Consider the following 41,896-nt stretch of genomic DNA (forward strand, 5'->3'; position numbering starts at 1 on the left):
GGGCCGGACCTTTGGCGCAATCCCCACCCACCTTTTGGACTGGGAAGTGGGCAAACGCGATCTGGACAGCTTTGTCATCACCGAGACGATGCACGAGCGCAAGAAGATCATGTTCATGAACGCCGATGCGGTGGTCGTCCTGCCCGGTGGCGCGGGCAGCCTTGACGAGTTCTTCGAGGTGCTGACCTGGGCGCAGATCGGGCTGCACCGCAAACCGATCTTCCTGCTGAACACCGATGGCTACTGGGGACCGCTGCTGGCGCTGATCGACCACACCATCGCCGAAGGCTTCGCGGGCGCATCGCTGCGCGATTTCTACCGGGTGGTGGACACGGTCGAGGCGCTGGAGGCCGGGTTGGCCGACGCGGCCTAGCCCGCGACGACCGCCCTGCGCGCGGCCCGGTCCTGCCGGACCGAAGAGACCGAGTATATCGCCAGACCGACCCAGATCAGCGGGAAGGCTATCCCGTGCCAGATTGTGAAGGGTTCCATGAAGACCAATGTGGCGCAGAGGAATTGCAGCGTCGGGTTCAGGTATTGCAGCAGCCCCACGGTCGACAGCCGCAACCGCCGCGCAGCATAGGCGAACAGGATCAGCGGCGTACCGGTCAATAGCCCCGAGAACATCAACAGGATATGGGTCCCCAAGGGGTTTCCGCCCCCTGCCCCGGTTCCCATCAGCGCGATCCACATCAGGGCCAGCGGCGCGAGCACCAGCACCTCTGCTGTGACCGACACCACCGGGCCCAATTCAAGCCGTTTCTTCAACACCCCATAGCCGCCGAAGGTGCCCGCCAGCCACAGCGCGATCCACGGCGGCACCCCCAGCCCTAGCGTCAAGACCATCACCGCCGCCGTTGCCAATGCCACCGCCACCCATTGCGCCGGACCCAGCCGTTCCTGAAACAGCACCCGGCCCAGAAGGACGGCGACCAGCGGAAAGATGTAATAGCCCAGCGATGCCTCGACCGCATGGCCGAAGGAAATCGCGAAGATGAAGCCGAACCAGTTGCCGGAAATCAGCAGGGCCGCCGCAAGGATCAACCCGTAGCGGCGTAGAGAATTGAGCGCCCCGAATACCAGCCCGAACCGCCCCTGTACGATCAACACACCCGCGAAGAACACCAGCGACCAAAGCGAGCGGTAGGACAGCACCTCGAGCGGGGGGATGTGTTTGAGCATGGCGTAATAGAGCGGCGACAGGCCCCAGATGGTGCAGGCCAGCACCATCGCCAGAACGCCTTTCATCGCGTCACTCATCCCAGCCCCTCGCCTCGTTCGGCCGCATCTGCGCATGGGTCACAAGGATTGGCAAGTCGGCATGAAAAAGGCCCGAACCAGCGGTCCGGGCCTTTCCTGTATCTTCCGTGGCGCGGATCACATCCGGCTGGCGACGTTTTCCCAGTTCACGAGGTTGTCGAGGAAGTTGGTCAGATAGGCCGGGCGCTTGTTGCGGAAGTCGATGTAGTAGGAATGTTCCCACACATCGCAGCCCAGAAGCGCGGTCTGCCCAAAGCAGAGCGGGTTCACGCCGTTTTCGGTCTTGGTCACGGCCAGCGACCCGTCGGCGTTCTTGACCAGCCAGGCCCAGCCCGAGCCGAACTGACCGGCGCCAGCGGCGCTGAACTGCGACTTGAATTCATCGACCGAGCCGAAGCTTTCGACCAGCGCCTTTTCCAGTTCGCCCGGCATCGCCGACGACCCCGGCCCCATCATTTCCCAGAACTGGTTGTGGTTCCAAAGCTGGCTGATGTTGTTGAAGATCCCGTTCTGGGCCACAGCCGAAGCGTTGTAGGTCCCGACGATGATCTCTTCGAGGGACTTGCCCTCCCACTCGGTGCCCGCGATCAGCTTGTTGCCGTTGTCGACATAGGCCTTGTGGTGCAGGTCGTGGTGGTATTCGAGCGTCTCGGCGGACATCCCCTTGGCGGCAAGCGCGTCGTGGGCATAGGGAAGGTCGGGAAGTTCAAAAGCCATGTCGGGCCCCCTTGTTTTTGCAGCGTTTCGCGTGAGTCTAATCCTCGGCCATAAAGAGCGCATGAGGGGCAAAGGTCAAGGCAAGGGCCAGAGGAATCGGCGCGGTAAGGTGGGTTTGAACCCACCTTGCGCCATGGCCTCATGCGCCAAACCCCACGCAATCCGACCCGTAAGGTGGGTCTTGACCCACCCCCGGCTAGAGCCAGTCCACCCGGTCGCGGAAGGTATCCCGGTTGGGGAATTTCGCGGCGTGCACATCCATCAGTTTGCGCGCATCATCCGGGCGGCGCAGCGGGCGGCACAGCATGATCAGCCGTTCCAGTGGCATCGGACGCCCCGGCGCAAGGTTCACGGCCTTGACCAGCGCTTCGAAGGCGTCTTCGATCCGTTCCAACCGGCGCAACGCCGCGGATTCGAACAAGAGAACATCCACATCCCCGTCCGCCAGATCCCGGTTCTTGGCCAGCAGGTCCACGATGGCCTCGTAGTCTTCCAGCTTCTGCATCATCCGCACCCAGGACATCAGCGCCTCGGGGGTCATGGTCTCGGTCGGGGTATCACCCGCATCGGCCACCGTGCCCTCGACGTAGTTGGTCAACACGTTCGACATGATCCGGTTGACCACATCGGGTGACACGTGGCGGTAATCCCCGCGCGACCATGCGACAGTCGGGTTCGAAAGGGTCACGAATTCATAGGAGGGGAAGTAGTCCACCCCCTCCTTGCCGATCAGGAACTCGTCCAGCGCCGCGCGCTGCACCGATTTCGAATAGGCATTGGCCACCAGCACATCCATGTCCCGGAAGGTCGCCAGCAGCGGCACCGGCGACACGGTGACCAGCATCTTAAGCGGCTTTGTCCGGTGTTTCTGCAAAAGCGCGTAAAGTTCTTCCAGCCCGTCCAGAACATCCTGATAGGACAGCACCCGGAATTCGAACCGCTCCGGCTCTGCCTTGATCAGCGGCCCGGGGGGCGACACGTTCAGATAGAGGCCCAGCTTCGTGTCATACCATGTTTCCACATAACCCAGCGTCAGGATCAGCACATCCGCCGTCGCCGCCTGCGCCATCGCATCCAGATAGCGGTGCCGGAAGGCCAGAATATCGTCCATCGGGAAATCCAGCTTGGCCATGCCCAACTGGCTGTCGCAATAGCGTCCCTTGCCCAGCGGATAGATCAGGTCTTCGCCCGGAAAGCTGTCCCGCTCCAGCGCCCAGCGGATTTCATTCGTGACCGAATGGATCGAATATTTATTGAAGAAATTCGCAGCGTCCCCAAGGCTTTCGCCAATCGCGCCCAGTTCGAATTCCCGGCTGAGCACCCGTTTCCCCGCCGCCTCCAGCGACTTTTCAACGTTGCGGGCAAAGCACGAGCCGATGGCGAAAATCGTATCCTCGGGGCCGATCTTGAAAGAGGGCGAACAATTCGGCGAGGCCAGCGGATAGAGCCGATCCCCATCCTTGTCCGGAGCGGGATACTTGCGCAGCCCGTTGGACCGTGCCCGCTCCATCGCCTTTGCCGCGCTCATCTGTTCGATATTGCCGCGCCGTGCCATCGGTTGCCTGCCCTTTCCATGCCCCGATCCTGATCGCCGGGGCTTGCGGGCGATGTTAGTCGCACCCCATCCCCAGTTCAATACCACGCCCCGAAATGACCTTATTTCCAAGGCTGGTTAGGTTTTACATGGGGTGGGATATGAGCTAGGAAATCTCAACAACATGTGTACGAGGCGCAGTAAGAATGACCGATGGTGCAGAATACGCCGTGCCGGACCTGTCCGGTTCGATTGCGGATAAGATCAGTTTTCATGAAAACGCAATCGTGGTGCCGCCCCCCAAGGACGGGCTGAACAGGTCTGTGCAATGGTCCGGTGTGCTAGACGCCGATGGCACCTTTGTCGAAAATTCGATCACCTGGCGCGGCAAAAGCCAGGTCACGCGGCCGCCGCAGATGCCCGCCGAAGGCGAGATCACCGAGCTGAAGGGCACATGGATGTTCCTTGGTCCGCTGTTCGGTCATTTCGGCCATTTCCTTGTGGAAAGTATCTGCCGCATCTGGGCCTATGGGCAATTGAAGGACAAGATCGACGGGGTCATCTATGTCCCCAAGTTCCAGAACCGGCCTGAACATGTGGTCTCGGTCTATGCGCCCTTCCTGAAGGCGCTTGGGGTGGACTGCCCGGTTCTGAACCTGTCCGACGCCACCCGCGTGGAAAAGCTCTATGTGCCCCAGCAGGGCTTTGGCATGTTCCAGATGATCGAAGGCGCGCCGGAATTCCGCGATTTCATCAATGACTACGCGGGCAAGGATGTGGAACCCGAAGGCGCCAAGAAGATCTATGTCTCGCGGTCTGCGCTGCCGCCGATCCGGGGATCGATCCTGGGCGAAACCCTGCTGGAAGAATGGCTTCAGGCCGAAGGCTACGAGGTCTATCACCCGCAGAAACACAACCACCTTGAACAGATCGCAGCCTATAAGGCGGCGACCCATGTGATTGCGGTGGATTGTTCGCCCCTGCACTTGCTGGCGCTGGTGGGCAACAAGGACCAGAAGGTCGGGATCATTGCCCGGCGCGACGGCGACCTTGACCAGATCTTTGCCCGGCAAATCAAGGCCTTCAAAGGGGCCGAGGCCCACGCCTTCAACGTGCTTGAGCGCAACTGGATCGAAAGCCATGCCAACCGGCCCAGCCGGACCAGCTGGGGCGAGGTCAATTACGCCAAACTTTATGAAGGGTTCAAAGCGGCCGGGCTGATCGAAGGTGACACCCCTTGGCCCGCCCTGACAGAGGCGCAGGTGACCGAGATTGCCGACGAGATCGGCAAGGGCGCGGACACGACCTTCCGGCCCTTCGAAGGGAAATAGCTAGAGCCCGATTTGGCGGCAATCAGCGCGCGTGACGAATATCGTCATGCGCGCATCACCGTATTTGTAGCGTAGTTCTGCGCGGGAAACCGGACCGCGCATTTCTTCGGCAAAGCGAAGACATAGGTCCTCGTAACCAAGGTCTTGAATCGCATTGAATTCCCCCTCTCTGATCTCAACCGCAGAGCCGGAATAGGAAATCCAAAGAAGCCCCTCTTCATAGCCATATCCCCTCAGCAGCAACCTTGGTTCGATCTCGAAAGGGACCGTTGCGGCAGTGACTTCTGCCCGTTTTTCAAGCTCAGCTGCGGTGATGGGCAATCCGGGCAGGACCCGAACAAAACTATTGGCTCCGAAGGCGATTCCCGAAGCCAAAGCCGCAGCGACGCCGAACGGCGCAAACCAACCGGGTCGGCGATAATCAAACATTGCCCGATACAGCGATAGGCCGACGACTAGAAACCCGATCGATGCGGCGACAGAATACACGGTCAGAAGTCCATCTCCGACGGCATCCGGATAGAGTTCATAGATTTTCGGGATGCTGATCTTCAGAGACCAACCGACACCAATTACGACGACAGCAAACCCTACAACGCCGAACCAAAATGTTTCCGAGACCGAGCGCTTGCCTCGGACCAATTCACCAATCATCAACGCGGCAACTCCAAAAATAGTTCTTCTTGCAATTCTATGTGTTCCCGTCCGCAACTCCATAAGAAAAAGGCGACGCCCGAGCAGGGGCGTCGCCTTTCCGATTTCAGATCAGGAATGCGCGGGAGCGCTCCTTTGGATCACGCCTTTTCAGGCAAGAACGCCGACTGGCCCGGCCTTGGCGCCGTTCTCAAGCAGCCCGAACACATAGTGCCCGACCGAGCGGAAACAGACCACGTGGAAGGTCTCTGCATCATCGAGCCAGAAGGCCCCGGCGACCTGCGCCATGCGGGTCCGGCGGAAGTCCCCTGCACCGAACGCCGAGGCGGACAGGTCCACCGGCGCGATCTTGGCCAGCACCTCGCGGGCGGCGGCACCGCCCGACAGGGTCATGCAAGCGCGGGCGTCGGACAGGTTGACGGCCATGAAATGGCTGCCCGCCAGCGCGCTTTCCAGTTCCGCAACCGCTGCCGCGGCCTCGGCATGAGGCACCACGATCAGCAGTTCGTCCGGCGACATCCAGCAGGCGCCCTTGCCCCCGGTGACTGTGGATTTGCGCACCCCCGGCACCGGCTGCCCGGTGATCTTCTTGACCGCCGTTTTCAGCTTGGCCGCTGACAGGTCGCCCCGCAGGGTGACCATGCCGACCGGGCCCGCATCGCGGACGGTGACGCCGTTGTGGGTGGCCTCTGCCCCGTTCAGGAAACTCACAGCCTCAGACATTCTGCTTCTCCCCGTCCTTGTCGTAGAACACCTGATCCACGATCTTGGCTTTGACAAAGGTGCCGTCACCCTTGGTGAATTCGATCACGTCGCCCATGCGGTCCGGCCCCTTGTGGACCAGCCCCATGGCAATTCCCCGGCCCAGCGTCGGCGAGAAATAGGTCGATGTGACCCGCCCCTGCACGTTGCGCTGCCCGTTGGCGTTGTTGCCCGGCGCGGGGGCATAGGCCCCATCCGGAATGACCGACCCGTCAAGGGTTTCAAGCCCCACCAGTTTCCAGCGGTCGGCGCTGGCCATATAGGACCGTTCCTGCGCCCGCTTGCCAAGATAGTCCTCTTTCTTCTTCGAGATAGCCCACTGCATGTTCAGGTCCTGCGGGATGACAGTGCCATCCGTTTCGTCCCCGATCATGATGAACCCCTTTTCGGCCCGCATGATGTGCAGGCATTCGGTGCCATAGGGCATCACCCCGAACTCTTCACCCGCCGCCAACAGCGCATCCCAGAACGCGCGGCCCTGGCTGGCGGGAACGGCGATTTCATAGGACAGCTCGCCCGAGAAGGAGATCCGGTAGACCCGCGCGGTGAACCCGCCGATCTGCCCGTCTTTCCATTCCATGAAGGCGATGGACTCTTTCGAGACGTCCATGCCGCCCAGCTTTTCCAGCACCTTGCGGGCGTTGGGGCCGACCACGGCGACCTGCGCGAACTGTTCGGTGGCATTGGTCACATAGACCTGCCAGTCCCACCATTCGCACTGAAGCCAGTCTTCCATCCACGCGTGAATGCGCTCGGCCCCGCCGGTGGTGGTGTGGCACAGGAAGGTATCCTCGTCGATCCGGGCAACGACGCCGTCGTCGATCAGGAAGCCGTTTTCGTTGCACATCAGCCCGTAGCGGCATTTGCCCGGCTTCAGCGTCGACATCATGTTGGTGTACATCATGTCGAGGAACTTGCCCGCGTCCGGCCCTTTGACGATCAGCTTGCCAAGGGTCGAGGCGTCGAGCAGGCCAAGGTTGGCCCGCGTGTTCTTCACCTCGCGCATCACCGCGTCATGCACGCTTTCGCCCGACCGGACAAAGGCATAGGGGCGGCGCCAATGACCGACCGGTTCAAAGTCGGCGCCGTTGGCCTCGTGCCAGCCATGCATCGGCATCTTGCGGATCGGCTGGAACAGCTCGTCGCGGGCCTCGCCGCCGATGGACCCCATGGAAATGGGCGTATAGGGCGGGCGGAAGGTGGTGGTGCCGGTCTGCGGGATCGCCTGATCCAGCGCATCAGACAGGATCGCCAAGCCGTTGATATTGCTCAGCTTACCCTGATCTGTCGCCATGCCCAACGTGGTATAGCGCTTGGCATGTTCGACGCTTTCGAACCCTTCGCGGGCCGCAAGCTGCACGTCCGAGACTTTCACGTCGTTCTGGAAATCCAGCCAGGACTTCATCCGCAACTGGATCGGTGCGCCCTGCGGCATCAGCCAGACCGGGGAAATCGCGCCTTCCTCGGCGTCGGACCCGGCCGGGGCCTTGCCTGCCTTGGGCTTACCGCCCGCAGCCTTGACCGCGGCCTTGGCCTGCGCCACGGCATCCTCCAGCACGGCAGCGGTGCGCAGGTTGCCATTGGCGGTGCCGGCTGCTGCGACGAAGGGCTGGCCCTTGTCACCGGTCGGGGCACGGGACGGATCGGGGCGGAACATCGCCTGCGCCTCGTCCCAGATCAGCTTGCCGCCGCAATGTGACCACAGGTGCACCACGGGGGACCAGCCACCGGACATGGCAACCGCATCGCATTTGATCTCTTCGATCACCGCACCTTCGCCGGCTTGCAGGCAGATCGCCACGCCTTCGACGCGCTTGCCGCCCTTCACCTTGGCGATCCCCTTGCCCATCTCGACGCGGATGCCCTTGGCGCGGGCCGCATCGGCCAGCGGTCCGGCCCCGTCGGTACGGGCGTCGATGATGGCAGGCACCGAAAGGCCCGCGTCGACCAGCGCAATCGCGGTGCGATAGGCATCGTCGTTGTTGGTGACAACCACAGTGCGGTCGCCGATGGAGACGCCCCAGTTCACCACATAGTCGCGCACGGCGGCGGCCAGCATCACGCCGGGAATGTCGTTACCGGCAAAGGACAGGGGCCGTTCAATCGCGCCGGTCGCGGTGATGATCTGGGTCGCGCGAATGCGCCACAGGCGGTGACGCGGACCGTCCTGATCCGGGCAATGATCGGTCAGCCGTTCGTAACCCAGCACATAGCCGTGGTCATAGACCCCGGCGCCCATGGTGCGGGTGCGGATTGTGACATTGTCCATGCCTTCAAGGGTTTGGACTGCGTCTTTCACCCAGTCTTCGGCCGATTTCCCGTCGATCTCGGCCCCGTCCACAACTGCGCGGCCACCCCAGTGATGGGACTGTTCAAAGATCGTGACCTTCAGGCCCGACTGCGCCGCTTCCAGCGCGGCGGCAAGGCCTGCAATCCCGCCACCGATCACCAGAACATCGGTGAAGTGGTAGAAATGTTCGTAAGTATCGGCATCGCGTTCTTTCGGCGCCTTCCCCAGACCGGCAGACTGCCGGATGAAGGGTTCATAGACGTGCTTCCAGAACGGACGCGGGAACATGAACATCTTGTAATAGAAGCCAGCCGGCAGGAAGCGCGAGAAATGAGTGTTGATCGCGCCCACGTCGAACTCGAGGCTCGGCCAGTGGTTCTGCGAGGTGGCGTAGAGCCCGTCGAACAGCTCGGTCGTGGTGACGCGCTGGTTCGGTTCGAACTTGCCGCCCTGCCCAAGGTTCACCAGCGCGTTCGGCTCCTCGCCGCCCGAAGCGACGATCCCGCGCGGGCGGTGATATTTGAACGACCGGCCGACCAGCATCTGGTCGTTGGCCAGAAGCGCCGAGGCGAGCGTGTCGCCCTCGTAGCCCTTCATGCGCTTGCCGTTGAACTGAAACTCGACGGGCTTGGCCTTGTTCACAAGGCGGCCGCCGTTGGAAAGCCGGGTGCTCATTGAAACTCCCTCCACGACCAGCCAGGGTGTTTGGCGCTGATCTTGTCCTTGATGTCCTGGGGCGGCTCGTGCGTTTGCGCAGGGTAGCAGCCAAAGAATTCCAGCGTGTTGGTGTCGCGGGCCGCAAGGAACCACTTGCCGCAGCCGTTCACATGCCGCCAGCGTTCGAAATGCACGCCGCGCTTGTTTTCGCGCATGAACAGATAGCCTTCAAACTCGGCATCCGTGGACCCGGGGCCGAAGCGCTTCAGATGCGCCTCTCCGCCCGCGTGGAATTCGGTCTCTTCGCTTTTCACCCCACAGCAGGGGCATTCGAGAATAAGCATTGTCCTGCCTCCTTAGTGGGCGACGCCAGCGGCGACGCTTTCGTCGATGAATTTGCCTTCACCGAAACGCCACATGCTGAATTCCTCGGTCAGCGGCGAATGGCCCTTGGCCATCAGTTCCGCCATGGCCCAGCCGGACCCCGGAATGGCCTTGAACCCGCCGGTGCCCCAGCCCGCGTTGATGAACATGCCCTCAACCGGGGTTTTCGACAGGATGGGCGAGCGGTCGCCGGTCACGTCCACGATCCCGCCCCATTGCCGCAGCATCTTGAGCCGGGAAATGATCGGGAAGGTTTCGTTCAGGGCGCGGACGGTTTCCTCGATATGGTGGAACGATCCGCGCTGGGTGTAGTTGTTGAACCCGTCGGTGCCGCCGCCGATGACCATTTCGCCCTTGTCGGACTGGGACATATAGCCGTGCACGGTGTTGGCCATGACGACCACATCCATGCAGGGCTTGATCGGCTCGGACACAAGCGCCTGCAGGGCCACGCTTTCGATCGGCACGCGGAAGCCTGCCATCTCGGTCAGGACCGAGGTATTGCCGGCAACGATCCCGCCCAGCTTGTCACAGTCGATGGGCCCGCGGTTGGTGTCCACACCCTTGACCTTGCCGCCTTCGGTGCGGATCCCGGTGACTTCGCATTTCTGGATCACGTCCATGCCCATGTCGGAACAGGCGCGGGCATAGCCCCAGGCCACGGCGTCGTGACGGGCGGTGCCGCCACGAGCCTGCCACAGCGCGCCCAGAACCGGGTAGCGGGGGCCGTCGATGTTGATGATCGGCACCAGTTCCTTGACCCGCTGCGGGCTGATGAACTCGGTCTTTACGCCCTGCAGGCTGTTGGCGTGCGCGGTGCGCTGGTAGCCGCGGATTTCATGCTGGGTCTGGGCCAGCATCATCACGCCGCGCGGGCTGAACATGACGTTGTAGTTCAGGTCCTGCGACATGGTCTCATACAGGCTGCGGGCCTTTTCGTAGATCGCCGCCGACGGGTCCTGAAGGTAGTTCGACCGGATGATGGTGGTGTTCCGGCCGGTGTTGCCGCCGCCCAACCAGCCCTTTTCAAGGATCGCCACATTGGTGATCCCGAAGTTCTTGCCAAGGTAATAGGCCGTGGCGAGCCCGTGGCCGCCTGCGCCGACGATGATCACATCGTATTTCTTCTTCGGTTCCGGGCTGCGCCAGGCGCGTTCCCAGCCGGTGTGATAGCGCAGCGCCTCGCGGGCGACTGCAAAGACGGAATAACGTTTCATCCTTGGCGAATCCCTTCCAGACATTCAGGGGGTCAGTCTGGCCCTTATCGGCGCGTGGGCGTCGCATCTGTCGATTCCCAGCGGCGAAAACACCCCGTTATGCGACATTTGCCCCTGTCGGCGCTCAGTCACGATTGGGTCAGGGGGACGCAGGGCCGCCTTTGGGCCTTTTCCAAGGGGCGCAGGCGGCTTAGGTAGGGGCGGAACGACCGAAAAAGGTGGCCCATGCTGTTCTGGATACTCGCGATCCTCCTGACCCTGCTGACCGTGCTGTTGCTGGTCCTGCCGATGCTGCGCGGCGCCGATGGCAAGGAGGCAGAGGACGACCCGGTGGCCAAGGACATGGCCATATACCGCGATCAGCTGGCCGAGGTGGACCGCGACCTTGCCCGGGGCGTGCTGGACGAGGCCGAGGCCGAACGGACCCGGACCGAAATCTCGCGCCGATTGCTGGCAGCGGACAGCATGGCCCGCTCTGGAGGGGCCGATGCCCCTGCCCGCAGCAGCAAGGCGATGGCGTTTGCTGTCGTTATTCTGGTCGTGGGCGGGACACTCGGTCTTTACCGGTGGCTGGGCGCGCCCGGCACGGTGGACGTGCCCCACGCCGCCCGCGTCGCCGCTAGCGCCGAGATGCGGGAAAGCCGCCCCTCTCAGGCCGCGCTGGAAGAGGCCGCCCTGCCACTGATGCCGCAAGTCGATGCGGATGAGGATTACCTTGCCATCGTCAACCAGCTGCGCGACATCGTCCCGACCCGGCCCGACGATCTGCAAGGCTGGCTCTTGCTGGTTCAGCACGAAGCGGCCCTGGGCCAGTTCGCCGCCGCCGCGCGGGCGCAGGAACAGGTCGTCCGGATCAAGGGGGACGAGGCCGGGGTCGAGGACTACACCACCCTTCTTGACCTCATGGTCGGGGCCACCGCGGATCATGTCTCGCCCGAGGCCGAGGATCTGATCCGGCTGATCCTTGACTTAGACGACCGCAACATCCCCGCCCGTTACTATCTTGGGCTGCTCTATGACCGGACCGACCGGCCGGACATCGCGTTTCGCCTGTGGCGCGGGGTGATCGAGGAAGGCGACGCCGACACCTATCACGTGTTCCAGGCCCGCCAACAGATTGAACGAACCGCCTGGCTGGCCGGGGTCGACTACACCCTGCCCCCCGAGCGCGGCCCCAGCGCCGAGGATGTGGCCAATGCCGCCGACATGACCGACGAGGACCGGCAGGCGATGATCGAAGGCATGGTCGCGCAGCTGTCCGACCGGCTGGCCAACGAAGGCGGCACGCCCGCTGAATGGGCCCGGCTGATCAACGCGCATGGGGTTCTGGGCAATACTGAACAGGCCGCCGCCATCTGGGCCGAGGCGCAGCAAGTCTTTGCCGCATCGCCCGAGGCCGTGGCCACGATCCGTGCCGCCGCCGAAGCCGCCGGGGTCGCGCAGTGATTTGCGCCAGCGCGGAAGAGTTCGCCGCCGCCCTACCCCGTCACGGCGCGGTGGCGGGCCTCGACCTTGGAACCAAGACCATCGGTGTGGCGGTGTCGGACGGGCTGCGCAGCGTGTCGACCCCGCTGGAAACCATCCGCCGGGTAAAATTCACCGCCGACGCGGCGGCACTTCTGGCCATCGTGGCCAAGCGCGACATTCAGGGGCTGGTCCTTGGCCTGCCCCTGAACATGGACGGAACCGAAGGACCGCGCGCCCAATCAACCCGCGCCTTCGCCCGCAATCTTGAACGGCTGACCCAGATCCCGATCGCCTTCTGGGATGAACGCCTGTCTACGGTTGCGGCAGAAAGAGCACTGTTGGAGGCGGATACGACCAGAAAACGTCGCTCCGAGGTGATCGACCACGTGGCCGCCGGTATTATCCTGCAAGGCATGCTGGACAGGCTGGCCTTCCTGAAGGGATAGCGCGGTGACGAAACCGGAAATGAGCGACAACATCTGGAAGCGGGCCGAGATCGACAGCCCCTGCGTGAAGATTTGCGTTGTGCACCCGGCGGCGCGTTTGTGCACCGGCTGCCTGCGGTCCATCGACGAGATCGGACGCTGGAGCCGGATGACCCCGGAAGAACGCCAGACCATTATGGCCGAACTGCCCGCACGCAAGCCGCTCTTGGTGCAGCGGCGCGGCGGACGTCAGGCACGTCTGAACCGCGACTAGGGGTGGTGGGTTAAGACCCCCCTTACGGTCAGGGGCGCTGCCCCTCTGGCCCGGTGCCCGGGCCATTCACCCCGGGATATTTGTTGACCCAAAGAAGGGGCAGGCCTCAGCGTCCAGTCCTTCTTTGGGTCTCAAATATCCTCTGGGGGCCATGAATTATCTGGTGGGGGGCGAAGCGCCCCCGGGTAAGGTGGGTTTTAACCCACCATCCTTCTCAGGATGCGCGCAGCCAGTCGCGCGGGTCCGGAAAGCAGGGCCGGAAATAGGCCATCATCCGGCCTTCATCGGGGATGGTTTGCCCTGCCTGCCACGGCGCGACGCCATGGATCGCCAGCCGGTGGACCAGCACGGCCTGTCCCGGCTCCAACGGCACTTCGGTGCGGTGGCACATCTCGAACACCTCGGCGCGGGCGTCCTTGTAGACCTCGGTCACATCGATGTCGGCCCACATCGCAGGCGGCAGCCCGGCAAAAGCGGTCATGAAAGCATCGCGGATGATCTCGTGACTGCCTTCCCAGACGACCAGCGGGCAGGCCCGGGCCTGCGTCAGCGCGATCCCAAGGATATAGGCGTGTGGTTCGCGCAGGTGCCGCCGCTTGTCCGGTCCTTCGGCCAGAAGACCGTCCAGATGGGCGGCGTCCCGACGCGCCCGGAACCGATGCGCGGCATCGCTTTCGCCCGCGTCGCGGCCCGGGTATCCCCGGTAGACGACGGAGAGTTGCGCCGGATGCAGCGGGTGGATCGTGGGCACGATCCCTTCCCATGAACCGTGCAGGGGGACTTTGCCGATCTCGCCATCAGGTCCGGTCGGCAGGGCGTCAACGCCCACGAACCATGTTCGGTCGTGGCGCAGCCACTTCGCCTGCATCTCCGGGTCCGCCGTGACCTTTCGCGCCGCCTCCCGGGCTGCCTCGGCCCATTTGGCCGTGCGCGGATCGGCGGGCAGGACGGCGAAGGACCGCTCGGTCAGGGCGTCCATTACCATCCCAGTGCCTTGCGCAGCATATTCAGCGCCACCAGAACAAGGAAGGCCCCGAAAAACCGTTTCAGCCGCCCGGCGTCTGTCTTGTGCGCAAGTGTTGCTCCCATGGGGGCCGTGATCAGCGTCATCGCCACCACCAGCCCAAAGGCCGCCACGTTCACCGCCCCGATGGTAAAGGGCGGAACATTGTCGATCTCGACCAGAAGGAACCCGGCGACCGAGGGGGCCGCGATGATCACCCCGAACCCGGCCGCCGTGGCCACGGCCCGGTGGATCGGAACGCCGAACAGGGTCATCGTTGGCACGCCGAAGGACCCGCCCCCGATCCCCATCAGCACCGACAGGAACCCGATGACCGGAGAAAAGGCCAACCCCTTGATCCCTTTTGGCATTTCACTTCCCAATCGCCAGCTGGATTTGCCGAAGGCCATGTAGAGACCGATGGCGATCCCCAAGCCGCCGAACACCCCCTGAAGCACCGCCGACCGCAGGCTTGAGGCCACCAGCATCCCAAGGATCGCGCCCAACACGATCCCCGGCGCGAAACTGCGCAGGATCGCCCAATCGACCGCGCCCTTTTTGTGGTGTGCCATGACCGACCGGATCGAGGTAACGATGATCGTGGCCAGCGAGGTCGCCAGACAGATCTGCATCAGCTGCGGCCCGTCATAGCCCAGCCCGGCAAAGGCGTAATAAAATGCTGGCACCAGAACGATCCCGCCGCCGACGCCCAGAAGTCCGGCCAGCACCCCGGCAATCGCCCCGATCACCAAGAGCAACCCGCCCATCTGGATCAGCATCATCGTATCCGGCATCCATCATCCCCCATGTGTTGCGACTTGATGCCCTGCCCCGGTGAAATGGGCAAGACACCATCCGCGTCGCCAGGGGTGGGGGATCAGGCCGTCGCGCGGCTTTCCAAGAGCTTGGTCAGCCAGTCAGGGTCCATTTCCGGCACCGAGGACAGAAGCAGTTCGGTATAGGCCGGGTGCGGCGGCGACAGGATGTCGTCCTTGATCCCCTGTTCGACCACCTTGCCTTGAAACATCACGACGATCTCGTCGCTGATCGCTTCGACCGTGGCGATGTCATGGGTGATGAACAGATAGGATATCCCCTTGTCTTCCTGCAGCTTCATCAAAAGCCGCAAGATGCCTTCCTGCACGATCTGGTCCAGCGCCGATGTGACCTCGTCGCAGATGATCACCTCGGGGTCAGCGGCCAGCGCGCGGGCGATGCAGATCCGCTGTTTCTGACCGCCGGACAGTTCGGAGGGAAGCCGGTCGTAAAAACTCGCGTCCAGTTCGATCTGTTCAAGAAGTTCGACCACGCGGGTTTCCAGCGCCTTGCCCTTTAGCCCGTGGTAGAACTCCAGCGGGCGGCCGATGATTTCCCCGACAGTCTGGCGCGGGTTCATGGCCGTATCGGCCATTTGATAGATCATCTGGATGCGCCGCAGCTGGTCCTTGTTGCGCCCCGCCAGCGCCGGGGGCAGCGGATCACCGTTGAAGGTCACCTGCCCCTTCATCGGTGGAAGAAGCCCGGTGATCACTTTGGCCGTGGTGGATTTGCCCGACCCGGATTCGCCCACGATGGCGACGGTCTTGCCCCGTGGCAGGCGGATGTTCACATCGTGCAGCACCTGCACCTTGTTCCCGTAGGCAGCATCGACCGCGTCGATGGACAAAACGATGTCGTCCGACTTTTCCGCGGGTTTGCGCAGCGACCGTACCGACCAGAGCGACTTGGTATAATCCTCTCGGGGATGGTCCAGCATGGCACGGGTTTCGGCCTCTTCCACCTCTTCCCCGTAGCGCAGGACCTTGATGGTGTCGGCCATCTGGGCCACCACGGCTAGGTCGTGGGTGATGTAGATGGCGGCGGTGTTGAATTCCTCGACGATCTTGCGCATCGACATCAGCACCTCGACCTGGGTGGTCACGTCCAGCGCGGTTGTGGGTTCGTCAAAGATGATCAGGTCAGGCCGGGGCGACATGGCCATGGCGGTCATGACCCGCTGCAACTGCCCGCCAGAAACCTGATGCGGGTATCGGTCACCGATGGTGTCCGGGTGCGGCAGCGTCAGCGCCTTGAACAGCTCGCGTGCGTCGTTCCGCGCGTCACCGTCGGATTTCAGCCCCTCGCGCACGGTCGCGCCGATGGTCTGATCGATCAGCCGGTGGGCCGGGTTGAAAGAGGCGGCGGCGGATTGCGCGACATAGGTCATCCGGGTGCCCCATAGCTTGCGCTTCTGGCTTTCTTTCGCCTTGGCAAGATCGATGCCGTCAAACAGGATCGACCCGCCGGTGATCCGGCAGCCCGGCTGGACATAGCCCATCGCAGCCTTGCCCAGCGTCGATTTCCCGGCCCCGGATTCCCCTATCAGGCCCAGAACCTCGCCCCGGTGCAGGGTCAGGTCCACGCCCTTGATGATCGGGTTCCACTTCTCGTCGGAAAAGCCTTCGATACGAATGTCCCGCATTTCCAGCAGCGGCGTGCCTTTGGGATCAGTGTTCATCGCGGATACCACTTGTCTTGTGCAGGAACCAATCGACGACGAAGTTCACGGCGACGGTCAGGATGGCGATACAGGCCGCCGGAAGCAGCGGGGTTAGACCGGCCTTCAGGTCAAACTGCGCGAACTGGATCAGGTTGGCGGATTCCCGGACCATGGTGCCCCAGTCGGCCGTGGGCGGCTGGATACCCACCCCAAGGAACGACAAGGCGGCGATGGTCAGGAAGACAAAGCAGAACCGCAGCCCAAACTCGGCCACCAGCGGCGGCAGGATGTTGGGCAGAATCTCGCGTCGCATGACCCACCCAAGACCTTCGCCGCGCAGGCGGGCCGCCTCGACATAGTCCATGACGGCGACATTGACCGCGACCGCGCGGGTCAGGCGGAACACGCGGGTGCTGTCCAGAAGCGCGATGATGATAATCAGCGACAGGGACGACGACCCGAAGATCGACAGAAGCATCAGGGCAAAGATCAGCGAGGGGATCGCCATGAACACATCGACGCCCCGGCTGATGAACTGGTCCAGATAGCTGCGGTTGATCGCGGCAATCAGGCCGAGCCCGCCGCCGATGATGAAAGCCAATATCGTTGTCGCCAGCGCGATGCCAATGGTGTTGCGGGCGCCGTAGATCAGGCGGGTCAGGATATCGCGGCCAATCTGGTCAGTGCCAAACCAATGTTCGGCGCTCCACGGAAGGTAGGACCCGAAAGAACTGTCGGCCTCGCCGTAGGGTGCGATCACCGGGGCAAGGATGGCCACACCGATGTAAAAGGCGATAATGAGCAGGCCTGCGATTGCGGTCGGCGGGGCCTTCTTAAGGGTCAGCCAGATACGCTGGGCACGGGTCCGGCGGGTCTTGACCTGGCCGACCTCGGCCGCGGCCGAATAGGATTGATTGGTCTGGGTCATTTCGGATGCAGGAGCCTCGGGTTGGTGATGATGCCGATGATGTCGGCGGTCAGGTTCAGAAGCACATAGGTCGCTGCGAAGATCATCGCGCAGGCCTGAACCACGGGAATGTCACGCGAACTGACGGCGTCGACCATCAGCTGCCCGATGCCGGGATAGACAAAGACCACCTCGACCACGACGACGCCGACGACCAGATAGGCAAGGTTGAAGGCGATGACGGCGGCGATCGGCGCCCAGGCGTTGGGAAGCGCGTGCTTCATGATCACCCGCGCGGGCGGTTCGCCCTTTAGCCGGGCCATTTCGATATAGGGGCTGGCCAACAGGTTGATGATCGCGGCCCGTGTCATCCGCATCATATGCGCGACGATCACCAGCGTCAGGGTCAGGGCCGGCAGGGCCGTTGCATAGACCCGATCCCAGAAGGGGGTTTCCGCCTGCACGTTGGCAAGGCTTGGGAAGACCGGCCACAGGGTCGCGAACAGCAGGATCAGGATGTAGGCGACGAAGAATTCCGGGAAGGAAATCGTCGTCAGGGTCGAGGCGCTGACAGTCTTGTCATAGAAAGAGTTGCGCCATAGCGCGGCGGTGATCCCAAGGAAAAGCGCAAGCGGAACCGAGATGATCGCGGCGAAGCTGGCAAGGAACAGCGTGTTGGCCAGACGCGGCGCCACAAGGTCGATCACCGGGCGCGACCGGTCCACACCGGATGCCGCCCTGCCGGAGAAGGATGTCCCGAAATCGCCGGTCATCATTGACCCGAGCCAATCGAAGTAGCGCAATACCACCGGCTGATCGAGACCGATCTCGCGCCGGAAGGCGGCCACGGTTTCCTCGGTCGCGGCCTGTCCCAGCACCGCCTGCGCGAAGTCACCCGGCAACATGCTGATCGAGGCAAAGATGATTACTGAGACGATAAGAAGCGTAAGTATCCCAAGGCCGAGGCGCTTGAGAATCGTCGTCAAGATTGGATGCATGCATCCGTCTCCCTGTGTTCCTTGTCCCGTCTCCCGTCTGCCCGAAATGGCCGATCCCGGCGGAACTTTGAGGTAGGATAGGCAGAGTCGCCGCGGGAAGACCACAAAAAATTACCCGCCATGACCCCAAAAATTTTGTTGAGGCCCGTGAGAGACGCGCATAGGCTTTGCCATGAGTTCCCCTGTCCGGACCGGGCGGGGGGAACCAAAACAGGGAGACTATAATGAAAGAAAACTTCATTGACCGGCAGCGTGCACTTCTGCGGGCTGGCCGTTTGTCGCGTCGCGACTTTATCAATTCGGCAATGACGGCGGGGATCGTCTTGCCGACCGCCATGACGCTGGCCGACGGCGCGATGGCCCAGTCCGCCAAGCGCGGTGGCGATCTGAAGATCGGCCTTGGCCACGGCTCCACCACGGACAGCCTTGATCCGGGCACCTATGAAAACGGGTTCTCGACCAACGTCGGCTACATGTGGGGCAACAGCCTGACCGAGGTCGCGCCGAACGGCGAACTGGTCGGCGATCTTGTCACCGGCTGGGAAGCTTCGCCCGACGCAATGACCTGGCGGATGCCGCTGCGCGAGGGCGTGACCTTCCACAACGGCAAGACCATGACCCCCGACGATGTGATTGCCTCGTTGAACTTCCACCGTGGCGAAGACTCCAAGTCCGCCGCCAAGGGCCTGTTCGCGACGGTCGACAACATCAGCGCCGATGGCAACACAATCGTGTTCCAGCTGAACACCGGCAACGCCGACTTCCCGTTCCTGATGTCGGACTATCACCTGCTGATCATGCCGTCCGAAGGTGGCAGCGTCGACCCGAACGCCGGGATCGGCACCGGGCCCTATGTGCTGGAAGCCTTCGAACCGGGCGTGCGCTGCTTTGGCCGCCGGAACGAAAACTACCACAAGTCGGATGCCGCATGGTTCGACACGGTCGAGGTTCTGTCGATCATCGACCCGACCGCGCGTCAGAACGCCCTGATGAACGGGACCGTCCATTTCATCGACCGTGTTGACCCGAAGACCGCTGGTCTGTTGGGCCGTGCGCCGAACGTCACGATCCTCGAAAAGACCGGGTTCCTGCACTACACCATGCCGATGCGGGTCACCTCGGCCCCCTTCGACAACTACGACCTGCGGATGGCGCTGAAATACTCGATCAAGCGTCAGGAACTGGTGGACAAGATCCTTCTGGGCCACGGCGTGATCGGCAACGACCACCCGATTTCGCCCTCGGTTCCGTTCCATGCCGCCGGTCTGGAGCAGCGGGAATTCGACGCCGACAAGGCCCGGTTCCACTACGAAAAGTCCGGCCATTCCGGCCCGATCCAGCTGTCCACCTCGGACGCAGCCTTTGCCGGTGCGGTTGACGCCGCCCAGCTGGTCGCCGCCTCGGCGGCTGAGGCCGGGATCGAGATCGAAGTGGTCCGCGAACCGTCGGACGGCTACTGGTCGAACGTCTGGAACAAGAAGGGCTGGTGCACCTGCTACTGGGGCGGTCGCCCGACCCAGGACTGGATGTATTCCTCGGCCTATACCGCGGACACCGAATGGAACGACACCGACTGGCGCACCTCGGACGCCGCGGTCCGCTTCAACGAGGTCGTGGGCCAGGCCCGCGCCGAACTCGACAACGCCAAGCGCGCCGACATGTATTTCGAGGCGCAGTCGCTGATCAACGACGACGGCGGCGCGATTGTCCCGATGTTCGCCAACTACATCATGGGTCACTCCAACATTCTGGCGCACAACGACGACGTGGCGGCCAACTGGGAACTGGACGGCTACAAGCTGACCCAGCGCTGGTGGTTCGCCTAAGTCCAGCCGGACATCTGAAACGGGAAAGGGCGCGGTGCGGACCGCGCCCTTTTCTTTTGCGGAGACTGAGATTTCCAAGACCTATCCGCATTGTGCCAAGCCGTCCGCGGGTGGCGCGGAACGCGCCGCCCATGGGGGCGGACGGCGCGTAGCCAATCTGGCGATTGACCGGAAACTAGATTGTCTTTGACGTGTCAAGAAATAACCCCGCGCGGATCGCTCCGCGCGGGGTCAGGATGTGCAAATCGCGGTCCGTCTAGCTGATCTTGGTCAGCAGCTCGTCCAGCGACTTCTTGGCGTCGCCGTAGAACATCCGCGTGTTGTCCTTGTAGAACAGCGGGTTCTCGATCCCCGAATAGCCGGTCCCCTGCCCCCGCTTGGACACGAAGACCTGCTTGGCCTTCCAGCATTCCAGTACCGGCATCCCGGCGATGGGGCTGTTGGGGTCTTCCTGCGCGGCGGGGTTCACGATGTCGTTCGACCCGATCACGATAACCACGTCGGTGTCCGGGAAGTCCTCATTGATCTCGTCCATTTCCAGAACGATGTCGTAAGGAACCTTCGCCTCGGCCAGAAGCACATTCATGTGGCCGGGCAGACGCCCCGCCACCGGGTGGATCGCAAAGCGGACGTTCTTGCCCTTGGCCCGCAGCCTCTTGGTCAGTTCGGAAACCGACTGCTGCGCCTGCGCCACGGCCATACCGTAGCCGGGGATGATGATGACGTTGTCCGCCTCTTCCAGCGCGGTTGCGACACCGTCGCTGTCGATGGCGATCTGCTCGCCCTCGATCTCCATCGCGGGGCCAGAGGTGCCGCCGAAGCCGCCCAGGATCACGCTGACGAAGGACCGGTTCATGGCCTTGCACATGATGTAGGACAGGATCGCACCGGACGAGCCCACTAGCGCGCCCACCACGATCAGCAGGTCGTTGCCCAGCGAGAAGCCGATCGCCGCCGCCGCCCAGCCGGAATAGCTGTTCAGCATCGACACGACGACGGGCATATCGGCCCCGCCGATCCCCATGATCAGGTGATAGCCGATGAACAGCGCGGCCAGCGTCATCAGCGCCAGCGGCAGGAAGCCCCCGGTGTTGAAGTACCAGATCAGGCAGATGGCCGAGAGGATCGCCGCCCCGGCATTGAGCGCGTGGCCCCCCGGCAGTTTTTCCGCCTTGGAGCTGACCTTGCCCGCCAGTTTACCATAGGCGATCACCGACCCGGTGAAAGTCACGGCCCCGATGAAGATCCCAAGGAACAGTTCGACCCGCAGGATGTTGATCTCGACCGCCGACTTGTGGGAAATCAGCGACCCGAAGGTGCCAAGCCCCTGATCGTGCAGCCATGCCTCGACCCCGGTTGCGGTCAGGGTGGTGGGCACGTTCGCCATGATCTCGGCCACGCGGCCGATCTCGAAATGAGCGTTGAAGCCGACGAAAACGGCCGCAAGGCCCACAAGGCTGTGCATCGCCGCGACCAGTTGCGGCATCTCGGTCATCTGGACGCGCTGCGCCACCTGATAGCCGATGATCCCGCCACCCGCGATCAGCAGAAGCGACAGAAGCCACAGGCCCGAACCGGGGCCGATCAGCGTTGCCGCCACCGCCAGCGCCATGCCGACGATGCCATACCAGACCGCGCGCTTGGCACTTTCCTGCCCCGACAGACCGCCGAGGGAAAGGATGAAGAGAACAGCCGCGACCACATAGGCCGCCGTGGTGAATCCGAATTCCATTGTCCCCTACCCCCTTACGATTTCTGGAACATGGCGAGCATGCGCCGCGTGACGAGGAAGCCGCCGAAGATGTTGATCCCGGCCATAAAGACCGAGAGGGCAGCAAGGAGGATCACCAGCCAGGACCCGGACCCAATCTGCATCAAGGCGCCGAGGATGATGATCGACGAGATTGCGTTGGTCACCGCCATCAGCGGCGTGTGCAGCGAATGCGACACGTTCCAGATGACCTGGAAGCCAACGAAGACCGAGAGGACGAAAACGATGAAGTGCTGCATGAAGCTGGCAGGCGCATAAAGCCCGGCCAGCAGCATCAGCCCACCACCCACCGCCAGAAGCGTAACCTGGTTCTTGGTCTGGGCTTTGAAGGCCGCGACCTCTGCCGCGCGCCTTTCTTCCGGGGTCAGCTCTTTCGGGGCTTCCTTCTTCACCGCGGCAATCGCCTGCACCTTGGGCGGCGGCGGGGGGAAGGTGATTTCGCTGGCGAAGGTGACCGTTGCGCCACGGATCACGTCGTCTTCCATGTTGTGATTGATCTGACCGTCCTTTTCGGGGGTCAGGTCAGTCATCATGTGACGGATATTGGTGGCGTAAAGGGTCGAGGCCTGCGCTGCCATCCGGCTGGGGAAGTCGGTATAGCCGATGATGGTCACGCCGTTGTCGGTGACGATCTTCTCGTCGGGCACGGTCAGCTTGCAGTTGCCACCCTTTTCGGCGGCAAGGTCGACGATGACCGATCCGGGCTTCATCGCCTTGACCATGTCCTCGGTCCACAGCTCCGGCGCTTCGCGGTTGGGGATCAGGGCGGTGGTGATGACGATGTCCATCTCGGGCGCAAGCTCGCGGAACTTGGCAAGCTGAGCTTCGCGGAATTCCGGCGAAGAAACAGAGGCATAGCCACCGGTCGCGGCGCCGTCCTGCTGTTCTTCCTCGAAGTCGAGGTAAACAAATTCCGCGCCCATGGATTCGACCTGTTCGGCCACTTCGGGCCGCACGTCAAAGGCATATGTGACCGCGCCGAGCGAGGTCGAGGTGCCGATCGCGGCAAGGCCCGCAACACCGGCGCCGACGATCAGGACCTTGGCCGGCGGCACCTTGCCCGCGGCGGTGATCTGACCGGTGAAGAAGCGGCCGAAATTGTTGCCCGCTTCGATCACGGCACGGTAGCCCGCGATATTGGCCATGGACGACAGCGCATCCATCTTCTGGGCCCGGCTGATGCGGGGGACCATTTCCATGGCGATGACGTTGGCGCCCTTCTTGGCCGCTGCCTCCATCCCTTCGGCATTGCCGCCGGGATTGAAGAAGGTGATCAGGGTCTGGCCTTCGCGCAGGCGCTTCATTTCGGTGTCGGTGGGCACCCGAACCTTGGCCACGATGTCGGCGGCTTTCCACAGGGCGGCGGCGGTCTTGACCACCTCGACCCCTGCGGCCTTGTAATCCGCGTCCGAGAACCCGGCGTTCGCGCCAGCCCCGGTTTCAATCAGGCAGTCATATCCAAGCTTTTGCAGGTCAAGGGCGGACGCAGGCGTCATGGCGACCCTGTTTTCACCCTCGATTACTTCTTTCGGAGCTCCGATTTTCACGAAAGCGTCCCCCTCTCTCTCCGTTTGCGTCCCCAGACGGCGGGCCTGCCGAAAGGGGTTTCCACCCAGTTACGGCGCAGGGCCGCGAATATCCTTGCCCGGTTGGTCCGGGTCTGATGTTGCGCATAGCGGGCGCAACAATATTTCACAACCCGGGACGCGGCGTTTCCGACCATTTTGGATAGAATTCCGACGCCCGCTCTAATCCTTCGTCGTGCCAAACCAGCGGCGGGTTTTCATCGTATATCGGGCGAAATCGGCCCTGAACGTGCGGCGTAGCCGGTCCTCCTCGGGCAAGATGAACCGCCGTTCCAGCACCCAGATAAAAACCGGGATCAGGGGCAGCGCAAGGGCCGCGTCGAACCGCAGGATCAGTCCGGCCAGAACCAGCACGTCGCCCAGATAGATCGGGTTGCGGCTGCGCCTGTAAATGCCGGATTGCACCATCTTCGCGGGCACGCGGTGCGGGATCACAGTCGTGCGCTGCTTGCGCAGCTCTGTCACCGCCAGAAGCATCAACACCAACCCACCGCCGATCAGAAGCCCGGCGGCAAGGTCGGACCACGCCCCGCCGAACCCAAGGTTCCAAGGATCGGCCAAACCGATCCGCCAGGCAAGAACCACGAAGGCAGCAAGCCAGACCGGCGGGATATCAATCCATTTCAACACGATTTCGATCCTTGCCATAGCGACGGGTCCGGTCATCACATTCAACATATTGCATATACAATGCAAGCCCCGCCCAGCGATCGTTTCACCATGTCGCAGCCTTCGAGAGCCGCCGCCAGCGGCCAAACGTGGCGGAAATGTGGCGCCGGTCACTGCCTCGCCGCAATTGGAATGAATTAAGGCGGGCTTTCCTAAAATAGTCACGAAATTTCCGACCCATATCGCAATGCGGCCCTAACCCTCGATTAATTCGCCCTTGGTAACAAAGGCCCGAGGTGTGTCCGCATCGAAAGACTGCGGTGGGCGATCAGAGAGTGGTGAGACAATATGATCGGTTATTTGGTAACGCTTGGCGATGGCAGCCTCGACAACGGGGATTACATCTCTGCGACGCAGTCCAATTTCACGCAGGACAGCATCATTGGAACCGGGAGCTGGAATTGGTCCGGCACCTGGGACGGCGATGGTCTTTTCTACTCGAACATCAATGACACCGGCACCTATTACTTGGGGTCCGACGGCAACGTCTACTTTGTCCCGGATAACTGGTACACGACCAGCGGCGACGCTTATGCTGTGTCGGCCCCGTCCTATGTGGCGACCGACGGAATCGTTTCTGGCACCGGTGGCAGCGATTTCATCGACTCAAATTACACTGGGGATGCTGACACGGTGGATGGCGCCGATGGCGACAACGACAGCATCGATGCAGGCGGCGGTAATGACACTGTCATAGCAGGAAGCGGCAACGACACCATCAGTGCGGGCGAAGGCAATGACGTCGTCTATGGTGACTTCACCGCAGGTGGTGGCGGCACGGGTTCGCCTGAACACCTGAGTTGGATCGCGCAGGGCGCAACCGGCACCAATATCGCGGGCGGGTTTACCCAAGATACCGGCGGGATGAACGTCAACGTGTCGTTCACCAATGACGGTGGCAACACGGCGGTCCAGACTTCCAGTTCGACCCAGTATGTGGGCACCGGCCCCTATGCCACGAACTCTGGCCTCTACCTGACCGGCGGCGCCGGTCCGAACGTCACTGCGACCTTCGATTTCAGCGCCGAGGCTGGATCGGGACTGACCGGTGAAGTCCAGAACATCAGCTTCATCCTCAATGACGTGGATATGTCCGGCTGGCAGGACATCATCACGATCAACGCCTATGACGCGGACGGAAACCCGGTTGCTGTCACGATCACGCCCTATGGCGCGGATACGGTTTCGGGCAATACGATTACCGCTGCGAACACGTCCGAGACACAGACCAGCGCTGAAGGTGCGGTCCTTGTGGAAATCGCGGGCCCGGTCGCGACCTTCGAGATTATCTATGAAAACGGTGGCACCGCCGGACAGGCGATGTGGGTCACCGACGTTCATTATGAAACGATTCCGATCGTAGAAGGTGACGACAGCATCAACGCTGGCATGGGCGACGACCTTGTCTACGGCGGTGGCGGCGACGACATCATACACGGCGACGATTACTCTGCGTCCACGCCGGACCCGGTGACGATAGACGCCACAAACTACACCGACACGACCAGCGGCTTTACCGTAACGGCTGTCAACGTGGTCGGCGGTGTCCAGACCGCGCCCAGCGCAGGCAACGTGGCGACCTATACCAACGCGGGCGTCACCGGTATTGGCGCCAGCGGCACCATTTCCGACTCTGACAGCGCGGTCACCCAACAGACCGGCTATGACCTTGCCTCTGGCCAGTCGGAAGAATTGCACGTCAACTTCGATCAGGACATCACCGAACTCAGCTTTGATTTCAGTGTCCTGTGGACACAGGGCTATGCCGAACAGGCGCAATGGGCGATCTATAACGATGGCGTCCTTGTCGCATCGGGCACCTTTACCGAGGACGTCGCAGGCAGCGGCTCTGGCACGGTCGATGTGTCGGGCTATGGCGCGTTTGACCAGATCGTGTTTTCGGGCCTGCCCCAGACCGACGGCACCGACGGGTCCGACTTCCTGATTACCTCTGTCACCTACACCCCTGCCGCGGATACGGCCGGGAATGACACGCTTTACGGTGGCGACGGTGACGACAGCATCTGGGGCGTGGACGGTGACGACACGCTTTACGGCGGCGACGGTAACGACCACCTGGACGGCGACGCCGGGAACGACATTGTCCTTGGCGAAGCGGGCAACGATACCCTCATCGGGGACGCTGGCAACGACCAGCTATTCGGCGGGTCCGGAGATGACGGCATCTATGCCTCTTCTGGCGACAATATTGCCGATGGCGGCGACGGCAACGATTCAATCTTCATGGGCACGGGCAATGACATCATTGCAGGCGGGGCGGGCAGCGATAACCTGAACGGTGGGGCCGGAAACGATACAATAACAGCGGGCGCTGGCGATACAGTCTACGGCGGCGACGATTCCGATACGATCATCCTCGATCCAACGCTGACGGACGGCGCCGGAAACGTAACAGGCGCAATCGCCATTGATGGTGGCACTGGCGGAGCAACGGATGTCGACACGCTCGACCTGTCGGCCTATCAGCAGATCCGCAACCTGAGCGAAACGCCCGACGCAGATGGCGACAGCACGTCGGGATCGGTCGAGGTGATGAACGCCACCGGAGACTGGATCACGATTGCCTTCTCCGAAATCGAAAACCTGATCCTGCCGCTTGACGGAACCGTGGACGGGACATCGGGCGCCGACGTGATCGACGGCAGCTATGTTGGTGACCCGCATGGCGATGTCGTTGACGGCGGGGATGCGATCCTGTCGGGCGATACCGGCGACGATGACCTGATACTCGGCTACGGTGGCGACGACAGCATCACAGCGGGTGCCGGCAATGACGAGGTCTATGGCGGCACCGGCAACGACGTCATCAACGGAGATGGCGCCACCTCTGCATCGCTGCCGCCGGAATATTCGGGCGTCAGCTCTGGGTCTGGCACATTCACCGGGACCAACGGCAATACCGACTTCAGTCATACGACCACCTCGAACGACGGTGAACTGACCTATCCGACGTCGATCAACGGATTGACGGGCTATTGGGTCGGTAACAGTGACACAAACGAAATCCACACCCATAGCTTTTCGCAAGAGGTAGCTGGCGCCCAACTTCAGATCACTGCGCTCAATACGGGCGACAATGTGACCTTCTACATTGACGGGGTGCAGATCGACCTCAACACCGCGCTCAGCAGCGGGCTTGTCTCGATCAGCAGTGTCACGACTGACTGGTATATCGACGCTGACGGCGACCTGCGCGCAAATACCACTGGCGACGTAATCACCGTCACCTTCAATGAACCGTTCACGACCCTCGCGATCGAGAATTCCGGCGCGTCCGGGAATGGTTCAGTCTACGAACTTGATGTGGACACCAACCCGGTCACCGGACTTGGCGGCGATGATACCCTGTTTGGCGACGCGGGCGACGACACTTTCGTGATCGACGACGGGTTCGGACAGGACAGCATCACCGGTGGCGAAACCGGTGAAACCGGTGGCGACAGGATCGACGCCGAAGCGATGACAGCGGACACCACGCTCGATTTCACCGCGAATGAAGCCGGGACGCTGTCGGACGGCACCTCGACCGCGACCTTCTCGGAAATCGAGATTTTCTCGCTCGGCTCTGGCAACGATGTTGTCGATGCCTCGGCCACGACGGTCGGCGTGACGGTCCATGCCGGCTTGGGCGACGATTCCATGCTGGGCGGCGACGGGCACGATATCCTGATCGGCGGCACCGGCGCGGACATCCTGAACGGCGGCGCTGGCAACGACCTTCTGGATCTTGGCGAAGGCGCGCCGGACGGCGACGCGGATGTCATCATCCTGACCGACGGGTTCGGCAGCGACAGCGTCGACAACTTCGATGTGCCGACCGCTAATGGCGATGGCACCTTCACCGGCATCGACACGCTTGATGTGACGGGGCTGACCGATGCGGGTGGCGATCCGGTCAACGTCTGGGATGTGACTGTTTCGGACGATGGTGGTGGCAATGCCGTCCTGAGCTTCCCGAACGGTGAATCCATCGTGATCAAGGGGGCCGACCCGCTGGTCGCCGATGATCCGATGTGGCTCAACGCCATCGGCATCCCCCTTTCCGACGGCACGATCGAAGGCACCGCGGGCGCCGATGTGATCAACGGCGGCTATGCTGGCGATCCTGACGGGGACATGGTCGACAATAATGATGCAATCCTGCCGGGGCATGGGCCCAACGCGGACCTCATCTATGCCTATGGCGGGGACGACGTTATTTCGTCCGGCCTTGGCGACGCGACCATCTACGCGGGCGACGGGAACGACGATGTCTATGGCGGCCTCGATGGCGGCAATGAAACCGTTTTTGGCGGCACCGGCAACGACACCATTTCCACCTTCGATGGCGAAGACACCATCTTTGGTGGCGCGGACGACGATCTGATCTTTGGCGGCGGCCATGCCGACGTGATTTCCGGCGATGCCGGCAATGACATCATCAATGGCGGCACGGGGGACGACCAGCTGTTCGGTGGCGATGATGCCGACCGTTTTGTCATGGAAGCCGGGTTTGGCAGCGATGTCATCGTTGGTGGCGAAGGCGGGACCGACAGCGATACCATCTGGTCCACCCAGGGGATCGACGTCACCGTCACCATGACCGGCGACGAGGCTGGCACGATCACCGATGGGGCCTCGACCGCGACCTTCTCGGAAATCGAAGTGATCGAAACCGAAGGCGGCGATGACAAGGTCGACCTGAGCCTGGATTCCTCTGGCATGGTTGTCGATACCGGCGCCGGCAACGACACCATCATCGGTGGCCTCGGCAACGATATTCTGTCGGGCGGTGCGGGCGATGACCTGATCTCGGGCGGGGCCGGCATCGACACCATCGGCGGTGGTACCGGCAACGACACGATCACCTTTGCCGAAGGCGATGTGGTTCAGGGCAACGAGGGCGACGATACCTTCATCCTCGAGGATCTGGGCGAACCGACCAATGGCACGATCACCGTTACCGGCGGCAATACGTCGGAAACCCTGGGCGGCGGCGACACGCTGCAACTGGGCGATCTGGCCGATCTGTCGACGCTGAACATCACCGGCACCTCGACCAACGCCAGCGGCAATACCTCCTACTCCGGCTCGGTGACGCTGGACGATGGCACGATCCTGAACTTCAGCGAGATCGAGAACATCATCTGCTTCACCACCGGAACCCGGATTGCCACGCCGCATGGCGCCCGCGCGATCGAGGACCTGAAGGTTGGCGATCTGGTCGTCACCCGCGACCACGGCCTGCGCCCGATCCGCTGGATCCAATCGCGGACCGTTCCGGCGATGGACCGTTTCGCGCCGATCCGGCTGCGCCGCGGGGTGATCCGCGGGCTGGAAAACGATCTTGTCGTTTCCCCGCAGCACCGGATGCTGTTCCAGGGCTACGAGGCGGAACTGCTGTTCGGCGAGACCGAGGTTCTGGTTTCGGCCAAGCATCTGGTCAACGGCAAGGACGTGACCGTGGAAGAAGGCGGCACCGTCACCTATTACCACATGCTGTTTGACGAACATGAGATCGTCTATGCCGAAGGCGCTGCGACCGAGAGTTTCCATCCGGGCGATATCGGCATGACCGGGATCACCGACGAAGCCCGCGAGGAACTGTTCGCGGTCTTCCCCGAGCTGCGGTCGATGCCGCGCTGCTATGGGGACACGGCCCGCCGCGTGCTAAAGCAGTACGAGGCGCAGCTGATCCGGATCTGACCAACTATGCCCCCCGTGCGGCGCGCCTGCGCGGGGGGTCAGTTGATCCCGTTGACCTGTTGCAGACGGCGGATATAGGCGACGATCGCGGCAACCTCACCTTCGGTAATCCCGTCGACCGGGGGCATGTCCCCGAACCGCCAGTGATGCGCCCGAACGCCATTGCGGGCGGCCAGCAGGAACGCCATGTCGCCATGGTGCGACGGTTCATAAATCCTGTGAATCAGGGGCGGGCCATAGCCATCCCGCCCGGCGGCGTTCTGCCCGTGACAGTCAACGCAGTAGGTATCAAAGGCCAGCTTGCCAAACTCGGCGTTGCCGCCCAGCATCTCCGGCACAGTCACTTCCACCAATGGCGCAGCGGCAGCGGGGTCGGTTTGTGCCTCAGCGACCCGTCCCTGCCCCATCACACCCAATACTGCCGCGATAGCGGCCAGCCCGGCCGCACCAATGAAGATCACATTCTTCTTCATACATTCCTCCTGCATTCCGGCGCCGGTTTGCAGGGTTCCCCCACTGGAAGGTCAAGCCCCCATGCGCAGGCGTGGGGTCACTTTTCCGTCACGCCAATCACGCGCGGCGGCGCCGAAGGCCTGAAACAGCGGCCGCGATACCGGGTCACTGCCCGCGTTCCATTCCGGATGCCACTGGACCGACATGGTGAACCCCGGTGCGCCGTCGATATAGATCGCCTCTGGCGTGCCATCGGGCGCGTGGCCGTCGATCACTACGCGGGACCCCGGCGTCTTGATCCCCTGCCCGTGCAGTGTGTTGGTCATCACCTCGCGCGCGCCGAACAGCCGGTGGAACGGTCCGCCTTCGGTCAGCGTTACGACATGGCGCAGGGCGAATTTCTCTTCCAGGGTACCGTCGGGCGGCATTCGGTGGTTGTCGCGCCCCGGCAGGTCGCGGATTTCCGGGTATAGCGTCCCGCCCATGGCCACGTTGACCTCTTGAAAGCCACGGCAGATCCCCATGAACGGCTGGCCCCTGTCGACACAGGCCCGGATCAGCGGCAGGGTGATCGCATCGCGGCAGCGGTCGAAATCGCCGTGGGCCGGGGTTTCGGCTTCGCCATATTCCTCGGGGTGCACATTGGGGCGCCCGCCCGTCAGCAGGAAACCGTCGCAGATTTCCAGAAGTTCCTCGACCCGCACCATCGTCGGGTCTGCTGGGATGATCATCGGCAGAGCGTTCGACACAGACGCCACCGCGCAAGAGTTCATCGTGCCGCCCGCATGAGTGGGGTAGCTGCCGTCCAGAAGGTAGGAATTACCAATAATCCCGATCACGGGGCGCGTCATACCGTAGTCTCCCATTCTTGGCAGGAGAATAGGCCTGCATAGCGCCTCGGGGAAGAGGCACATATGCGGGCAATGTCACACGCCCTTGTGCAGCGGCGCACGAAACCGTGCGCCGCTGCAGGATTAGTGGTTGCGCTGCGCCTTCAGTTCCAACCGCCGCCGGTGCAGGACCGGTTCGGTATAGCCCGAAGGTTGCACCCGCCCCTGAAACACCAGATCACAGGCGGCCTGAAAGGCGATTCCGTCGAATTCGGGCGCCATGGGCCGATAGGTCGGGTCGCCTGCATTCTGCCGGTCCACCACAGTCGCCATCTTCTGCATGGCGGTCATCACTTCGGCCTCGGACACGATGCCGTGGTGCAGCCAGTTGGCAAGGTGCTGGGACGAGATGCGGCAGGTGGCGCGGTCTTCCATCAGGCCGACATCATGGATGTCCGGCACCTTGGAACAGCCGATCCCCGCGTCGATCCAGCGCACCACATAACCCAGGATGCCCTGGGCGTTGTTTTCGACCTCGTTCAGGATCTGGTCGCGGGTCCATTTCTGATAGGTCGCCAGAGGGATATCGAGGATGGTGTCGACATGGGCACGGCGACCGCCCTTGCGCAGCTTGGCCTGCACAGCGAATACATCGACCTTGTGATAGTGCAGCGCGTGCAGCGTGGCGGCGGTGGGGGACGGCACCCAGGCACAATTCGCCCCGGCCTTGGGATGTTCGATCTTCTGTTCCAGCATCGCCGCCATCAGGTCGGGCATGGCCCACATGCCCTTGCCGATCTGGGCGCGGCCCGACAGCCCGCATTCCAGCCCGATATCGACGTTGCGGTTCTCATAGCCGCCGATCCAGGCCTTGCGCTTGATGAAATCCTTGCGACTGAATGGCCCCGCCTCCATCGAGGTGTGGATCTCGTCGCCGGTGCGGTCAAGAAAGCCGGTGTTGATGAAGGCCACCCGCGATTTCGCGGCGCGGATACATTCCTTGAGATTGACAGAGGTGCGGCGTTCCTCGTCCATGATGCCCAGTTTCACGGTGTGACGCGGCAAGCCCAGCATGTCTTCGACGTGGTCGAAGATGGCGCTGGCAAAGCCCACCTCTTCCGGGCCGTGCATCTTGGGCTTGACCACATAGACCGATCCGTGAACCGAATTGCCACTGTCGCGTTGCAGGTCATGCATGGCGATCAGCGTGGTAATGGCCGCATCCATCAGCCCCTCAAAGGTTTCGTTCCCGTCACGGTCAAGGATGGCCGGGTTGGTCATCAAATGGCCCACATTGCGGACCCACAGCAGGGCACGACCTTTCAGAACCAGTTCCCCGCCAACGGGGGCGGTATAGGTCAGGTCAGGGTTCAGACGGCGGGTAAAGGTCTTGCCGCCCTTGGTCACCTCTTCGGTCAGGTTGCCCTGCATCAGACCCAGCCAGTTGGAATAGGCCTGCACCTTGTCCTCGGCATCGACGCAGGCAACGGAATCCTCGCAGTCCATGATTGCCGACATCGCGCTTTCCAGCCGCACATCGGCCAGAAGCGCCTGATCCCGGCTGCCAATCGGATGGGCACGGTCGAAGACCAGTTCGACATGCAGCCCGTTGTTGCGCAACAGGATTGCGTCGGGGGCCTTGGGATTGCCCCGGTAGCCCACGAATTTCGAAGGGTCCATCAGCGGCCGGTCATCGACCAGAAGCTGTCCCTTTTCAATGTGATAGCGGCGCACATCGGCGTGGCTGGTGCCTTCGATGGGGAAAGTTTCGTCAAGGAAAACGCGCGCTCGCGCCACGACCCGCGCCCCCCGGCCCCGGTCATAACCGCCGGCAGGCGCAGGGCTGCCCATGGCGTCGGTCCCGTAAAGACAGTCATACAGGCTGCCCCAGCGGGCGTTCGCAGCGTTCAGCGCATAGCGTGCATTGGTGATCGGCACGACCAGCTGCGGACCGGGCACCTTGGCGATTTCCGGGTCCACGTTCGCGGTGTCGATTTCGAAATCCGCGCCTTCGGGCAGCAGATAGCCGATCTCGGTCAGGAAGGCCTTGTAGGCTTCGTGGTCATGCGGCTTGCCCCGATGCGCGATGTGCCAATCGTCGATCTGGCTTTGCAGCGCCTCACGCTTGTCCAGAAGCGCACGGTTGCGGGGGCCGAAATCATGGACCAGCGCCGAAAACCCTTGCCAGAAGGCATCCGGATCGACCCCGGTTCCGGGAAGGGCCGCATCGTCGATGAATTGCGCCAATTGGGCAGCCACTTGCAGCCCGTGCTTTTCGATACGATCGGTCATGGTTCCTCCGGCAAATGCATACCGCTGTATGCGGTTTCACCCGATGTAGCGCATCGCCCCCCGCCCGACAACGCGCGCGACCCAAACCATCCCCCGAAAAAGCGGGAAAGTGCTTTCGCGATTTTTTGTCAGTCGGCGCGGCTTGCGGGTCGTCCGGCCCGGTCCTAGGGTCGGCCCGACAAGAACAGGAGCCCCAGATGAAAGACGCCAGCCCGCAGACCATCTATCTGAAAGATTACACGCCCTTCGGCTGGATCGTGGACCGCGTTCATCTGACCTTCCGGCTGTCGCCAACCGCGACGCGGGTCCTGTCGCGGATCGAGTTCCGCCCCAATCCGGCAGCGACGCCCGGCGCGTTTTTCCTGCATGGAACCGATATGGCCCTGATCGGCGCCCGGATCGACGGCGCGCCGGTCGCCCCTACCATGACCGACGAAGGCCTGACCTGCGACGTGCCCGCCGGACCCTTCACATGGGAGGCCGAGGTCGAAATCGACCCCGCCGCCAATACCGCGCTTGAAGGGCTTTACCTGTCGAACGGCATGTTCTGCACCCAATGCGAGGCCGAAGGGTTCCGCAAGATCACCTATTACCCGGACCGCCCCGATGTCATGGCCCCCTTTGCCGTGCGGATTGAAAGCGATCTGCCGGTCCTTCTGTCGAACGGCAACCCGGTGGCGCAGGGGCCGGGCTGGGCCGAATGGGACGATCCCTGGCCGAAGCCCGCCTATCTGTTCGCACTGGTCGCGGGCGACCTTGTCGCGCTGAAAGATAGTTTCACCACAATGTCCGGCCGCGAGGTAGAGCTTGCCATCTGGACGCGCGCGGACGAAGCGCACAAGACCGCCTTTGGCATGGAGGCGCTGAAGAAATCCATGCGCTGGGATGAAGAGGTCTATGGCCGGGAATACGATCTGGACGTGTTCAACATCGTCGCCGTGTCCGATTTCAACATGGGCGCGATGGAGAACAAGGGGCTGAATATCTTCAATTCTTCCTGCGTTCTGGCCTCGCCCGACACCTCGACCGATGCCAGTTTCGAACGGATCGAAGGGATCATTGCCCACGAATATTTCCACAACTGGACCGGCAACCGGATCACCTGCCGCGACTGGTTCCAGCTGTGCCTGAAGGAGGGGCTGACGGTTTTCCGCGATCAGCAGTTCACATCGGACATGCGGTCGGAGCCAGTCAAGCGGATCGACGATGTGCTGCTCCTGCGGGCGCATCAGTTCAAGGAAGACAACGGCCCGCTGGCCCACCCGGTCCGGCCCGACCATTTTGTCGAGATCAACAACTTTTACACCGCCACAGTCTATGAAAAAGGGGCCGAGGTGATCCGGATGCTGAAGCTGCTGGTCGGGGATGCGGACTATGACAAGGCGCTGGCGCTCTACTTTGACCGGCATGACGGGGACGCAGCCACGATCGAGGATTGGTTGCAGGTGTTCGAAGACGCAACCGGCCGCGACCTGACCCAGTTCAAGCGCTGGTATGAACAGGCGGGCACTCCGCGCCTGACCGTTACAGACGACTTCAAGGACGGCACCTATACCCTTCATGTCAAACAGGAAACACCGCCAACCCCCGGCCAGCCGGTCAAGGACCCACGGGTGATCCCGATCGCCGTGGGCCTTCTGAACCCGAACGGGGACGAGGTGGTGCCGACCACCCTGTTGGAAATGACCGAGGTTGAACAAAGCTTCCACTTCGAAGGTCTGGCCGCGCGGCCGATCCCGTCGATCCTGCGCGGGTTTTCCGCGCCGGTGATCCTGCAACGCGACACCACGAACAGCGAACGGGCGTTCCTTCTGGCCCATGACACCGACCCCTTCAACAAATGGGAGGCCGGGCGCAACCTCGCCCTGGACGCGCTGACCCGGATGATCGGTGACAATGCCGCGCCGGATGCGGGCCTTCTGGATGCGCTGGACCGGGCGCTTGCGGATGAAACGCTTGACCCGGCGTTCCGCGCCCTTCTGCTGGTCCTCCCGTCCGAGGATGAACTGGCCCAAAGCCTGTTCGACGCCGGGACGACCCCCGACCCCGCACTGATCCACGACCGGCGCGAGGCGTTGCGCCACGCCATCGCCACCCACTGCGGCGGAACGCTCGCGGCGCTTTACGACCGCCATCAGGTGCCCGGAGCCTATTCGCCCGAGGCGGAACCGGCGGGCAAACGGGCGCTGACCAACGCAGCCCTGTCGCTGCTGACCCTGACGGACGGCGGTGCCCGCGCCCGGGCGCAGTTTGCATCCGCCGACAACATGACCTTGTCACAGGCCGCGCTTGGCGCGCTGTTGTCCATCGGGGCCGGACAGGACGAATTGGCCGCGTTCGAGGCCAAATGGACCGCCGACAAGCTGGTGATGGACCGCTGGTTCGGAATGCAAGTGGCCCATGCCGCCCCCGACAGCGTGGCAGAAACCGTTGAGGCCCTGACCACGCGGCCCGATTTCGACATGAAGAACCCCAACCGGTTCCGGGCGGTGTTCGGGGCGCTGTCGGGCAATGCGGCGGGGTTTCACCATGCCTCGGGCAGTGGCTACGACCTGATGGCGGACTGGCTGATCCGGCTGGACGACATCAACCCGCAGACCACCGCGCGGATGACCGCCGCCTTCCAATCCGCCAAGCGCTATGACGCGGACCGCAAGGCCAAGATCGCGTCGGCGCTTGGCCGGATCATGGCCAAGGACAGGCTCAGCCGGGACACGCGGGAAATGGCAGAGCGCATCTTGGGCGATCTCTGACTTGCCAGCCGTCCCATAGGTTGCGTATCGTCTCGCAAGATCATTTGAGGGACGAGTTACATGCCGTTTATCATTGCCGCGATTGGCGCGATTGCCGCCGCTTATTTCTTTGTCGTCCGGGCCCGCAACACGGCCGATATGGCAAGCGAATTGATAGATCTTGCAAAGGAAGTTCCACTTGCCGCGCGGCGTTTCGGGTTTCGCCGCCGCGCCAATCAGCACCCCGTCGAGGGCGTGGATGATGCGCGGGTGGCCGTGGCGGCGATTGCCGCTGCTTTTCTGGAGCTCGACAGCCTGCCCACGCAGGACATGCGCCAACGGTTTCACCTGCAATTGCGCAGCCAGATGCGGATCAGCGACGAGGACGCCACCGAACTGGCGGTACTGGCCCGCTGGCTGGTCGAGCAATGCAACGGGGCCAAAACGGCCATTCCACGCCTTGCCCGCCGCCTTTTCAAGATCGACGGGTCGAACAGCTTTGAACAGCTTCTCACGATCATTTCCAAATCCGTGGGCGATGGCGGGCTGAACGACAATCAGCGCTCGGCGCTGGACGACATCCGCCGCGCCTTCCGGATCACCTGACGTCCATCAACCGGGCCGCGCCACGGGCCGCAGGCTGGTCAGGACAGCACCCTGTTGTTGGCAATAATCCTGCGACCGGGTCCAAGCCTGCATTTCCGAAATCTTGGACTGGTTTGTCATCGGCCCCCAATCGGCAGCGACCCCGCGCCACCGCCCGTCCCGGACTGCGACCGCCTGATCGCGCGGCACCGTCACCGCCATGATCCGCGCGGCGCAAGACAGGTTGTCGGCCGGGTTCGTCAGTGCCTCGCCTGTCCGTGCGCGGCAGCCGTATCGCCGGGCCGTGTCGGGGTAGATCTGCAAAAGCCCATACCAACGCCCGCCACCGCCGACGGCACGGGGATTCCAGGTGCTTTCATGTTTGGCCAGCGCCGACATCATCCCGACCCAGAAGGCGCGGCGCAATTGCGGACCGTTCTGGCGGTAGGCGGGGCACCAGTCGCCAATATCACGTGGCACGGTGTTGACCATGGGCGCGCCATGGGCGGCAAGGGCGGACATGGCGGCGCGGGTCCAAAGCTCGGCACCTTCCTGATGGTCCCAACGGGCCGCGGGCAGGTATCGCGGACGGGCGCGGGGCCGGATCGTTGAGGTGCCCGCATTGACAACAACCGGCCCGCGCACCATCCACGCCGGACGCGCCTGTGGCCGCACCCCGGACAAGGGTAGCTGCACCGCGTCGGATTGCGGCAGGGGCGTCGGTTGCAACAGGTCGGGATCGGCGAAAAGCGCCGCACTGGATACCCAAAGCCCAACCATCCCCCCAAGGATCAGCCGAACAGCAAACATGACCGGCAGGTTGCGCCCCCTCCCCGCCTTCTGACAAGCCCTTTTTCACATCGCCCCCGCCCCTTGCAGGAAACCGCGCTTCGGCCTAGACAACGGCGAAACCAAACGCCAAGGACGCCGCCATGCTCGACCTGACCTATGACGCCCCGAAACCCAAGGTGATTGCCGGTGCAACCGGCGATTGGGAACTGGTGATCGGGATGGAAGTGCACGCGCAGGTCGCCTCCAAGGCCAAGCTGTTTTCCGGTGCCTCGACCCAATTTGGCGCGGAACCCAATTCCAACGTCGCCTTCGTGGACGCAGGGATGCCCGGCATGCTGCCCGTCATCAACGAAGGCTGCGTTGAAATGGCGGTGCGCACCGGGCTTGGCCTGAAGGCCGAGATCAACCTGTTTTCGGCCTTTGACCGGAAGAACTATTTCTACCCGGACCTGCCGCAGGGCTACCAGATTTCGCAGTTGTATCACCCCATCGTAGGCGAAGGGGAAGTGCTTGTTGAAATGGGCAATGGTACCGCGCGGCTGGTCCGGATCGAACGCATTCACCTTGAACAGGACGCGGGCAAGTCGATCCATGACATGGACCCGGCGATGTCCTTCGTCGACCTGAACCGGACCGGCGTGGCGCTGATGGAAATCGTCAGCCGCCCCGATATTCGCGGCCCGGAAGAGGCCGCCGCCTATGTCGGCAAGCTGCGCCAGATCCTGCGCTATCTGGGGACCTGTGACGGCAACATGCAGAATGGCAACCTGCGTGCTGATGTGAACGTCTCGGTCTGCCGTCCGGGCGATTATGAACGCTATCAGGCGACGCAGGATTTCGGCCACCTTGGCACCCGCTGCGAGATCAAGAACATGAACTCCATGCGGTTCATCCAGGCCGCGATTGATTACGAGGCGCGGCGCCAGATCGCCATCCTTGAAGATGGCGGCAAGGTGGATCAGGAAACCCGCCTGTACGATCCGGACAAGAACGAAACCCGGTCGATGCGGTCCAAGGAAGAGGCGCATGACTACCGCTATTTCCCTGATCCCGACCTGCTGCCGCTTGAGATCGAACAGGCCTGGGTGGACGACATCGCGGCCCGACTGCCGGAACTGCCCGACGCCAAGAAGGCCCGTTTCATCAATGATTTCGGCCTGTCGGACTATGACGCATCGGTGCTGACCGCCGAGGTCGCCAACGCCGCCTATTTCGAAAAGGTGGCCGAGGGGCGTGACGGCAAGCTGGCCGCGAACTGGGTGATCAACGAGCTGTTTGGCCGGTTGAAGAAAGAGGACCACACGATTGAGGAAAGCCCGGTTTCGCCCGAGCAACTTGGCAAGATCGTCGGGTTGATTTCCTCGGATGCCATTTCCGGCAAAATCGCCAAGGACCTGTTCGAGATCATCTATACCGAAGGCGGGGACCCCGAAGCCATCGTTGAAGAACGCGGCATGAAGCAGGTCACCGACACCGGCGCGATCGAGGCGGCCGTGGACGAGGTGATCGCCGCGAACCCCGGACAGGTAGAAAAGGCACAACAGAACCCCAAGCTGGCCGGCTGGTTCGTGGGCCAGGTGATGAAGGCGACCGGCGGCAAGGCCAACCCAAAGGCAGTCGACAGCCTTGTGAAGGCAAAGCTAGGGCTGGAATAGCCCCGGCAACTGAGAACCGAAACGCGCCGCGGCACCCACCGCGGCGCAATTCATTTGCGGGTCCGACTGCTAGAACTCCAACCCGTAGCTCAGTTCAATCCCGGTGGTCCGCGTGTTCCCGCCTAACCCATCCGCGAACAGGTTCAGGCTGATCGTCTCGCCCGGTCGGGGCAGGTAAAGAACCCCCAGATCGACCCGCCCGGTTGCCGCCTGTGTCCCCGCCAGATCAAAGGCTATCCCCCCGTCAAGGGTCAGATCCCCCGCGGCAAGGCCAATCTCTTTGCGCCAATCAAGCCCCACCGACAGGCTGCGGTGTTCGACCGTCTGCGATGAAACCGGCACCCCAAGGCTATCGACATAGGCCTCTGATGTGTCGCGCGTCCATTCCAGATCCAACTTGGGGCGTAGAGTCAGGCTATGGGGCAGGTCGACCGTCCCAGACAGGCGCATCGTCGCCAGCCATCGTTCGGTGCTGACGCTGTCGGTGAAGGTGCCGAGCGGGCTGATGTCGTTCCGGGTTCGACCATAGAGCAATCGCCCATCCAGATAGAGCGGATGTTCCCCAAGCCGCGTTGCGAAATAGGGGCCGGCCAGCCAGCCGCCACCGCGGATCACCGCAGACCCGTCGTGATCCTCAACATGATCGAATTGCAGGGTAACGCCCGCAATGGTTTCCTTCCCAAAGGACCAATGCCGCCCCATCGCGATGAACAGATAGCTGTTTGTCGCCCCTGTAGCACCGTCTTCTGTCACGCTGCCCGAGGCGCTGATCCACTGCCCCCCGCCATAGATGTCGGTAGACCCGTTTTCCAATCCGAAGCTTAGCTTCTGATGGGTCACGGTCGCGTCGGCCCGCGTTCCTTGTCGCGTCCCCCGCAACAGGTCCAGAAGGTCCGGCTGGTGCGACAAGAGCGCCCGCGCGCGGCGGTCCATCATCCCGCCGATCACCCGTTCGGCATCGGCAGAGGTATCCAGCGTCACCCGCGCCTCTGCCCGGGCATTTCCAACGCCGATCCCGTCAAGGCCGGCACCCTGCGGCACGATCAGCGCAACATTGGCCTCGCCCGTCGGCATCAATCCGACCTGATAGGTCGCCCCTGCCCCGGCGAACGAGGTCAGTGTCGCGCCTTCCAGTACGATTTCCCCGGCATCGAACCCGGCTACAGCGGTCGAGAATGTGATCGTCGCCGACAGGGGTGAAAGCGTGGTGATCCGGTCCGGCAACCCGCTGATCACGACGCCGGGAATGATCGGCGCGGTGATCGTGACGGTAAAGCTGGCGGTTGCCTCGTTCCCGGCGGCATCCGTGGCGGTGTAGGTCACGACCGTGTCGCCCACGGCAAAGAAATCGCCCGGCTGGTGGGTGGCGGTCAACGTGGCCCCGACATTGTCGGTTGCGGTCGGCGGGGTCCATGTGGCCGTGCCCCCGTCGGGCGCGGTCGGCGCCGCGACGATGTCGGCGGGCACCCCGGACAGAACCGGGGCCTCTGTATCGGTGACGGTAACGGTGAATGTGCCGAAGGCGGTATTCCCGCTGTTGTCCACGGCACTAACCAGCATTGCCGTTGTTCCAACCGGGAAGGCCGACCCGGACAGAAGCCCCGCCATGGGGCTACTGGCGATTGTCAGGGGGCGTGTTCCGTCGCGGGCATCCAGTGCGCTGGCCTCAAAGGTTACTATTGCCGTCGCCTGCCCAGGATCGGCGTCGATGGTGATATCATCGGGCAGGTTCAGAACCGGCGCGGTCTGATCCCGCCGGACAACCGTGATGGTCACGCTGGCCGGGGTCGCGGCGTTGCCCTGCGCGTCTACCGCCTCGATCCCGATGACCGTGACCCCTTCGGGCAGGGTCACCGTTCCGCTGACCAGAACGCCGCCCATGCGGAACAGGACCGGCACAGGCCCATCGGCAAGGTCGGTCGCGGTTATCCCAAGCGTCGACAAGTCAAGATCATACCCTGTCGCCGATTCATCCATTCCCAACGTTAGCGGTCCGGGGACACCTGCAAGTACCGGGGCACGCGTGTCGCGCACCGTGACATCGAACCCGACTTCGGACCGGTTTCCGGCGGCGTCGGTTGCCGAATAGGTCACGCGGGTTGTCCCGATGGCAAAAACCGCACCCGGCGCGTGGGTGTTCGTCGTCTCCGTTATTCCGACGTTGTCGCTGATCGTCGGGACCGGCCAGTTGGCCGCTGCCCCGGTCGGTCCCGAAGCTTCAAGTATCAGCGGGGCGGTTGGAAGGCCCGCGATCACCGGCGCCTCGGCGTCCATCACTGTGACGGTGAACGATCCCTCTGCCCTGTTGCCGGTGGCATCTGTCGCGCTTGCGGACACCGTCGTTGTACCCACCGGAAAGGCAGAGCCAGTCGATAGCCCTGCGGTGGGCGATGTCACGAACTGCACCGCGACCGACCCGTCCACCCCATCCAGCGCAGTGGCCAGGTAATCAACCTGCGCGGTCGCCATCCCCGGATCGGTTGTCATACTTATGTCGGCAGGCAAGGTCAGGACCGGCGGATCAGTATCGGCAACGCGCACAGTTACCAGAAGGTTGATTGGGCTGGCGTGCCCCCATCGGGTGGTCCGGTTTGATTGTTAGTGCATCGTGGGCCTCTGGTCCATCGGAACGATGCTTTC

General features: G+C 62.8%; 31 protein-coding genes (1 of these 31 cut by a window edge). 10 read left to right on the forward strand and 21 right to left on the reverse strand.

Annotated elements, in window-relative coordinates; all coding sequences use genetic code 11:
* Positions 1–373: the 3' portion of an LOG family protein gene (locus tag U3648_RS11465; protein WP_420859362.1), read on the forward strand. 185 nt of this gene lie to the left of the window's left edge; the window shows 373 of its 558 coding nt (coding positions 186–558); its start codon lies beyond the left edge, outside the window; the stop codon is at positions 371–373.
* Here the strand turns inward: U3648_RS11465 and rarD are convergent.
* The 3 genes from rarD to U3648_RS11480 all read right to left on the reverse strand — a co-directional run bounded on the left by rarD (position 370) and on the right by U3648_RS11480 (position 3,532).
* The gene (gene rarD / locus U3648_RS11470) at positions 370–1,260 is read right to left on the reverse strand and encodes an EamA family transporter RarD (protein ID WP_420859363.1); all 891 of its coding nucleotides are present in this window, start codon (positions 1,258–1,260) and stop codon (positions 370–372) included. The genes U3648_RS11465 and rarD overlap by 4 nt on opposite strands.
* Positions 1,261–1,377: 117 nt before the next feature.
* Positions 1,378–1,977 carry a superoxide dismutase gene (locus tag U3648_RS11475; RefSeq protein ID WP_420859364.1) on the reverse strand — a complete coding sequence of 200 codons (600 nt, stop codon included), beginning with the start codon at positions 1,975–1,977 and terminating at the stop codon, positions 1,378–1,380.
* Positions 1,978–2,173: 196 nt separating this feature from the next.
* Positions 2,174–3,532, reverse strand: coding sequence for a GSCFA domain-containing protein (locus U3648_RS11480; protein ID WP_420859365.1), 1,359 nt, complete (start codon positions 3,530–3,532; stop codon positions 2,174–2,176).
* A gap of 185 nt (positions 3,533–3,717) precedes the next feature.
* Between U3648_RS11480 and U3648_RS11485 the strand changes: the two genes are divergently transcribed.
* The gene (locus tag U3648_RS11485) at positions 3,718–4,842 is read left to right on the forward strand and encodes a glycosyltransferase 61 family protein (protein ID WP_420859366.1); all 1,125 of its coding nucleotides are present in this window, start codon (positions 3,718–3,720) and stop codon (positions 4,840–4,842) included.
* Here the strand turns inward: U3648_RS11485 and U3648_RS11490 are convergent, their stop codons facing one another.
* The 5 genes from U3648_RS11490 to U3648_RS11510 form a co-directional block, all read right to left on the reverse strand.
* Positions 4,843–5,496 (reverse strand): hypothetical protein, encoded by a 654-nt coding sequence (locus U3648_RS11490; protein WP_420859367.1) that lies wholly within the window; start codon positions 5,494–5,496, stop codon positions 4,843–4,845.
* Positions 5,497–5,646: 150 nt separating this feature from the next.
* On the reverse strand, positions 5,647–6,219 hold the full coding sequence (locus U3648_RS11495; protein ID WP_420859368.1) for a sarcosine oxidase subunit gamma: 573 nt from the start codon (positions 6,217–6,219) through the stop codon (positions 5,647–5,649).
* Positions 6,212–9,223 carry a sarcosine oxidase subunit alpha family protein gene (locus U3648_RS11500; RefSeq protein WP_420859369.1) on the reverse strand — a complete coding sequence of 1,004 codons (3,012 nt, stop codon included), beginning with the start codon at positions 9,221–9,223 and terminating at the stop codon, positions 6,212–6,214. Before U3648_RS11500 ends, U3648_RS11495 begins: the two co-directional genes overlap by 8 nt.
* Positions 9,220–9,549, reverse strand: coding sequence for a sarcosine oxidase subunit delta (locus U3648_RS11505; RefSeq protein WP_420859370.1), 330 nt, complete (start codon positions 9,547–9,549; stop codon positions 9,220–9,222). Before U3648_RS11505 ends, U3648_RS11500 begins: the two co-directional genes overlap by 4 nt.
* A gap of 12 nt (positions 9,550–9,561) precedes the next feature.
* The gene (locus U3648_RS11510) at positions 9,562–10,806 is read right to left on the reverse strand and encodes a sarcosine oxidase subunit beta family protein (protein ID WP_420859371.1); all 1,245 of its coding nucleotides are present in this window, start codon (positions 10,804–10,806) and stop codon (positions 9,562–9,564) included.
* Positions 10,807–11,031: 225 nt separating this feature from the next.
* Here U3648_RS11510 and ccmI point away from each other — a divergent pair, with 225 nt between their 5' ends.
* Genes ccmI through U3648_RS11525 form a run of 3 tightly spaced genes read left to right on the forward strand, consistent with a single transcriptional unit; the run spans position 11,032 to position 12,972 of the window.
* Positions 11,032–12,252 (forward strand): c-type cytochrome biogenesis protein CcmI, encoded by a 1,221-nt coding sequence (gene ccmI, locus U3648_RS11515; RefSeq protein ID WP_420859372.1) that lies wholly within the window; start codon positions 11,032–11,034, stop codon positions 12,250–12,252.
* On the forward strand, positions 12,249–12,719 hold the full coding sequence (ruvX, locus tag U3648_RS11520; protein WP_420859373.1) for a Holliday junction resolvase RuvX: 471 nt from the start codon (positions 12,249–12,251) through the stop codon (positions 12,717–12,719). The genes ccmI and ruvX overlap by 4 nt, the downstream gene beginning before the upstream one ends.
* 19 nt (positions 12,720–12,738) lie before the next feature.
* Positions 12,739–12,972, forward strand: a complete 234-nt coding sequence (locus tag U3648_RS11525; RefSeq protein WP_420859398.1) for a DUF1289 domain-containing protein — start codon at positions 12,739–12,741, stop codon at positions 12,970–12,972.
* Between the two features lie 214 nt (positions 12,973–13,186).
* Here U3648_RS11525 and U3648_RS11530 read toward each other — a convergent pair whose 3' ends face one another.
* The 5 genes from U3648_RS11530 to U3648_RS11550 form a co-directional block, all read right to left on the reverse strand.
* Positions 13,187–13,951 (reverse strand): hypothetical protein, encoded by a 765-nt coding sequence (locus U3648_RS11530; RefSeq protein ID WP_420859374.1) that lies wholly within the window; start codon positions 13,949–13,951, stop codon positions 13,187–13,189.
* The gene (locus U3648_RS11535; protein ID WP_420859375.1) at positions 13,951–14,769 is read right to left on the reverse strand and encodes a sulfite exporter TauE/SafE family protein; all 819 of its coding nucleotides are present in this window, start codon (positions 14,767–14,769) and stop codon (positions 13,951–13,953) included. Before U3648_RS11535 ends, U3648_RS11530 begins: the two co-directional genes overlap by 1 nt.
* Positions 14,770–14,852: 83 nt before the next feature.
* Positions 14,853–16,472: an ABC transporter ATP-binding protein gene (locus U3648_RS11540; RefSeq protein WP_420859376.1), complete on the reverse strand. Its 1,620-nt coding sequence runs from the start codon at positions 16,470–16,472 to the stop codon at positions 14,853–14,855.
* Complete coding sequence (locus U3648_RS11545) at positions 16,462–17,382, reverse strand: ABC transporter permease (RefSeq protein WP_420859377.1); 921 nt, start codon at positions 17,380–17,382, stop codon at positions 16,462–16,464. The genes U3648_RS11540 and U3648_RS11545 overlap by 11 nt, the downstream gene beginning before the upstream one ends.
* Positions 17,379–18,359 (reverse strand): ABC transporter permease, encoded by a 981-nt coding sequence (locus U3648_RS11550; protein ID WP_420859378.1) that lies wholly within the window; start codon positions 18,357–18,359, stop codon positions 17,379–17,381. Before U3648_RS11550 ends, U3648_RS11545 begins: the two co-directional genes overlap by 4 nt.
* Before the next feature lie 224 nt (positions 18,360–18,583).
* On the opposite strand from U3648_RS11550, the gene U3648_RS11555 reads away from it, so the two are divergent.
* Positions 18,584–20,185 (forward strand): ABC transporter substrate-binding protein, encoded by a 1,602-nt coding sequence (locus U3648_RS11555; RefSeq protein ID WP_420859379.1) that lies wholly within the window; start codon positions 18,584–18,586, stop codon positions 20,183–20,185.
* Positions 20,186–20,441: 256 nt separating this feature from the next.
* Here U3648_RS11555 and U3648_RS11560 read toward each other — a convergent pair whose 3' ends face one another.
* From U3648_RS11560 to U3648_RS11570, 3 genes are all read right to left on the reverse strand, one after another.
* On the reverse strand, positions 20,442–21,917 hold the full coding sequence (locus U3648_RS11560; RefSeq protein ID WP_420859380.1) for an NAD(P)(+) transhydrogenase (Re/Si-specific) subunit beta: 1,476 nt from the start codon (positions 21,915–21,917) through the stop codon (positions 20,442–20,444).
* A gap of 14 nt (positions 21,918–21,931) precedes the next feature.
* On the reverse strand, positions 21,932–23,503 hold the full coding sequence (locus U3648_RS11565; protein ID WP_420859381.1) for a Re/Si-specific NAD(P)(+) transhydrogenase subunit alpha: 1,572 nt from the start codon (positions 23,501–23,503) through the stop codon (positions 21,932–21,934).
* A 201-nt stretch (positions 23,504–23,704) separates the two neighbouring features.
* Entirely contained in the window at positions 23,705–24,169 is a 465-nt protein-coding gene (locus tag U3648_RS11570) for a methyltransferase family protein (protein WP_420859399.1), read from the reverse strand.
* 330 nt (positions 24,170–24,499) lie between these two features.
* Between U3648_RS11570 and U3648_RS11575 the strand changes: the two genes are divergently transcribed.
* Positions 24,500–29,917 carry a Hint domain-containing protein gene (locus U3648_RS11575; protein WP_420859382.1) on the forward strand — a complete coding sequence of 1,806 codons (5,418 nt, stop codon included), beginning with the start codon at positions 24,500–24,502 and terminating at the stop codon, positions 29,915–29,917.
* Between the two features lie 38 nt (positions 29,918–29,955).
* Here U3648_RS11575 and U3648_RS11580 read toward each other — a convergent pair whose 3' ends face one another.
* The 3 genes from U3648_RS11580 to U3648_RS11590 form a co-directional block, all read right to left on the reverse strand.
* Positions 29,956–30,390, reverse strand: a complete 435-nt coding sequence (locus U3648_RS11580; protein ID WP_420859383.1) for a c-type cytochrome — start codon at positions 30,388–30,390, stop codon at positions 29,956–29,958.
* Positions 30,391–30,441: 51 nt separating this feature from the next.
* Positions 30,442–31,221 (reverse strand): gamma-glutamyl-gamma-aminobutyrate hydrolase family protein, encoded by a 780-nt coding sequence (locus tag U3648_RS11585; RefSeq protein ID WP_420859384.1) that lies wholly within the window; start codon positions 31,219–31,221, stop codon positions 30,442–30,444.
* A gap of 123 nt (positions 31,222–31,344) precedes the next feature.
* Complete coding sequence (locus U3648_RS11590; protein ID WP_420859385.1) at positions 31,345–33,492, reverse strand: malate synthase G; 2,148 nt, start codon at positions 33,490–33,492, stop codon at positions 31,345–31,347.
* A 197-nt stretch (positions 33,493–33,689) separates the two neighbouring features.
* Between U3648_RS11590 and pepN the strand changes: the two genes are divergently transcribed.
* Entirely contained in the window at positions 33,690–36,245 is a 2,556-nt protein-coding gene (pepN, locus tag U3648_RS11595; RefSeq protein WP_420859386.1) for an aminopeptidase N, read from the forward strand.
* A gap of 60 nt (positions 36,246–36,305) precedes the next feature.
* Positions 36,306–36,830 (forward strand): hypothetical protein, encoded by a 525-nt coding sequence (locus U3648_RS11600; RefSeq protein WP_420859387.1) that lies wholly within the window; start codon positions 36,306–36,308, stop codon positions 36,828–36,830.
* A 6-nt stretch (positions 36,831–36,836) separates the two neighbouring features.
* Here the strand turns inward: U3648_RS11600 and U3648_RS11605 are convergent, their stop codons facing one another.
* The gene (locus U3648_RS11605) at positions 36,837–37,619 is read right to left on the reverse strand and encodes a transglycosylase SLT domain-containing protein (protein WP_420859388.1); all 783 of its coding nucleotides are present in this window, start codon (positions 37,617–37,619) and stop codon (positions 36,837–36,839) included.
* Positions 37,620–37,741: 122 nt separating this feature from the next.
* On the opposite strand from U3648_RS11605, the gene gatB reads away from it, so the two are divergent.
* Positions 37,742–39,256: an Asp-tRNA(Asn)/Glu-tRNA(Gln) amidotransferase subunit GatB gene (gene gatB / locus U3648_RS11610; RefSeq protein ID WP_420859389.1), complete on the forward strand. Its 1,515-nt coding sequence runs from the start codon at positions 37,742–37,744 to the stop codon at positions 39,254–39,256.
* 69 nt (positions 39,257–39,325) lie between these two features.
* Here the strand turns inward: gatB and U3648_RS11615 are convergent, their stop codons facing one another.
* Entirely contained in the window at positions 39,326–41,797 is a 2,472-nt protein-coding gene (locus U3648_RS11615; RefSeq protein WP_420859390.1) for an HYR domain-containing protein, read from the reverse strand.
* Between the last annotated feature and the right edge of the window lie 99 nt (positions 41,798–41,896).

It is taken from the genome of Marivivens marinus (assembly GCF_035969385.1).
Lineage (GTDB): Bacteria > Pseudomonadota > Alphaproteobacteria > Rhodobacterales > Rhodobacteraceae > SELP01.

Excerpts from the sequence above, each read along its gene's own strand:
- U3648_RS11540 (WP_420859376.1), bottom strand. The coding sequence starts at position 16,472 with ATGAACACTGATCCCAAAGGCACGCCGCTGCTGGAAATGCGGGACATT.
- U3648_RS11485 (WP_420859366.1), top strand. The coding sequence starts at position 3,718 with ATGACCGATGGTGCAGAATACGCCGTGCCGGACCTGTCCGGTTCGATT.
- U3648_RS11585 (WP_420859384.1), bottom strand. The coding sequence starts at position 31,221 with ATGACGCGCCCCGTGATCGGGATTATTGGTAATTCCTACCTTCTGGAC.
- rarD (WP_420859363.1), bottom strand. The coding sequence starts at position 1,260 with ATGAGTGACGCGATGAAAGGCGTTCTGGCGATGGTGCTGGCCTGCACC.
- U3648_RS11545 (WP_420859377.1), bottom strand. The coding sequence starts at position 17,382 with ATGACCCAGACCAATCAATCCTATTCGGCCGCGGCCGAGGTCGGCCAG.
- U3648_RS11555 (WP_420859379.1), top strand. The coding sequence starts at position 18,584 with ATGAAAGAAAACTTCATTGACCGGCAGCGTGCACTTCTGCGGGCTGGC.
- U3648_RS11505 (WP_420859370.1), bottom strand. The coding sequence starts at position 9,549 with ATGCTTATTCTCGAATGCCCCTGCTGTGGGGTGAAAAGCGAAGAGACC.
- U3648_RS11580 (WP_420859383.1), bottom strand. The coding sequence starts at position 30,390 with ATGAAGAAGAATGTGATCTTCATTGGTGCGGCCGGGCTGGCCGCTATC.
- ccmI (WP_420859372.1), top strand. The coding sequence starts at position 11,032 with ATGCTGTTCTGGATACTCGCGATCCTCCTGACCCTGCTGACCGTGCTG.
- U3648_RS11550 (WP_420859378.1), bottom strand. The coding sequence starts at position 18,359 with ATGCATCCAATCTTGACGACGATTCTCAAGCGCCTCGGCCTTGGGATA.
- U3648_RS11480 (WP_420859365.1), bottom strand. The coding sequence starts at position 3,532 with ATGGCACGGCGCGGCAATATCGAACAGATGAGCGCGGCAAAGGCGATG.
- U3648_RS11605 (WP_420859388.1), bottom strand. The coding sequence starts at position 37,619 with ATGTTTGCTGTTCGGCTGATCCTTGGGGGGATGGTTGGGCTTTGGGTA.
- U3648_RS11495 (WP_420859368.1), bottom strand. The coding sequence starts at position 6,219 with ATGTCTGAGGCTGTGAGTTTCCTGAACGGGGCAGAGGCCACCCACAAC.
- U3648_RS11530 (WP_420859374.1), bottom strand. The coding sequence starts at position 13,951 with ATGGACGCCCTGACCGAGCGGTCCTTCGCCGTCCTGCCCGCCGATCCG.
- gatB (WP_420859389.1), top strand. The coding sequence starts at position 37,742 with ATGCTCGACCTGACCTATGACGCCCCGAAACCCAAGGTGATTGCCGGT.
- pepN (WP_420859386.1), top strand. The coding sequence starts at position 33,690 with ATGAAAGACGCCAGCCCGCAGACCATCTATCTGAAAGATTACACGCCC.
- U3648_RS11500 (WP_420859369.1), bottom strand. The coding sequence starts at position 9,223 with ATGAGCACCCGGCTTTCCAACGGCGGCCGCCTTGTGAACAAGGCCAAG.
- U3648_RS11560 (WP_420859380.1), bottom strand. The coding sequence starts at position 21,917 with ATGGAATTCGGATTCACCACGGCGGCCTATGTGGTCGCGGCTGTTCTC.
- U3648_RS11590 (WP_420859385.1), bottom strand. The coding sequence starts at position 33,492 with ATGACCGATCGTATCGAAAAGCACGGGCTGCAAGTGGCTGCCCAATTG.
- U3648_RS11535 (WP_420859375.1), bottom strand. The coding sequence starts at position 14,769 with ATGCCGGATACGATGATGCTGATCCAGATGGGCGGGTTGCTCTTGGTG.
- U3648_RS11575 (WP_420859382.1), top strand. The coding sequence starts at position 24,500 with ATGATCGGTTATTTGGTAACGCTTGGCGATGGCAGCCTCGACAACGGG.
- U3648_RS11475 (WP_420859364.1), bottom strand. The coding sequence starts at position 1,977 with ATGGCTTTTGAACTTCCCGACCTTCCCTATGCCCACGACGCGCTTGCC.
- U3648_RS11490 (WP_420859367.1), bottom strand. The coding sequence starts at position 5,496 with ATGATTGGTGAATTGGTCCGAGGCAAGCGCTCGGTCTCGGAAACATTT.
- U3648_RS11600 (WP_420859387.1), top strand. The coding sequence starts at position 36,306 with ATGCCGTTTATCATTGCCGCGATTGGCGCGATTGCCGCCGCTTATTTC.
- U3648_RS11525 (WP_420859398.1), top strand. The coding sequence starts at position 12,739 with ATGAGCGACAACATCTGGAAGCGGGCCGAGATCGACAGCCCCTGCGTG.
- U3648_RS11510 (WP_420859371.1), bottom strand. The coding sequence starts at position 10,806 with ATGAAACGTTATTCCGTCTTTGCAGTCGCCCGCGAGGCGCTGCGCTAT.